49 protein-coding genes and 1 pseudogene are annotated in these 47,834 nt (G+C 59.6%); 25 read left to right on the top strand and 25 right to left on the bottom strand.

The window, feature by feature from the left end; genetic code table 11:
• The coding region (locus tag CIB54_RS06255) for an FtsX-like permease family protein (protein WP_157829693.1) at positions 1-299 on the top strand (299 nt) is incomplete at its 5' end.
• Between the two features lie 117 nt (positions 300-416).
• On the opposite strand, the gene CIB54_RS06250 is transcribed toward CIB54_RS06255, so the two are convergent.
• On the bottom strand, positions 417-1,772 hold the full coding sequence (locus tag CIB54_RS06250; protein ID WP_101219095.1) for a heavy metal sensor histidine kinase: 1,356 nt from the start codon (positions 1,770-1,772) through the stop codon (positions 417-419).
• A complete protein-coding gene (locus CIB54_RS06245; RefSeq protein WP_065950478.1) occupies positions 1,769-2,449 on the bottom strand; it encodes a heavy metal response regulator transcription factor in 681 nt (226 codons plus the stop codon). Before CIB54_RS06245 ends, CIB54_RS06250 begins: the two co-directional genes overlap by 4 nt.
• 257 nt (positions 2,450-2,706) lie before the next feature.
• Here CIB54_RS06245 and CIB54_RS06240 point away from each other — a divergent pair, with 257 nt between their 5' ends.
• Together CIB54_RS06240 and queF are read left to right on the top strand one after the other, a co-directional pair.
• Entirely contained in the window at positions 2,707-3,219 is a 513-nt protein-coding gene (locus tag CIB54_RS06240; protein WP_101219093.1) for a copper-resistant cuproprotein CopI, read from the top strand.
• 66 nt (positions 3,220-3,285) lie between these two features.
• Entirely contained in the window at positions 3,286-4,116 is an 831-nt protein-coding gene (gene queF / locus CIB54_RS06235) for an NADPH-dependent 7-cyano-7-deazaguanine reductase QueF (RefSeq protein WP_101219091.1), read from the top strand.
• Positions 4,117-4,192: 76 nt separating this feature from the next.
• Here queF and CIB54_RS06230 read toward each other — a convergent pair whose 3' ends face one another.
• Positions 4,193-4,459 (bottom strand): DUF4404 family protein, encoded by a 267-nt coding sequence (locus CIB54_RS06230; RefSeq protein ID WP_065886358.1) that lies wholly within the window; start codon positions 4,457-4,459, stop codon positions 4,193-4,195.
• Positions 4,460-4,570: 111 nt separating this feature from the next.
• Positions 4,571-5,179 carry an HAD superfamily inactivated hydrolase PcrP gene (locus CIB54_RS06225; protein ID WP_065950475.1) on the bottom strand — a complete coding sequence of 203 codons (609 nt, stop codon included), beginning with the start codon at positions 5,177-5,179 and terminating at the stop codon, positions 4,571-4,573.
• A 196-nt stretch (positions 5,180-5,375) separates the two neighbouring features.
• On the opposite strand from CIB54_RS06225, the gene CIB54_RS06220 reads away from it, so the two are divergent.
• Complete coding sequence (locus CIB54_RS06220) at positions 5,376-6,065, top strand: MlaA family lipoprotein (RefSeq protein WP_101219089.1); 690 nt, start codon at positions 5,376-5,378, stop codon at positions 6,063-6,065.
• A gap of 64 nt (positions 6,066-6,129) precedes the next feature.
• On the opposite strand, the gene CIB54_RS06215 is transcribed toward CIB54_RS06220, so the two are convergent.
• Positions 6,130-6,426, bottom strand: a complete 297-nt coding sequence (locus CIB54_RS06215; RefSeq protein ID WP_101219087.1) for a PilZ domain-containing protein — start codon at positions 6,424-6,426, stop codon at positions 6,130-6,132.
• A 276-nt stretch (positions 6,427-6,702) separates the two neighbouring features.
• Between CIB54_RS06215 and rssB the strand changes: the two genes are divergently transcribed.
• Both rssB and rssC read left to right on the top strand, forming a co-directional pair.
• On the top strand, positions 6,703-7,884 hold the full coding sequence (gene rssB, locus CIB54_RS06205; protein ID WP_065932314.1) for a two-component system response regulator RssB: 1,182 nt from the start codon (positions 6,703-6,705) through the stop codon (positions 7,882-7,884).
• Positions 7,884-8,366, top strand: a complete 483-nt coding sequence (gene rssC / locus CIB54_RS06200; RefSeq protein ID WP_017848891.1) for an anti-sigma factor antagonist RssC — start codon at positions 7,884-7,886, stop codon at positions 8,364-8,366. The genes rssB and rssC overlap by 1 nt, the downstream gene beginning before the upstream one ends.
• A gap of 200 nt (positions 8,367-8,566) precedes the next feature.
• Here rssC and tal read toward each other — a convergent pair whose 3' ends face one another.
• The 4 genes from tal to CIB54_RS06180 all read right to left on the bottom strand — a co-directional run bounded on the left by tal (position 8,567) and on the right by CIB54_RS06180 (position 11,353).
• Complete coding sequence (gene tal / locus CIB54_RS06195; RefSeq protein ID WP_065893548.1) at positions 8,567-9,493, bottom strand: transaldolase; 927 nt, start codon at positions 9,491-9,493, stop codon at positions 8,567-8,569.
• A 282-nt stretch (positions 9,494-9,775) separates the two neighbouring features.
• The gene (gene dusA / locus CIB54_RS06190; RefSeq protein WP_101219085.1) at positions 9,776-10,762 is read right to left on the bottom strand and encodes a tRNA dihydrouridine(20/20a) synthase DusA; all 987 of its coding nucleotides are present in this window, start codon (positions 10,760-10,762) and stop codon (positions 9,776-9,778) included.
• Between the two features lie 74 nt (positions 10,763-10,836).
• Positions 10,837-11,121, bottom strand: coding sequence for a type II toxin-antitoxin system RelE/ParE family toxin (locus CIB54_RS06185; RefSeq protein WP_101219083.1), 285 nt, complete (start codon positions 11,119-11,121; stop codon positions 10,837-10,839).
• Positions 11,111-11,353 (bottom strand): CopG family ribbon-helix-helix protein, encoded by a 243-nt coding sequence (locus tag CIB54_RS06180; protein ID WP_101219081.1) that lies wholly within the window; start codon positions 11,351-11,353, stop codon positions 11,111-11,113. The genes CIB54_RS06185 and CIB54_RS06180 overlap by 11 nt, the downstream gene beginning before the upstream one ends.
• Before the next feature lie 146 nt (positions 11,354-11,499).
• Between CIB54_RS06180 and CIB54_RS06175 the strand changes: the two are divergent.
• The 5 genes and pseudogenes from CIB54_RS06175 to CIB54_RS06155 all read left to right on the top strand — a co-directional run.
• Positions 11,500-11,730: pseudogene (locus CIB54_RS06175) on the top strand (DNA adenine methylase); the annotation flags it as partial.
• A gap of 497 nt (positions 11,731-12,227) precedes the next feature.
• Positions 12,228-13,238 (top strand): polymorphic toxin type 44 domain-containing protein, encoded by a 1,011-nt coding sequence (locus tag CIB54_RS27880; RefSeq protein ID WP_332871778.1) that lies wholly within the window; start codon positions 12,228-12,230, stop codon positions 13,236-13,238.
• Positions 13,216-13,644, top strand: coding sequence for a hypothetical protein (locus tag CIB54_RS27250; protein WP_157829691.1), 429 nt, complete (start codon positions 13,216-13,218; stop codon positions 13,642-13,644). The genes CIB54_RS27880 and CIB54_RS27250 overlap by 23 nt, the downstream gene beginning before the upstream one ends.
• Positions 13,645-15,050: 1,406 nt before the next feature.
• The gene (locus CIB54_RS06160; RefSeq protein ID WP_101219075.1) at positions 15,051-15,416 is read left to right on the top strand and encodes a DUF6124 family protein; all 366 of its coding nucleotides are present in this window, start codon (positions 15,051-15,053) and stop codon (positions 15,414-15,416) included.
• A gap of 145 nt (positions 15,417-15,561) precedes the next feature.
• Positions 15,562-15,780, top strand: coding sequence for a hypothetical protein (locus CIB54_RS06155; RefSeq protein ID WP_101219073.1), 219 nt, complete (start codon positions 15,562-15,564; stop codon positions 15,778-15,780).
• A gap of 94 nt (positions 15,781-15,874) precedes the next feature.
• Here the strand turns inward: CIB54_RS06155 and CIB54_RS06150 are convergent, their stop codons facing one another.
• A complete protein-coding gene (locus CIB54_RS06150; protein ID WP_101219071.1) occupies positions 15,875-17,062 on the bottom strand; it encodes an MFS transporter in 1,188 nt (395 codons plus the stop codon).
• Between the two features lie 482 nt (positions 17,063-17,544).
• On the opposite strand from CIB54_RS06150, the gene mqo reads away from it, so the two are divergent.
• The gene (gene mqo, locus CIB54_RS06145; protein ID WP_065950295.1) at positions 17,545-19,191 is read left to right on the top strand and encodes a malate dehydrogenase (quinone); all 1,647 of its coding nucleotides are present in this window, start codon (positions 17,545-17,547) and stop codon (positions 19,189-19,191) included.
• A gap of 63 nt (positions 19,192-19,254) precedes the next feature.
• Here mqo and CIB54_RS06140 read toward each other — a convergent pair whose 3' ends face one another.
• Complete coding sequence (locus tag CIB54_RS06140) at positions 19,255-20,091, bottom strand: LysR family transcriptional regulator (protein WP_101219069.1); 837 nt, start codon at positions 20,089-20,091, stop codon at positions 19,255-19,257.
• Between the two features lie 99 nt (positions 20,092-20,190).
• Here CIB54_RS06140 and CIB54_RS06135 point away from each other — a divergent pair, with 99 nt between their 5' ends.
• Both CIB54_RS06135 and CIB54_RS06130 read left to right on the top strand, forming a co-directional pair.
• Entirely contained in the window at positions 20,191-21,090 is a 900-nt protein-coding gene (locus tag CIB54_RS06135; protein WP_065950297.1) for a DMT family transporter, read from the top strand.
• A gap of 132 nt (positions 21,091-21,222) precedes the next feature.
• Positions 21,223-21,552 (top strand): YXWGXW repeat-containing protein, encoded by a 330-nt coding sequence (locus CIB54_RS06130; RefSeq protein WP_101219068.1) that lies wholly within the window; start codon positions 21,223-21,225, stop codon positions 21,550-21,552.
• A gap of 18 nt (positions 21,553-21,570) precedes the next feature.
• Here CIB54_RS06130 and CIB54_RS06125 read toward each other — a convergent pair whose 3' ends face one another.
• The 4 genes from CIB54_RS06125 to CIB54_RS06110 form a co-directional block, all read right to left on the bottom strand.
• Complete coding sequence (locus CIB54_RS06125; RefSeq protein ID WP_065950299.1) at positions 21,571-21,966, bottom strand: PIN domain-containing protein; 396 nt, start codon at positions 21,964-21,966, stop codon at positions 21,571-21,573.
• Positions 21,963-22,220, bottom strand: coding sequence for an AbrB/MazE/SpoVT family DNA-binding domain-containing protein (locus CIB54_RS06120; protein WP_101219065.1), 258 nt, complete (start codon positions 22,218-22,220; stop codon positions 21,963-21,965). The genes CIB54_RS06125 and CIB54_RS06120 overlap by 4 nt, the downstream gene beginning before the upstream one ends.
• Positions 22,221-22,389: 169 nt before the next feature.
• Entirely contained in the window at positions 22,390-23,763 is a 1,374-nt protein-coding gene (gene ppnN, locus CIB54_RS06115; protein ID WP_065950301.1) for a nucleotide 5'-monophosphate nucleosidase PpnN, read from the bottom strand.
• Positions 23,764-23,912: 149 nt separating this feature from the next.
• Entirely contained in the window at positions 23,913-24,737 is an 825-nt protein-coding gene (locus CIB54_RS06110; protein WP_101219063.1) for an aspartyl/asparaginyl beta-hydroxylase domain-containing protein, read from the bottom strand.
• A 272-nt stretch (positions 24,738-25,009) separates the two neighbouring features.
• Between CIB54_RS06110 and fabV the strand changes: the two genes are divergently transcribed.
• Entirely contained in the window at positions 25,010-26,203 is a 1,194-nt protein-coding gene (gene fabV, locus CIB54_RS06105; protein ID WP_065950303.1) for an enoyl-ACP reductase FabV, read from the top strand.
• Between the two features lie 66 nt (positions 26,204-26,269).
• Here the strand turns inward: fabV and CIB54_RS06100 are convergent, their stop codons facing one another.
• Together CIB54_RS06100 and CIB54_RS06095 are read right to left on the bottom strand one after the other, a co-directional pair.
• Complete coding sequence (locus CIB54_RS06100) at positions 26,270-27,463, bottom strand: anthrax toxin-like adenylyl cyclase domain-containing protein (protein ID WP_101219061.1); 1,194 nt, start codon at positions 27,461-27,463, stop codon at positions 26,270-26,272.
• Between the two features lie 159 nt (positions 27,464-27,622).
• Entirely contained in the window at positions 27,623-28,528 is a 906-nt protein-coding gene (locus tag CIB54_RS06095) for a LysR family transcriptional regulator (protein WP_101219059.1), read from the bottom strand.
• Positions 28,529-28,629: 101 nt separating this feature from the next.
• On the opposite strand from CIB54_RS06095, the gene CIB54_RS06090 reads away from it, so the two are divergent.
• Entirely contained in the window at positions 28,630-29,799 is a 1,170-nt protein-coding gene (locus CIB54_RS06090; RefSeq protein WP_065950306.1) for an aspartate aminotransferase family protein, read from the top strand.
• A gap of 57 nt (positions 29,800-29,856) precedes the next feature.
• Here the strand turns inward: CIB54_RS06090 and punR are convergent, their stop codons facing one another.
• Positions 29,857-30,765 carry a DNA-binding transcriptional activator PunR gene (gene punR, locus CIB54_RS06085; protein WP_065950307.1) on the bottom strand — a complete coding sequence of 303 codons (909 nt, stop codon included), beginning with the start codon at positions 30,763-30,765 and terminating at the stop codon, positions 29,857-29,859.
• 122 nt (positions 30,766-30,887) lie between these two features.
• Between punR and punC the strand changes: the two genes are divergently transcribed.
• On the top strand, positions 30,888-32,072 hold the full coding sequence (punC, locus tag CIB54_RS06080) for a purine nucleoside transporter PunC (RefSeq protein ID WP_065950308.1): 1,185 nt from the start codon (positions 30,888-30,890) through the stop codon (positions 32,070-32,072).
• 124 nt (positions 32,073-32,196) lie between these two features.
• On the opposite strand, the gene CIB54_RS06075 is transcribed toward punC, so the two are convergent.
• Complete coding sequence (locus tag CIB54_RS06075) at positions 32,197-33,030, bottom strand: nucleoside-binding protein (RefSeq protein ID WP_101219057.1); 834 nt, start codon at positions 33,028-33,030, stop codon at positions 32,197-32,199.
• A gap of 158 nt (positions 33,031-33,188) precedes the next feature.
• Here CIB54_RS06075 and CIB54_RS06070 point away from each other — a divergent pair, with 158 nt between their 5' ends.
• The gene (locus CIB54_RS06070; protein WP_065950310.1) at positions 33,189-34,691 is read left to right on the top strand and encodes a nucleobase:cation symporter-2 family protein; all 1,503 of its coding nucleotides are present in this window, start codon (positions 33,189-33,191) and stop codon (positions 34,689-34,691) included.
• A gap of 36 nt (positions 34,692-34,727) precedes the next feature.
• Here the strand turns inward: CIB54_RS06070 and CIB54_RS06065 are convergent, their stop codons facing one another.
• Positions 34,728-35,660, bottom strand: coding sequence for a proline iminopeptidase-family hydrolase (locus CIB54_RS06065; RefSeq protein ID WP_065950311.1), 933 nt, complete (start codon positions 35,658-35,660; stop codon positions 34,728-34,730).
• Positions 35,661-35,752: 92 nt separating this feature from the next.
• On the bottom strand, positions 35,753-36,517 hold the full coding sequence (locus CIB54_RS06060) for a LuxR family transcriptional regulator (protein ID WP_065950312.1): 765 nt from the start codon (positions 36,515-36,517) through the stop codon (positions 35,753-35,755).
• A 183-nt stretch (positions 36,518-36,700) separates the two neighbouring features.
• Here CIB54_RS06060 and CIB54_RS06055 point away from each other — a divergent pair, with 183 nt between their 5' ends.
• The 6 genes from CIB54_RS06055 to CIB54_RS06030 are packed head-to-tail and all read left to right on the top strand — an operon-like array spanning position 36,701 to position 42,858.
• Positions 36,701-37,588, top strand: a complete 888-nt coding sequence (locus CIB54_RS06055) for a proline iminopeptidase-family hydrolase (RefSeq protein WP_101219055.1) — start codon at positions 36,701-36,703, stop codon at positions 37,586-37,588.
• A gap of 3 nt (positions 37,589-37,591) precedes the next feature.
• The gene (locus CIB54_RS06050) at positions 37,592-38,539 is read left to right on the top strand and encodes an ABC transporter permease (RefSeq protein WP_065950314.1); all 948 of its coding nucleotides are present in this window, start codon (positions 37,592-37,594) and stop codon (positions 38,537-38,539) included.
• Entirely contained in the window at positions 38,536-39,393 is an 858-nt protein-coding gene (locus CIB54_RS06045; RefSeq protein WP_065950315.1) for an ABC transporter permease, read from the top strand. Before CIB54_RS06050 ends, CIB54_RS06045 begins: the two co-directional genes overlap by 4 nt.
• A complete protein-coding gene (locus tag CIB54_RS06040; RefSeq protein WP_101219053.1) occupies positions 39,390-40,346 on the top strand; it encodes an ABC transporter ATP-binding protein in 957 nt (318 codons plus the stop codon). Before CIB54_RS06045 ends, CIB54_RS06040 begins: the two co-directional genes overlap by 4 nt.
• A complete protein-coding gene (locus tag CIB54_RS06035) occupies positions 40,343-41,362 on the top strand; it encodes an ABC transporter ATP-binding protein (RefSeq protein ID WP_101219051.1) in 1,020 nt (339 codons plus the stop codon). Before CIB54_RS06040 ends, CIB54_RS06035 begins: the two co-directional genes overlap by 4 nt.
• Positions 41,344-42,858 carry an ABC transporter substrate-binding protein gene (locus CIB54_RS06030; RefSeq protein WP_101219049.1) on the top strand — a complete coding sequence of 505 codons (1,515 nt, stop codon included), beginning with the start codon at positions 41,344-41,346 and terminating at the stop codon, positions 42,856-42,858. The genes CIB54_RS06035 and CIB54_RS06030 overlap by 19 nt, the downstream gene beginning before the upstream one ends.
• A 77-nt stretch (positions 42,859-42,935) precedes the next feature.
• On the opposite strand, the gene CIB54_RS06025 is transcribed toward CIB54_RS06030, so the two are convergent.
• From CIB54_RS06025 to CIB54_RS06010, 4 genes are all read right to left on the bottom strand, one after another.
• Positions 42,936-43,676, bottom strand: coding sequence for a YciK family oxidoreductase (locus CIB54_RS06025; RefSeq protein ID WP_101219047.1), 741 nt, complete (start codon positions 43,674-43,676; stop codon positions 42,936-42,938).
• 149 nt (positions 43,677-43,825) lie between these two features.
• Complete coding sequence (gene mupP, locus CIB54_RS06020; RefSeq protein WP_065950320.1) at positions 43,826-44,497, bottom strand: N-acetylmuramic acid 6-phosphate phosphatase MupP; 672 nt, start codon at positions 44,495-44,497, stop codon at positions 43,826-43,828.
• A 4-nt stretch (positions 44,498-44,501) separates the two neighbouring features.
• Positions 44,502-45,200, bottom strand: a complete 699-nt coding sequence (gene ubiG, locus CIB54_RS06015; protein ID WP_003189760.1) for a bifunctional 2-polyprenyl-6-hydroxyphenol methylase/3-demethylubiquinol 3-O-methyltransferase UbiG — start codon at positions 45,198-45,200, stop codon at positions 44,502-44,504.
• A gap of 29 nt (positions 45,201-45,229) precedes the next feature.
• Positions 45,230-46,561 carry a TRZ/ATZ family hydrolase gene (locus CIB54_RS06010; RefSeq protein WP_065933007.1) on the bottom strand — a complete coding sequence of 444 codons (1,332 nt, stop codon included), beginning with the start codon at positions 46,559-46,561 and terminating at the stop codon, positions 45,230-45,232.
• A gap of 109 nt (positions 46,562-46,670) precedes the next feature.
• On the opposite strand from CIB54_RS06010, the gene mtnA reads away from it, so the two are divergent.
• The gene (gene mtnA, locus CIB54_RS06005; RefSeq protein ID WP_101219045.1) at positions 46,671-47,741 is read left to right on the top strand and encodes an S-methyl-5-thioribose-1-phosphate isomerase; all 1,071 of its coding nucleotides are present in this window, start codon (positions 46,671-46,673) and stop codon (positions 47,739-47,741) included.
• The last annotated feature ends 93 nt before the right edge of the window (positions 47,742-47,834 follow it).

Genomic DNA, 47,834 nt, shown 5'->3' with positions numbered 1-47,834 from the left:
TGGCGATCTTCATGGTGCAGGGCACGGTGATCGGCGTGGTCGGCACCCTGATCGGCGGCGTGCTGGGCGTGATTGCGGCGCTGAACGTGAGCGAACTGGTGGGCTGGCTGGAGCGGGTGAGCGGGCAGCATATCTTCAGTTCGGACGTGTACTTCGTCAGTAACCTGCCTTCCGAGCTGCAAGGTGGCGATGTGTTGCTGATTTGCTCGGCGGGGTTTGTGCTGAGCTTCCTGGCGACGATTTACCCGGCATATCGCGCGGCGAAGATCGAGCCGGCGCATGCGCTCAGGTATTCGTAGTCGTTGAGACCGCTATCGGGGGCAAGCCCCCTCGCACATTTTGACCTCATTTCTCCTGAATAAATGCGGTCCACTGTGGGAGGGGGCTTGCCCCCGATAGCGCCGGCCCGGCTTGCATCAATCTCCCCTGGGCAACTCAATCACAAACCGTGTCCACCCCGCCTCAGATTCACAATAAATCCTCCCCCCGTGCGCTCGCACAATCGATTGGGTAATCGCCAGCCCCAGCCCCGCATGCTCGCTGCTGCCCTCGCGCCGCGCCGGATCGGCCCGGTAGAAGCGATCGAACAGTTTAGGTAATACATCTTTCGGAATACCTTCCCCGGTGTTCTCAACCGTCAGCCTCACGCCGCGTTCATCCTCTGCCAAGCGCACCCGCACCTCGCCGCCCGCCGGGGTAAACCTGAGTGCATTCTCCAACAGATTGGACAGGGCCCTGCGCAACATGCCGCGATCACCGGCCGCGTGGGCGTGGCCTTCACACCCCAACGAAACCTGTGCGTCTTCGGCCAGCAGCGCAAAAAACTCCAGCAGCGCCTCGACTTCATCGGCCAGTGCCAGAGGTTCGCACTTGGGCATCAGCAAACCGTGATCGGCTTTGGCCAGGTACAGCATGTCGTTGACCAATTGCGCCATCCACTGCAATTCCTCCAGGTTGCTGTGCAGCGCTTCACGGTAATCCTCCAGTGGGCGCGGCTGGGTGAGGATGACCTGGGTCTGGGTCAGCAGGTTCGACAGCGGTGTGCGCAGTTCATGGGCGATATCGGCGGAGAAGGCCGAGAGGCGCTGGAATGCGTCGTCCAGGCGGCCCAGCATGGCATTGAAGGTCTGCGCCAACTCCGCCAGTTCGACCGGCATCTGTTGCTGCGGCAAGCGTTGCGTCAGGGAGTGGGCGGACACGCCGGCGGCGACTTCGCCCATACGCCGCAAGGGCCGTAACCCGCTGCGCGCCGCCCAGGCGCCGAGCAGCGCGGTGGCCAGGGCCGAGAGGCCGACGGTCAGCCAGATCAAGCGCTGCATGCGTTGCAGGAAATGCTGGTGGTGGGTGATGTCGAGTATCAGGGTCAACTGCGCTGAGCCAGGTTGGCCGGGGCTCAAGGGCGCGTTGTACACGCGATAGGCGATGCCTGCCTGTTGCAGACTGTGCAGGCCGGGTGCGTCGGGCAACGCAACGCCCGGCGCCTGGTCAAGCCAGCGCTGGCCGGCTGCGGTGATGCGCAAGGTGAGGTCGGGTTGATGGCTGAGGTCGGCGCGCAGTTGGGGTTCGCGTTGGGCGAAGGCCTGCGGCGAGTCGACACCCTGCAACGTGTTGCGCAGCACCACCAGCCGGCTGTCCAATTGCTGTTGGTCCAGCTCGATAAAGTGCGCCTCGCTGGCGTGGTTGAACAACACGCCGGCGAGCAGCGACACCACGGCGGTGCACGCGGCAAACAGCAGTGCCAGGCGGCTGGCGAGGGACAGGCGCTGGATCACGTGAAACGCTCCTCCAGTACATAGCCCATGCCGCGCACGGTGTGGATCAGCTTGTTGGGAAAGGCATCGTCGACTTTCAGGCGCAGGCGGCGGATCGCCACTTCGATGATGTTGGTGTCACTGTCGAAATTCATGTCCCACACCTGCGAGGCGATCAGCGACTTGGGCAGCACTTCGCCCTGGCGGCGCAGCAGCAGCTCCAGCAGGGAAAACTCCTTGGCGGTGAGGTCGATGCGCTGGCCGCTGCGTTCGACGCGGCGGCGGATCAGGTCCAGGCGCAGGTCGGCCAGTTGCAGGTGGGTGTCCTGCGGCGCGCTGCTGCCACGCCGTAACAGGCTGCGCACGCGGGCGAGCAGCTCGGAGAAGGCGAAGGGCTTGACCAGGTAATCGTCGGCGCCCAGCTCCAGGCCGTGGACGCGATCCTCCACCGCGTCGCGTGCGGTAAGAAACAACACCGGCATGTCGAGGCCGGCGCTGCGCACCGCTTGCAGGATTTGCCAGCCATCACGGCCGGGCAGCATCACGTCGAGGATCAACAAGTCATAGTCGCCGGTCAGCGCCAGGTGCTGACCGCTGGTGCCGTCGGCCACCAACTCGGTGGTAAACCCGGCTTCTGCCAGGCCCTGGCGCAAATAGTGGCCGGTTTTCGGTTGGTCTTCGACGATCAGCAGTTTCATGTAAGGCTCTTGGCAAAGGATGGACGCTTCCCTGTAGGCGCGAGCTCGCTCGCGAAAAACGTCAACGATAACGCGTACTCTCTGGCTTGACGCGGCGTGCTGATGTTCTTCGCGAGCAAGCTCGCTCCTACCACAATAAGCGGCTGAGCGCGCCAACGGGGTAACCTGACAAAGTTGTAATCTAGCAGTCAGCTCGCTGGCAGCGGGCTTATCTTAGAGTGCTGCCCAAGCGGGTTATGTATTTTTGGAGAAGAGAGATGGCGTTGCGTACACCCCTGTTGCTGGCGGGCTGCCTGCTGGCGTTGAGCTTCAATGCACTGGCTGATGCGTCTCGCACCTACGCGTTTGGCCAACCGGCACCGGCTGACAAAGCCACACGTACGGTGGAGGTGACGCTGCAGGATATTTCCTTCTCGCCCAAGTCCCTGGACGTAAAGGCCGGTGAGACCGTTCGTTTTGTACTGGTCAACAAAGGCCAGTTGCTCCACGAATTCAACCTGGGCGACGCGGCCATGCACGCCGAACATCAGCAGGAAATGTTGCAGATGCAAGCCAGCGGCATGCTCACGGCCACCGGTATGGGCGCTATGGACCACAGTAAAATGGGGCATGGTGCGATGAAGCACGATGATCCCAACAGTGTGCTGGTCGAGCCCGGCAACACCGCCGAGCTGACCTGGACCTTTACCAAGGCCACGGGCCTTGAGTTCGCCTGCAATCTTCCCGGCCATTACCAGGCGGGCATGGTCGGCACGCTGACCGTTGAGTAAGGCGTTCCTTAAGGGCGGGAGCAAAGGCTGGTAGACTGGCGCGGTTTATTTAGCCAGGTTTCCGCTATGCATCCCGCAGCCGAACATTCGCCGCTGGGCAAGTCCAGTGAATACATCTCCACGTACACCCCTTCGTTGCTGTTCCCGATCCCTCGCGCCGCCAAATGGGCCGAACTGGGCCTGAGCGCCGAGACCCTGCCTTACAAGGGTGTGGATTTCTGGAACTGCTTCGAACTGTCCTGGTTGCTGCCGTCCGGTAAGCCGGTGGTGGCCATCGGTGAGTTCAGCATCCCGGCCGACTCGCCGAACATCATCGAGTCCAAGTCCTTCAAGCTGTACCTCAACTCGTTGAACCAGACCGCGTTCGCCGACACCCACGGTCTGGAAGAGACCCTGCGCAACGACCTCAGCGCCGCCGCCGGCAAGCCGGTCAGCGTACGCCTTCGGAGCCTGGCCGAAATCGAGGCGCAAGGCGTGATGGCGTTGCCGGGCGTGTGCATCGATGATCTGGATATCAACGTCAGCAGCTACGAACATCCGCGTCCGGAACTGTTGCGCTGTGATGACTCGCGTGTGGTGGAGGAGAGCGTGCACAGCCACCTGCTCAAATCCAACTGCCCGGTCACCAGCCAGCCCGATTGGGGCAGTGTGGTGGTGGAGTACCGCGGTGCGGCGCTGGATCACGCGAGCCTGTTGGCGTACCTGGTGAGCTTCCGTCAGCACTCGGACTTCCATGAACAGTGCGTGGAACGCATCTTCCTGGACTTGCAGCGCTTGCTCAAACCGGAGAAGTTGACCGTGTATGCGCGGTATGTGCGGCGGGGTGGGCTGGATATCAACCCGTATCGCAGTACCGAGGATGTGGCGTTCCAGAACGTACGCTTGGCGCGCCAGTAAGCCTGCACACAAACCAAATGTGGGAGGGGGCAAGCCCCCTCCCACATTTTGCATCGGTGCTTGGTTGGCAGGCAGATTAGATGCCGATGTTGCCCAGGGTGATCATGATATTGCGCAATGTCCCGGAAATGACCGGGTGTTCAGCGTCGAACTCTATGGCCGCTTGATTCACGTCGTCGGAAATACTGGGCGACTGGGTGGCCGGCTCCAGTTCAAGTTGCACTTCAAACTTGGCAATCAAGGCTTCCAGCGCTTCACGTTTTTCTTCCGGCAGCGGCGGTTCCTGTTCCAGCTGCCCGCGCAGGATCTCGACCTGTTCTTCCAGTTTTTTGCGATCAGGCATGACATTCTTTCCTTTTATCGATAGGCACTGGCATAGACCGCGGCACGCCGGGAAAGGTCTACGAACTGACCTGTAGATTAATCCACCGGCGCCAACTGTGCATGATCCTTGTCAGGGCTTCTCGCCTTTGAGGCGGCGCAGGCGGATGTCGGCCAGGCAGGTGCCGAGTTCGCCGAGGTGATCGATCACCGAGTGCACACCTAATCCATAGAGCGCCACGGTGGCTTTGCCGCGCTTGTACTCGCGTTCCTTTTCGCTCAGCGCCTGCCATTGCTCCGGCGCCACGCCGCACAGCGAGCCACAGGAGGCCAGGCCGATGGTCCACAGCCCGGCGTTCAAGCCCGATTGCAGCAGGCGCGGTTCGCCGCTGACCAGCACACAGCCCTCCAGGCGTTCGATGTTCAGCTCCATCAAGGCTTGCCAGCAGGCGTGGGGCGCCGGCCAGCGGATGGTGGAAGGCGAGGTGGCCCTGAGCCAGGCGGGCAGGGTAGCGGCCAGTGGGGCGGTGACAGAGGCGGGTAGTTCATCCAGCCAGGCGCAGGGCACGCCTTGTTCCTTCAGGCTGCGCAGGATTTTCAGCGCCCCGGGCGTGGCCTGCGAGTCTGGGGTGGGTGTGTCGCTACGGGCCTGGGAACCGAAGTCCACCAGGCAGCCACTCAGGCCAAACAACACGGCGGTCAACGCGGGGGCAGTGGCGACGGCTATCTCGGCATGTGGCATCTGAACGTCCCTGAAATAGCTGCAACGCTATCGGGGCGGCATGACAAGTGGATGACATGAGGGCGTATTTGTAGGAATTTTGTCCAAATCATGAAAGTCGTTTCCATGCGGCTGCCTAAATCGACACTTCCGTCATATACTGACGGCCTTATTCAGGGCATAGCGCCCATGACAGACCATTCAAGGAGCAAAAGCTATGCGCTGGAGCCAGTACTTCGCTCAGTTGTCGCTGTGTGCCACCGTCCTGTTGGCACCGTTCGCCGCCCAGGCCGCGACGGAAGATGATCCATGGGAAAGCGTCAACCGCCCTATCTTCACCTTCAACGACACCGTTGACACCTACGCCCTCAAGCCAATCGCCCAGGGCTATCAGTTCGTCACCCCGCAATTGGTGCAGGACGGCATTCACAACTTCTTCCGCAACATCGGCGATGTCGGCAACCTGGCCAACAACGTGCTGCAACTCAAGCCGCATAACGCTGGCGTCGACACGGCCCGTCTGCTGGTCAACACCACGTTCGGCGTGCTGGGCTTTATCGATGTCGGCACCAAAATGGGGCTGCAGCGCAGCGATGAAGACTTCGGCCAGACCCTCGGCTACTGGGGCGTCGGCAGCGGTCCTTACGTGATGATCCCGTTGCTGGGCCCAAGCACGTTGCGTGACGCGCCTTCCAAATACGTGGACAGCTACACCCAACCGTACCGCTACATGAACGATATCGGCTGGCGCAACAGCACCTTGGGCCTGAACGTGGTCGACGTCCGTGCCAGCCTGCTCGACAGTGAGAAGCTGATCAGCGGCGACAAGTACACCTTTATCCGTAACGCTTACCTGCAGAACCGTGAGTTCAAGGTCAAGGACGGCAAGGTTGTCGACGACTTTTAAGCTGTGACGTTTTGAAATGAAAAAAAGGCGACCTTTGAACGGTCGCCTTTTTTGTGCGCGCTGATCAGCGCATTTTCAAAATCTTCAGGCCCAGATGCTGTTCGTCGCCCGCTGCCCTGGCCCACACCACCTCTGTATCGGCTTCAAGGCCTTTGAGTGCGGCGTGGTCGGAATCAATGCGCACGGTAAGCAAGTCACCGACGCTGAACTGGCGAGGTGCCTGCACCTGCATGCCGGAGCTGGAAAGGTCCAGGCAGACCCCTGCAATTTCCTGCCCGGCGTGGATCAAGGACACATCGGCATCCACCCGCATGCGGATGAAGTCGCGTTTTTCGGCGTAGTCGCGCTCATGTTCGCTCACAGCATCCATCCTTACTTTGGGTTGTGGTCATGAGCGTTCTTATAACTCCCGGTGATTTGCGGTGTAAAGACGTTCGGCGACCATCGGCATGAGCTTGAAACCCCTCACGGATGGGAGTACCGTCTGCGCCTTAGAAGGGCACCTCTGCTTTACGGTTGTGCATGGGGTAAATCCCAATGCTTTGTAGGACAGAGAGGCTAGAAAGCGAATCCAGTACGTGAGCCCGGCCATTGTCGAGCCACCTACGCCAACCTAATTCTGGCGCCGTTTGCCCACATGCAAAAAACCAGTGCCACGCTGCTGATAATCGATGACGACGAAGTAGTGCGCGCGAGCCTCGCGGCCTATTTGGAAGACAGTGGCTTCAGCGTCCTGCAGGCCGGCAACGGCCAACAGGGTCTCCAGGTATTCGAGCGCGACCAGCCCGACCTCGTGATCTGCGACCTGCGCATGCCCCAGATGGGCGGCCTCGAGCTGATTCGCCAGGTGACCGAGCTTGCTCCGCAGACGCCGGTGATTGTCGTGTCCGGTGCCGGGGTCATGAACGACGCCGTTGAAGCCCTGCGCCTGGGCGCCGCCGATTACCTGATCAAACCCCTGGAAGACCTGGCGGTGCTGGAACACTCGGTGCGTCGCGCCCTGGACCGTGCACGCCTGCTTCAGGAAAACCAGCGCTACCGCGAAAAGCTCGAGACCGCCAACCGCGAGCTTGAAGCCAGCCTGAACCTGCTCCAGGAAGACCAGAACGCCGGTCGCCAGGTGCAGATGAACATGCTGCCGGTGAGCCCTTGGACCATCGACGATTTCCAGTTCGCGCACCAGATCATCCCGTCGTTGTACCTGTCGGGGGATTTTGTCGACTATTTCCGTGTGGATGAACGGCGTGTGGCGTTCTACCTGGCCGACGTGTCCGGCCACGGTGCATCCTCCGCGTTTGTCACCGTGTTGTTGAAGTTCATGACGACGCGGTTGTTGTTCGAATCCAAGCGCAATGGCACCTTGCCGGAGTTCACCCCCTCCGAGGTGCTGGGCCACATCAACCGGGGCCTGATCAGCTGCAAGCTGGGCAAGCACGTGACGATGGTGGGCGGCGTGATCGATGAAGAAACCGGTCTTTTGACCTACAGCATTGGCGGTCACCTGCCGATGCCGGTTTTATACACTCCTGACAGTGTGCGTTACCTGGAAGGGCGTGGCCTGCCGGTGGGCTTGTTCAATGAAGCCACCTACGAAGACCACATCCTGGAACTGCCGCCGACCTTCAGCCTGACGCTGATGTCCGACGGCATCCTGGACCTCCTTCCAGAGCCTACACTCAAAGAGAAAGAAGCCGCCTTGCCCCAAAAGGTCAAGTCGGCGGGCGGCAGCCTGGATGGTCTGCGGCAGGTTTTTGGATTGGCCACGCTAGGGGAGATGCCGGATGATATCGCCCTATTGGTGTTGAGCAGGAATCTTTGATGAGTACCGGAAGAATCCAATTCGCCGAGCAAGACGGGACCTTCGTCCTGAAGTTTGTCGGTGAAGTGCGCCTGACCCTGTGTTCGGCGCTGGATGCGACGATCGAGCGGATCTTCACAGCGCTGAACTTCTCGGCGATCGTGATCGATCTGACCGAAACCCGCAGCATCGATAGCACCACCCTGGGCCTGTTGGCCAAGTTGTCCATTCTGTCGCGGCAGAAGGTCGGCCTGTTGCCGACGGTTGTCACCACCCACGAAGACATCACCCGGCTGCTGCAGTCCATGGGTTTTGACCAGGTGTTCAACATCGTTGACCGCCCGATCCCCTGCCCGGAATGCCTGACCGACCTGCCGTCGCAGGACCAGTCCGAGGAAATCGTACGGATCAAGGTGCTCGAAGCGCACAAGATCCTCATGGGCCTGAATGAGTCCAACCGCGAAGCCTTCCACGACCTGGTCAACGCCCTCGAGCGCCACTGACGACCTCCCTGCCGGAACACATTTCAATGTGGGAGGGGGCTTGCCCCCGATTGCAGAGGTTCACACACAGACTCTGTGCCTGACACCCCGCTATCGGGAGCAAGCCCCCTACCACATTTGATTTGTGACTGGCTAGAGACTGGCGCACACAAAAAAGGGCGGCACCCGCGAGGGTGCCGCCCTTTTTGTCGCCGTCCGCCTTACAACTTGGCAGTCAACAACGCTTCAAGCTTCTCCTGGTCCCGAGCAAACTGACGAATCCCTTCCGCCAGCTTCTCGGTGGCCATCGCATCCTCGTTGGACTCCCAACGGAACTGCGCCTCCGTCATATGCACGCGCGCTTCACCGGCATGGCCTGGCGACAACTTGCGCTCCAGCTTGCCTTCATCCGCCGCCAACTTCTCCAGCAGGTCCGGGCTGATGGTCAGGCGATCACACCCGGCCAGTTCCTCGATCTGGCTGAGGTTACGGAAGCTCGCACCCATCACCACGGTTTTGTAGCCATTAGCCTTGTAGTAGTTGTAGATACGCGTCACCGACTGCACGCCCGGGTCATCGGAACCGGTGTAGTCGTTGCCGTTGGCCTTCTTGTACCAGTCATAGATACGGCCCACGAACGGCGAAATCAGGAACACACCCGCTTCAGCGCAAGCCACCGCCTGGGCGAAGGAGAACAGCAACGTCAGGTTGGTCTGGATGCCTTCTTTTTCCAGCTTCTCGGCGGCGCGGATGCCTTCCCAGGTGGAGGCGATCTTGATCAGCACACGGTCACGGCCAACGCCGGCTTTGTCGTACAGATCGATCAGACGGTGCGCACGCTTGAGAATCGCGTCTTCGTCGAACGACAGACGGGCATCCACCTCAGTGGAAATACGGCCCGGCACTACTTTGAGAATCTCTTGACCCACCGCCACCGCAAACCGGTCACTGGCCAGGCCCACGTCGCCGTTGCAGTCCTGCACACACTCATCCAGCAGCTTGGCATAGCCTGCGATCGACGCGGCCTTGAGCAGCAGGGAAGGGTTGGTAGTCGCGTCTTGCGGCTTGAGCTTGGCGAGGGTAGAAAAATCGCCGGTATCGGCTACGACGGTGGTGAATTGCTTGAGTTGTTCCAGCTTGGAAGTCATGGGCGTGCTCTGTCCTTTGGGTCTGATGACATTACCCGAGCGCTGGCAGGCGCTCAAGGGCGCAAATGCGTCAGGTCGTTTGCGCAGGGCAACAACCTGAAAACAGCCGTTTGAATACCGGCCGTACTGCTCAATAGGAGGCCAGAATCGATGGCAGGTTCAACCCAACTGCCCGATAGCGCCTTCATAGCCAAACACCACCCCAAATGTGGGAGGGGGCTTGCCCCCGATAGCAATGTGTCAGCCAATCCAAAACTATCTGACCCTCTGCAAGCTCACCAGTCACCGCCCTTCCAACAACTCCCCAGCCTGATCCAACAACGCCAACGGGTCTGCCGCCTTATGAATATCCACCGACAACAACTGCCTGAACTTGCGCGCCCCCGGGAACCCAGTGCCCAACCCCAACACATGCCGGGTGATGTGATGCATCGTCCCACCACTGGCCAAATGCTCCGCAATATAAGGCCGCAACTGCGCTAAGGCTTCTGCCCGACTGATCACCGGCGCCTCGCTGCCAAACAACCGCTGATCCACCTCCGCCAACAGATACGGATTGTGATAAGCCTCCCGCCCCAGCATCACCCCATCAAACGTCTGCAAATGCTCCTCGCACTGCTCCAGCGTCTTGATCCCACCGTTGAGATTGATCTCCAATTCCGGAAAGTCCCGCTTCAACTGCGCCGCCACGTCATAACGCAACGGCGGAATGTCACGGTTCTCCTTGGGCGACAACCCCTCCAGAATGGCAATCCGCGCATGCACGGTAAAACTGGTGCAATCGGCGTCCTTCACCGTCCCGACGAAATCACACAACTCGGCATAACTGTCCCGCCCATTGATGCCGATACGGTGCTTCACCGTCACCGGAATCGACACGGCATCGCGCATCGCCTTCACACAGTCCGCCACCAGGGCAGGGTGCGCCATAAGGATCGCGCCGATCATGTTGTTCTGCACCCGGTCACTGGGGCAGCCGACGTTCAGGTTCACTTCGTCGTAGCCGGCGGCTTCGGCCATACGGGCGCAGGCGGCCAGATCAGCCGGCACACTGCCGCCTAATTGCAGCGCGAGCGGGTGCTCGGCTTCGCTGTGGCGCAGGAAGCGCTCGTGATCGCCGTGGAGGATCGCGCCTGTGGTGACCATTTCGGTGTAGAGCAGGGCGTGTTTGGAGAGCAGGCGCAGGAAGTACCGGCAGTGGCGGTCGGTCCAATCCATCATGGGGGCGACGGAGAAGCGGCGGGAGAGTGGGGCGATTTGTAAGGGCATGGGGGATCTGAGTCAACGAGGCGAATGGTGCGCAGTTTATCAGGGATGGGGTGTCGGGAAGCAGTTCGTACCCTTCACCATTTCGAACGAGGGCGTTGCCGTGTGTGAAATATGCCCAGGATCTGTAGGCGATCACCGCGCACCCGATAGGGGATTAGATAAGACCAGTTGGGCACAGCCCATTCCCGAGTCTGTTTAACCCGACCTTCACGGCCCATTAAGGGAAATTGAGCGAGTTTGTCGACGCTGGCGAAAATGGCGTCGGAGAAGTCGTCGGCCGCCTTGGGATTTTCGAGGGCAATGTAGTTTGCTTCGTCTTCCAGATTCTTGAGTGCTTTTTCAAGCCACTCAACCCTCATTCCGGCTCCAGCGCCTGGCGCGCATGGCCACCACTTGATCATCGGTGGCGAATTTGCCTTCGTCTGCGTCTTTTACTGCCAGCTCGATCTGAGCGGTTAGCGTTTTTTCGTGCTCGATGTAGTCGCGAAGAACGTCCATCGCCAGGTAGCTCGCTGTCTGACCATTGGATTTGGCCAGGTCAGCGAGAGAGTTGGATAGGTCTTCCGGCAGGTTTAAGAATATCCCAGTCATGGCGGCCTCGATGGTGGACGGATGTTGGGCATCTTACACCGTGAAGCGTCGGGTTGAATCAGCAGGCCGTCGCGACATGTGTCCGGGGGTGAATCGTTTGCTTTTCCTCTGCCAGCTCAAAGCTGGGTATCGTGGTCTGCCCCCGATATCGATTTGAGAATTACGAGCGCATGGCCGACTTTATGCGGCGCTGCAAAGGCAAGGTGATGGTCAGCATCAACGATCACCCTGATATCCGGCGGGTGTTTGAGGGGTTTCACTTTGAGATGTTGGACATTCGGTACAACACCACAAACCAACGGCAGGGAAGGGCCGAGATCAGCGGAGAGTTGGTGATCATGAACTGGGGGCCAGCGGAGTTAGGGGCGCTGTTTTGATGGTCTCAAGCGTCGATCAGATGGGCCTGCTATGTGTCGCAACTCGCGTTTGAAAACACACGGCGTTGCATTCAGCGACGTTTATGGCTCACGTTAACGGCAACCAGTCACGGGCTTCGGATCACATTATTGCAACTGGGCATGACCCTAGCGCTAACCTAATAATCCAGAAAATACGCACCGGCGTTGAGAACGAGCTTCCATGTCGTGCTCAATGGCAGGCATAATATGCATAAATGGGAATGCCAATCACTAGCACTTGCTGATTTATTTATGCACAAATGCATTATTTGTTGCGTGTCATGCCTGGATGGATATACAGTCGCAGTGTGACAAGCTCAAAGGCGCGGAAAACGGGATTCTGTCCGTTGAGCCTTCACAGAAGCCGGAAACCTGAAACCGTTCGTCAGAGAGCAGTAAGGTGTCGGAAGAATAAGCCGCCCATTTTACTGTGATCTGCAGCGCACTTACACTGGACTAGCGAAAAGGAAATCACTATGCCCAATGGCGACATAATTTATCTTCCAGATATTGAAATCAACGTTATTAATAAATATGAACCTCAAACATTCGGAGGTGGGGGTCTTGATAGTGATTTTTCACACAGTCACACAGGGCAGCTAAGTAACGTTGCCACGCGTACTTACATACTTAATACGTATCCACCAATCATTGCCCAAAATGTTAGGGATCAAGAGGCAGCTTTTGCAGCGAATCTTCAGTCTATGCCAGCGGCTATCGCGCAAAGCATTAATTCAATAGAGCAGAGTGCAGGAGGCTCTGAGAGTGGAGTCGAAAAAATTGAAAGGCATATTCAGTCGATTGACACTCTTATTGTTCAAAAAACACAGGCGTACACGACTCAGAAAGGAGTTGCTGATAAGTATTACTATGGTCATGATTTTTTTGGCTATCCAACTAGCCGGTTCATCTCTGATGCGATCAGCGGCAGTAAGACAAATTATCCTCCAGATAAGAACTATAAAGAATGGTACGCATCACTGGCGGCTGCGTATGCTGCGAAATATACCAGTCGTGAAATCGATTATTTGAATGCTTTAAAGCGGAAGCTTCAAGAACCCGTTAGGCTACTTAACGAAGCTAGGGAAAAGGTTCGACTTAACCAGTATCCAATCGCTCCACCAGGGGTGTGGTTGGATGGAAATTTACAAGAGACAAAAGCACAAGATAGCTATTATCCTAGTAGCGGCTCTGCTTTTATGTACACATGGTTCTATATGAAAGTCCGAAATAAAGGGCCTTGGGACTACAAACAACAAGGACGCCAGTATGCAGATTTCGGGAATTTCAATTATGGAGCCGTAGGGACCGCTGCGGGGATTCCAGAGCAAGTTCTTCTAAGAGGGGCGGGCGCTGCGCAAACTGTAGCTGGGACATCCTCTACGGAATTTGGTGAGTGGTGGGCAGGAGCGCCTTACGGCGATGACCCTGTTGATCAAGTTTGGATTAAATTTGGGATAGGTTATGCAAAAGCAAAGGGTTATTAAATGGCTAGTCTGGGGGTTGTTGCTTGTTTGTCTGGCGCAGGCATTGTATATTTTTGTGTCCTCGCCATTCAGACCAGATCCTAGCAAAGTTATTTCAGTCACCAAAGTTGCTGAAGGTGGTGCTATTTATGAAGTATTGTATGAGTCCGGCGGGGCCACCAATGGAGATGTATATCGGTATTTTCTCATGGAGATTCAGCCGAGCGAAGAGATAGCTTTGGAAAGGACAAGAAATAGCACTCCTTTTCTTGTTACTAAGAGTGAAAATGCTGTCAAGAAGATCGTGGGAGACAGAGTTAAGTTAAAAACTAATGATACGGTTTATGAATTTCATAGCATATCATTATTCAAAATCAAAGGCGAAATCCAGACGGTAGGTTTCGATCTTGATGCTGCACTTCCATAGATAGATATAAAAAAACACCGGCCAATGCTGGTGTTTTTTTTTTGTTTTAAATCTCAATGGAATTCTCAAGAAAGGATTTTCAGAGCTTCTTATTATTGTGTCTATATTAAATGGCGAGCTGTTGAGCTATCACTCAATTCGCTGACCTCAGAAGGCATGCTGTTAGGCTGAGTCGGTGCTCCAGGCAGTGAACGAATACCAGCGGTGTACCATAGGCGGTCTCCTTCAACGAGACGTTAAGTAAAAGCCTGTCCGGTATCATGGGGCCAAAATGGGGCAACCCGTACGCCCATCTATGCCATCCAATGCCCATTATGCATTTATGCAACCTGCCTTGAACGAGCGTTACAGCCCGTAATTACGGGCCTATCCCTCTAAATTCCCCACATACTCCTACACAATTGGGGTGTGCCTCAATTGCGTCATAGCGCGCCTCCTTTCTTGAGCACCGTGCATGACCCTTCAAAGGAATGAATGGCCCCCAGCTCATGTGTGTACCCGTAATAGCTCTGCTTGGCCCAATCGATATGGAAAAAACCTGATCCTGAGTCAGCACGCAGTATCAGGATGCCGCTGCTGTTCGCCCATCCAGGATCAGAGTACAAAAAAACGTCGTGCTGAATGTTAACGAAGTCCTTTGAGTAAGCATTCTTCTCTTTGACGTGGTAGAAATCCTGGCCCTTTCCGTATGAATAATGAGTTTGGTAGCCTTCCTGGGTGATTGTGACTTTGCCGCCGTACTCGACCAAATGAGCGGCAGGCCCCGGCAGGTCGAGTTTCTCAATGCCGGCGCAGTGATATTCATCGGGTGTACAGAGTATCTGAGCTGGAAGCGGTGATGTTGCTGCGCTTGCGCTGGTGGTGAAAACCAGACAGGCGAAAGGTCCAAGCTTTCCCTGTGTCTCACCATAGATTTCCCCGCTGACAGTTACCTCAAAAATGCTTTGAAGCGCTGCGGGGCAAGTAAGTCGATGGCTGCTTAAAGTTTGCTACAGCAGCAGCGCCCAAGTGTTTTTTGAGTGGTAATTCTAGGAGGTAAGCGGAGACATACGTCCAATCCATCATCGGGACGACTTACCTAGTGTGGAGTAATTTCGGGAACAGGTTAAATCGTCTAGGAAATTTCCCACGCTTTTCTCGGCTTGCCCCTAAGACTGCCCCTAGCTAACCTCCTCAAGCCGCTGCCAATCCAGCGGTCGGATGTGGAAGTCCGTACCAAGCTAAGACGCAATCGTCACAAACACCTACCGGCGTTTTTTTACGCCTGTATCATGTGTTACGGCGGCTGTGCGCGGGGCACTTCGGTGCGCCGGGTCCTTAGCCCTGGTCTTCCACACCTGCGTACAGCTGCCACCTCTCATGTGGAAGTGAGACTGGTAGTTCCTGAATAGTTAAGGAGCTTCGCCATGTACAAGGTCACACCTAATCCGCCTTATGCTTCAAACGCTGCATCTTCTGATCCCAAGCTTCAAGCCGCAGCCCAGCGAGCAATCAATCATCACTTTCCCCCATCCGACGACGCTGCGCCCGCCGAGCGCCCGATCGAAAACCTTTTCCTCGTCAACCCAACCCTCGACCCCGAAACCCTCCTGGCCAACGCCGCCGAGAACCTCGCATCCGCCAACGAAATGGCCGCCTCCTTGGCGTTCGATCTCGACGACTCCCAACGCGCCATCGCTCTGGGCATTCAGCAGTTAATCGAGTTGAGCTCGCTGCTTGTCGACCGAGCCCAGGAGCAAGTTGCGCCTGTAACCCAACCAGTCAAAGCCTGACAACCAACCCCGCCGCCTTACCCAAGGCGGCAACCTGAACCCATCCTGTCCCCCAGCAAAGTTTCATAATTCCCTGCGCCGTTGAGGTCTACGATTCCCTGCAAGAGAAGACCCCAGCGCCTCCAGCCCACAGGGAACTGCAACCATGATCTCGAACCTCATCAAAGTCGCAATGATCACCGGCACGTTGCTGTTGAGCGCCTGTTCATCTTCACCCGCCGTGAGCAGTGACCCGTGCTTCTCGGGTGGATGCCAGGCGTTTGGCGACCACAGCCCCAACAAAGCCGCCAAGATGAATTTTGGTGGCAGCGGGCTGGGGAGTAGTTATGGGGAGTATGGGTCGGGGTTGTTGCATGATGATTGATGGGTGGTGGGTCAGTCAGTGGTGTGTTGACTGACCCATTGCTATCGGGGGCAAGCCCCCTCCCACAGTTTGAACCCCAGTGAAGCGGGTGGCGTCAGTGGCCGCCTTTCATGCGCCGGGCGATTAGGTAGAGGCCCAGGCCGACCAAGGCTGTTGCGGCGCCGATGTAGCCGGTACTGGTCCACCCCAACCCCGCCGTAATAGCCATACCGCCAAACCAAGGCCCCAGCGCATTCGCCAGGTTAAACGCCGCATGGTTGGACGCCGCCGCCAGGCTCGGGGCTTCGTGGGCGATGTCCATCAGGCGAATCTGCAACGGTGCCGCCAAGGCGACCATGGTGCCCACCAATCCCATGCTCAGCAGCACGCCCCACAGCGACGCCGCGGCGAAGGGGAAGAACAGCAGCACGGCTATCGACCACACCAATATCAAGCCCACCGCCCGAAACTGCAGGCGATCAAACAGTTTGCCGCCGGCGATGTTGCCGATGATGCCGCCCGCGCCAAACGCTGCCAGGCCGAACGGAATCCACTGCGGTGACACTTTGGTCACTTCCAGCATGGTCGGCGCGAGGTAGCTGAATACGCAGAACATGCCGGCAAAGCCAATCGCGCCGATGGACAGGGCCATCCAGACCTGGGGTTTGGTGAAGGCGCGCAGTTCCTTGCGCGGGTCGCTGCGTTGTTCGTCGTGGCGGTGGGGCACGAATTGCCAGACCAGGGCGATGGTGAGCAGGGCGATCACGCTGACCAGGGCGAACGCCGAGCGCCAGCCCAGGTGTTGGCCGAGGAAGGTGGCGATGGGGTTGCCCAGCAGCATGGCCAGGGTCAGGCCCATCATGACGCGGGCCACGGCGCCGGCGCGTTTGTCGGTGGGCACCATGCTGGAGGCGACCACGGCGGCGATGCCGAAGTAGGCGCCGTGGGGCAGGCCGCTGATAAAGCGGAAGGCCACCAGCGAGCCGAAGGTGGGGGTGAAGGCGGTGGCGAAGTTGCCCAGGGCATAGAGGCCCATCAGCAACAGCAGCATGTGTTTGCGCAACAGCTTGGCGCCGAGGATGGCCAACAGCGGGGCGCCGACCATCACACCGAGCGCGTAGGCGCTGATGGCGTGGCCGACTTGCGGTTCGCTCAGGCCCAGGTTCTGGGCGATATCGGGCATCAGGCCCATGATGGCGAATTCGCCGGTGCCGATGGCGAACGCGCCCACGGCCATGGCCGCTTCCATTTTGGCGGCACTGCGCGCGGGCAGCAGGTGCCCGGGTGTTTGCTGGATAGACATGGATCGCTCTGTTTGGATGAGGTGCACGAAAGACAGTCGCCGATGCTACGCAGGCGACTGTGAAGGTGTCTAGAACAGCCTCGAGCACGAGAGTTCCGGGCCTGTGACCCCACGTCGCGGCTGGCAGTCTTGACACTGGCGCGATAAAAGCCGCGATTTAGCGGTGTCAATTGGCCAAACGGCGCATAAACGCCGTTTAGCGTGATATTCTGCGCGCCGTCCTGGTCTAGGCTTTCCTTGGTGCGTACACCCGTATACGTCCCAGCGGTTGGCTGTCGCCCAGGTAGCTGAAGCCAATAATGATAAGAAGTCAGCGCAGAAGGGACATAACAGTGAGGTCGATCCATCGGCCTTGTGTGCCCACCCTGCAGCCTTTATGTGAATGTGCAGACCCCGCGGTACGTTGCCTGACGTAGCGTGGTCGAGGGTTACTCATGATCGGGGGCGGTAGGGCGGATGGCGTTTTATCATAGGTGCTACTGATGTTTAAAAAAGTAAACACTGCCCTGCTGGGGCTGGCTTTGTCGATGGGGATCACGTCCGTTCACGCGGAAGAGGCAAAGAAAGTCGATGTGCTGCTGATCGGCGGCGGCATCATGAGCGCGACCCTGGGTGTCTGGCTTAACGAGCTGGAACCGGACTGGTCGATGGAGATGGTCGAGCGCCTCGATGGCGTGGCCGAAGAAAGCTCCAACGGCTGGAACAACGCCGGTACCGGTCACTCGGCCCTGGCCGAGTTGAACTACACCCCGGAAGACAAGAACGGCAACGTTGAGATCCCTAAAGCGGTCGAGATCAACGAAGCGTTCCAGATCTCCCGTCAGTTCTGGTCCTGGCAGGTCCAGCAGGGCGTGTTGAAGAACCCGCGTTCGTTCATCAACTCCACACCGCACATGAGCTTTGTGTGGGGCGATGACAACATCAAGTTCCTGAAAAAGCGCTATGAAGCGCTGAAGGCGAGCCCGCTGTTCGCCGGCATGCAGTACTCCGAAGACCCGGCGCAGATCGCCAAGTGGGTCCCGCTGATGATGGAAGGGCGTGACCCCAACCAGAAAATCGCGGCCACCTGGAGCCCGATCGGCACCGATGTCAACTTTGGCGAGATCACCCGCCAGTTCGTTGCCCACCTGCAAACCACCCCTAAGTTCGACCTGAAACTGTCGAGCGAAGTGCAGGACATCACCCGCAACGAAGACGGTTCGTGGCGTGTGAGCTACAAAAACCTCAAAGACGGCACCAAGACTGAAACCGACGCCAAGTTCGTGTTCATCGGCGCTGGCGGCGGTGCCCTGCATCTGCTGCAAAAGTCGGGCATTCCTGAAGCCAAGGAATACGCCGGCTTCCCGGTTGGCGGCTCGTTCCTGGTGACCGACAACCCGACCGTCGCCGAGCAGCACCTGGCCAAGGCCTACGGCAAGGCTTCGGTGGGCTCGCCACCGATGTCGGTTCCGCACCTGGACACCCGCGTGCTGGATGGCAAGCGCGTGATTCTGTTTGGCCCATTCGCCACCTTCTCGACCAAGTTCCTCAAAGAAGGCTCGTACCTGGACCTGCTGACCAGCACCACCACCCACAACATCTGGCCGATGACCAAAGTCGGTATTCGTGAATACCCACTGGTCGAGTACCTCGCCGGCCAACTGATGCTGTCCGATGACGACCGCTTCAAGGCGCTGCAGGAATACTTCCCGAACGCCAAGCAAGCCGACTGGCGCCTGTGGCAAGCCGGCCAGCGCGTGCAGATCATCAAGCGTGACGAAGAGCAGGGCGGCGTGCTGAAGCTCGGTACCGAAGTGGTCAGCTCCGCTGACAACTCCATTGCCGGCCTGTTGGGTGCATCGCCAGGCGCGTCGACCGCGGCTCCGATCATGCTGACCGTGCTGCAGAAAGTCTTCAAGGACAAGGTAGCAAGCCCGGCCTGGCAGGAAAAACTGCACCAGATCGTGCCAAGCTACGGCACCAAGCTGAACGACAGCCCTGAAGCGGTTGCCAAGGAATGGGCCTACACGGCCGGTGTGCTGCAACTGACGCCACCGCCAGCGATCCCGCAACTGGCTGCTCCACAGGCCACCGAGGCTGCCAAGCCTGCGGCTGAGCCTGGCAAGCCGGCGTCTGACCTGGCGCTGTAAGTAACGCCTGATAAAAAGCCCGCTGAACCGGTGACGGTCAGCGGGCTTTTTTGTGCGCGGCGTTCAGACCCTGAAGTGCCTGACTTGCTCATACACGTGCAGGGCCAGTGCGTTAGCGGTGTCGCACAGCAGATACAGATGCTGCGCGGGGAGGGCCGCCAGCTCTGTCATTTGCCTCAGCCCTTCGCCCATGCGGCTCTCCTCCATCAGGCCCACGGCCACGCCGCTGAGTACGAAAGCCTCTACCGCCGATGAGTTAGGGCTTTCCAGCAGTACTCGATGGTAAATCCCGTTATCTTTCAGCGCCTGTAACGCTGCCGCTCGATAGGGGCAACCAGCGATGGGCACGGTGATGGGCAGCGGCGCGTTTGGCGGATAACTGAATTGCTCTGCTGCCACCCATAGCGGTTGCACCGGCCCCAAGCGCTCACCCTGTGCCAGCGGCTGTGCGCTGACGGTGATTGCCAGATCCAGTTGGTTTGCCGTGAACAGATTCAACAGTTCGCCACTGGTGCGCGCTTCGATTTCCAGCTCCAGCAGCGGGTTGTCGGCAATCAGTCGCGGCACGAATGCCTGGATGAAGGCGGGCGCGTAAGTATCGGGCACACCCAGGCGGATCTTGCCCTGCATGCGCTGGGGCATCAGCGAGATCAGCAGACGGTCGTGGCTTTTGAGAAATTCGGTGGTTTCGCCCAACAGTTTTCTGCCGTACAGCGTCAGGTCCACGCCCTGGTTGCTGCGGCTGAACAGGCGCTGGCCGACCTGATCTTCCAGTTTCTGAATCTGCGTGGTCACGGTGGAAGCGCTGCGGTGCACATGCTCGGCCGCTTCATTGAAGCGACCAAAACGCGCGACGGCGTGAAAGGTACGCAGTAGATCGATATTCAGCTGTTTGGCCATGGTTCGACTTTTACGGATTGATAGTGCAGGTTATTCAAATATACAGAAGAGTCTCCTGTCCCTAGCCTTGAAGTCAATCGACTAAGGCTGGAGGGCTGCATGAAGCGATCAACCCTGGGTTTGCTGCTGTTGCAAGGGGCGTTTGTCCTGTCGTGGAGTTCGGGCTATATCGGCGCCAAGCTTGGCACCCAGGACGGGGGGGCGTTCAACCTGCTGTTCTGGCGATTCCTATTGGTATCGCTGTGCCTGGGGCTGTTCCTGAACGTCAGATTGTTGAAGGTTTCATGGGCGCAGATCCGCCATTACGCCGTCATTGGTTGCCTGTCGCAGTTTTTGTACCTGAGTTGCCTGTATGTGGCGATCCAGAACGGTCTGCCGCCAGGCATTGCGGCGATCATCGCGGCGTTGCAGCCGTTGATGACAGCGGTATTGTCGACGGGCAGCGCCACCGAGCGCAGCGGCGGCTGGCAATGGGTGGGGCTCGTGATCAGCTTTGCCGGCGTTGCGATGGTGATAGCCGGGCAGTATAGCCATGGCCCAACCCAGGTAAGCCTGGCCATGTATGGGCTGCCACTGGTGTCGGCACTGGGGCTGACGCTGGCGACGCTGTACGAACGCCGCTCGGTGCAGAGCGAGAATGTCGGTTTGCTCATACCGCTGTTTATCCAATCGCTGCTGAGCCTGATCGGCTTCACAGGCGCTGTGTTGTACACCGATACCTTGAGCATTCCCCATGACACCGACGTACTGGTTTCGATTGTGTGGTTGACGGTGTTTTCCACCTTTGCTGCTTACTTGAGCCTGTGGCAGTTGCTGCGCGTGATGACGGCCACCCAGGTTGCCGCGTTGGTCTACCTGGAGCCCCCGGTCACCCTGGTATGGGCGGCTTTGATGTTCGGCGAGCGGATTCATGCCTCGACCTATGCCGGCATCGCCGTCGTCATTGCCGGGCTGGTTTTATTGCGCCTGAAGCGACCGACCGTCGCGTGCACGTCTTGAGGCCTGGGGGTTCAGCAATCTGACAGACATCTCCTGTTAAAAATAAACCATGCCCGAGCAGGAGGCCTGGCTGCAACAAAGGGGGAATTCTTACTGATGCAGGTACGGGGCGATTACGCCCGAGGATTTTGTATGTTGCTACGTTATGCGGCAATGGCGGCGTTAGTCGTCGCGTCATCCGGGTGTGTGCAAGAGCGTGTCGTACATGAACGTCGGCCGGTACAGCATGAGTATGTGGAAGTCGTGGCGCCCCAACCGCCGCCGGTGCAAGTGATCGAAGTCGAGCCGGCGGCGCGCGAAGGTTATATCTGGTCACGCGGCTACTGGCGCTGGCAAGGCGGGCGATATGTCGCGGTGCACGGCCATTGGGAGCCGGTGCGCGAGGGTTATCGCTATGTGCATCCGCATTGGGTACAGCGTAATGACGGGTATCACTGGCAGGTCGGTGGCTGGATTCGCTGAACCCCGAAACAAACCGACTCAACCAATGCGCTTCATACCCGTCGCCTTGACCGCGTTGAGGTCGAAGGTGGCGGTGTACTCGCAGCCGGCCGCATGGGCGCAACGCTCGATCAGGCAGTCGGCAAAGTCTGCCTTGTTCGCCACGAACTTGCGCAGCGCCTGCCAGATGATATCGGCGTGCTCAACAGTGAGCTCGCGCGTGTGCAGCAGGGTTTCCAGCACCATCACCACATCGCTCTTGGCTGATTGATAGCAGGACTGCAGTACCCACACCAACTCCACAATGGTCACCAGGCTGACAAAGCCCGGTGACGCGGCAGTCAGTGATTCGATCAGTCTGGACGCCTTGGCTGATTGCACCGGCTCGTCCTGGGTGACGTAGCGCACCAGCACGTTGGTATCCAGGCCGATCATCCGGCTTTTGCTCCTTGGGCCGCGATGGCTTGGTTCATGTCCTCGATGGACACCGCATTGGCAGGCTTGCGAATCAGACCCTTGAGGTCGGTGACGGTTTTGCTCGCGGCGATCATGGAAAACTTGCCGTCTTCCATTTCGACGAATTCCACCCGGTCGCCTGTTTCCAGGCCGAGGGCTGTCCTGACCTGGACAGGGATGGTGATTTGCCCTTTTGATGTAAGCGTGGCGGTTGCCATAGTGAAGATCTCCATCGTGATATTCCTTACCTTAGGGTAAGGAGTGATAGAGGACAATATCCGTTGGTCCATGGGTTGCTCGCAGGTGTGGGTGAGTCGGTACTAAAACCCTAGTCCGAACCCTCGATCCCCACACCTTTGGCCATGCGCCAAACCGATACAAACTATGACCGGCCGCGCCGGCTCATTGCACCACGCGATAGCACGGCACATACGCCGCGCCGCCCGGTAGCTTCATGCGGTGCTGGGCGACAAACGCTTTGAGCAGCTCATCCAACGGTTTCATGATCGCCGGGTCGCCATGAATCTCGTACGGACCGTTTTCTTCGATCAGGCGAATACCTTTGTCCTTCACGTTACCTGCAACGATCCCCGAGAACGCGCGACGCAGGTTGGCCGCCAGTTCATGGGGCGGCAACGCATGGCTCAGCTGCAGGCTGGCCATGTTTTCGTGGGTCGGGTCGAAGGGGCGCTGGAAACCTTCGTCGATCTTCAACAGCCAGTTGAAGTGGAACGCGTCGTTGCGCTCGCGCCGGAACTGTTTGACCGCCTTGAGCCCTGCGGTCATCTGGCGCGCGACTTCGGCCGGGTCGTCGATGATGATCTGGTAATGCTTCTGCGCCGCTTCGCCGAGGGTAGCGCCGACGAACGCGTGCAGTTGTTCCAGGTAGGGAGCCGCATGTTTGGGCCCGGTGAGCACCACCGGGAACGGCAGGTCGCGGTTGTCCGGGTGCATCAGGATGCCCAGCAGGTACAGGAATTCCTCAGCGGTGCCCGCGCCGCCGGGGAAGATGATGATGCCGTGGCCGACACGCACGAAGGCTTCCAGGCGTTTCTCGATGTCCGGCAGGATAACCAGCTCATTGACGATCGGGTTCGGCGCTTCGGCGGCAATGATGCCAGGCTCGGTCAGGCCCAGGTAGCGGCCACTGGTGATGCGTTGTTTGGCGTGGGAAATGGTCGCGCCTTTCATCGGCCCTTTCATGACGCCGGGGCCGCAGCCGGTGCATACGTCGAGGCTGCGCAGGCCCAACTCGTGCCCGACTTTCTTGGTGTATTTGTATTCTTCGGTGTTGATCGAGTGGCCACCCCAGCACACCACGATCTTCGGCTCGACCCCCGCGCGCAGCGTACGGGCGTTGCGCAGCAGGTGGAACACGTAGTCAGTGATGCCCTGGGAGTTGCTCAGGTCGATGCGCTGGCTGTCCAGCTCGTTCTCGGTGTAGACGATGTCACGCAAGGCGCTGAACAGCATTTCGCGCGTGCTGGCGATCATCTCGCCATCGACGAAGGCGTCGGCGGGAGCGTTGAGCAGTTCCAGGCGTACGCCGCGGTCTTGCTGGTGGATGCGCACTTCAAAGTCTTTATAGGCATCGAGGATGGTCTTGGCGTTGTCGATATGCGCGCCGGTGTTGAGGATCGCCAGGGCGCACTGGCGAAACAGGGCATAGACGCTGCCGCTGCCGGCTTCACTCAGTTGCTGGACTTCACGTTGTGACAGGGTTTCGAGGCTGCCCTTGGGGCTGACGGCGGCGTTGATGACTTGACGTTGGGGCATTCTGATTCCTTGAAAGCACAGCCACCGCATCCACGAAAGACGCGATGGCTTGAGAATGATGGGCGCCGTATACGGTCGCACGAGACGGTTATTTACCTCAGGCGCAAGGCCGAGCGCAAATGCCGTCCAGCACCATCATGCCGCAGAACTTACTGGATCAGCTTCCAGTTTTTGTAGAAAACCCGACGCAGGGTAAACACCAGGCCGGCAAAACCCGCGATCACGGCGTTAAGCACGGAGGGCACCCGGGTTGGCCGCACGATATCAATGAACAGGCAGTAACGTTTCGCATCGTTCTTGTTGAAAGACGCATGCATCAGCGTGTCATCGAAGATAAACAGCGGGTCGTCGTGCCAGTAGTGCTTGTGCTTGCCCACCTGGATATACACGCCTTCATGGTGCGGTGCCGGCGCCATGTTGTAGAGCACTCGGAACATCATGCGCAGGGGCCCGAAGTGGAACGACGTCGAGCGGTTCTCATTGAACACCGACACGCCGATGGTCTTCACGAAGGGCAGTTTCTTGCGCAGTTGCGGGATGTTCAGGGCGGTTTCGATGGGCCGACCGTACCACTGGAAAAACAGCATGCCGCGTTTCTTCTCGGCCATGCGGGCGTCCAGGTAACCGATGATTTCTTCCTTGCGTGCCATGGCGTCGTTGATGACCTGTTGCAGGTCTTCGCGCCATTCGGGCGGCAGGTCTTGCATCGTGTAGACATGCCGGTTGCGGGCGCTCAAGAGGTCGAGCAGGGTGTTGAACGGCGCCAGCACCCAAGTGTTGCGGCCGTTGCCGATGAAATATTTCTTGATGGTGCTGCGGTCGTAGAGGCCGTTGCGCAAAAAATCATAAACACCGCAGAGCACCACCAGCAGTAGAAACACCAGGCAGGTGCGCGGAAAACAGTAGATCAATAGCAGAACGCCGACGACCCAGGCGAGGGACACCAGCTTTTTGCCGACAGCGTTTTTGCTCATGAAACCTGGCTCCAAACCTGAAACATAATGAAACAATATCGTCATCATAGGGGTTTCTGTCGTCCTTGAGCGTTTTAAATAGTTCGAAAATTGTTAAGTCGGTGCACAGTTTGTAACGGACATCAGGGCTGTCAGGGTCTGCGGATTGAATTTTGAGATCGGAAGATTTGCGTCTATCGTGACGCTTCGGTTTTTCAGGCGTCATAGACCGGTACGATTGAAGTTGAATGGCCACCATTGGCCTTCGGCACCTTGGAAGAGGCAGAATTTTTATGATCATCAAACCGCGGGTTCGTGGCTTTATCTGTGTGACCGCTCACCCTGTTGGCTGTGAAGCGAACGTCAAGGAGCAGATCGACTACGTGACTGAAAACGGCACCATCGAAGGCGGCCCCAAGAAGGTGCTGGTCCTCGGTGCTTCCACCGGCTACGGCCTGGCCGCGCGCATCAGTGCTGCGTTTGGCTGCGGCGCCGATACCCTGGGCGTGTTTTTTGAGAAAGAAGGCGAAGAAGGCAAGTTGAGCTCCGCTGGCTGGTACAACAGCGCGGCGTTCGAGAAGTTTGCCGTGCAAAAGGGCCTGTACGCCAAGAGCATCAACGGCGACGCGTTCTCCGACGAGATCAAGCGCCTGACCATCGAAACCATCAAGAAAGACCTGGGCAAAATCGACCTGGTGGTCTACAGCTTGGCCGCGCCACGCCGTACCGACCCACAAGGCGTGGTGCACAACTCCACCCTCAAGCCGATCGGCAAGGCTGTGACCCTGCGTGGGATCAATACTGACAAGGGCGTGGTGGTCGACACTACGCTGGAGCCGGCGACCCAGGAAGAAATCGACGGCACCGTCAAAGTCATGGGCGGTGAAGACTGGCAGCTGTGGATCGACGCCCTGCGTGACGCCGATGTACTGGCCGAAGGCGCCAAGACCACCGCGTTCACCTACCTGGGTGAGAAGCTGACCCAGGACATCTACTGGAACGGCTCCATCGGCGAAGCCAAGAAAGACCTGGACAAAAAAGTCCTGACTCTGCGCGACAACCTCGCTGCGCTCAAGGGCGACGCCCGTGTGTCGGTGCTCAAGGCCGTGGTCACCCAGGCAAGTTCAGCAATCCCGATCATGCCGCTCTACCTGTCGCTGCTGTTCAAGGTGATGAAAGAGCAGGGCACTCACGAGGGCTGCATCGAGCAGGTGTACGGCCTGTTCAAGGACAGCCTGTACGGCAGCGAGCCGAAACTGGACGCTGACGGCCGTCTGCGTGCCGATCTGGCCGAGTTGGAGCCAAAGGTTCAGGACGCCGTGGCGGCGCTGTGGAACCAGGTTACCGACGACAACGTCAACGAGATCAGCGATTTTGCCGGCTACAAGGCTGAGTTCCTGCGCTTGTTCGGTTTTGAGGTCGATGGCGTGGACTACGAAGCGGACGTGAACCCGACCGTCAAGATCAACGGTCTGGTTCAGGCGTAATTAAATGATGTAACGGTGGCGGCCTCGATAACTCGATTATCAGGCCGCTGCTTGCTGCTGCCGATATCAGGCATATCTGGATTCAGCCAGGCGATGTTTTGCCTGGGTGAAGTCTGATCGCCGGATATTCACCAGCTCATTCTCCCAGAGAGGATTGAGCGGCACGTGAAAACCGCTGTCTTTGGCGGTTTTTATCAGCTCAGCCATTTCCCTGCTGTCATGGATGATGCTTATTTCATCGAATCTGCCTAGTTTTGACGGCAGGAAAAACGTCGCCGGGTAGTTCGCGGCCACTTCCGTCGCCGGGCTGCCCGAGTCCGCATTGTGGTGGACCACCCGCTCTGCGTCCCCGACCAGCGTTTGATTGATGATGCCGATCATCTCCCGTATTCGCGGCGTGGCATTGCCTAGATCGGCGTCCTCTTTCTTGTAGAAATTCGCTGCGCTGGCAAAGTCTGCGCGCAGCTCCTCCGGCACCTGTTTATACGCATTGATTCGTTCCTTGAACACGCTGTGAGCGACATCCGGTACCGGGAGCTTATCCTGGGCCCCGTAGTCACTCAGGTGCGGTGCGACCATGTGCAGATCGTAATCGGCAGTCAACGGCTTGCCCTCTGCCTGTTTGGCCAGTACTTCAAGCGGCTTGCCCTGGTGGGTGATCAGATAAGTGTCGGCGTCAGGCGAAACAGAACGGGCTTGAAATGTATAGCGTTGCCCGCTCGGCCCTTGGGCGCTCAATTTCAGCGTGCCTTCCTCGCCTGTTGCGGCCAGTTCAGTGATATGGCCTAGGTTCACCAGTTCATTGAGGCGATGGCTCGAGAGTTTCAGCGGGATCGGGACTGCGTGGCGTCGCTCGACGCACTCCAGAATCTGCGCGTTGGCCTTGGCGACTTTTTCCGGTGCACTCTCCAGCTTGCTGAATGCCTGGTCGGTACAGATCAGACCTGCCTGCGGCCCCCAGTTGGCACTTTTGCCCTTGATGTGGAAGTCCTTGGTGGGGTGTCCGGCTTCTATCAGTCCGGTAGCCACGGACTCGACTGGACGTATGCCGATGATGGAGTTGGTGGTTGCCGCGATCTGTTGCAAGGGTTCAAGGTGGCTCGAAACTATCCCTGTTTGCTTTTTTACCCGCTCGATCAGGGTCTGGCGCGGGCTGTCGGACTCCCCGGCAACGCTGTGTTCCTGAAGGGACTGATTGCGTTGCAAGGCTTCCAGGCTGAGTGCGGAAGGTGATGTAACACTGAGACTCGTGGCTATCATCGGAATACCCCTATGTCACGTCTTGCGGCAGTGTTGGGTGATTCCGTTCAGTCAACGTTTTCCTTGATAGGGCTGACATTAAAAGAGATTGGCCCCGGATGGGGAGGCGTGGTGAACATTCAGAACGATCCTACTCGTGCCTGCCTTCTGCTGCGCCTCCTAGTGCGCCCACTTCTCCATGACAAAATCGACCAAGGCCCGCAGCTTGGGCAGGCGATAACGGTCTTGGCGATACAGCAGGTGCATGGGGCGGCTGGGGAGGTTATAACCGGTCAGCAAGGCAACCAGCTTGCCGCTCTCCAGGTCCGGTTGCACCAGGGCATCAGCCAGCATGATGATGCCCATGCCGTTTACCGCCGCCTGGCGCAAGCCTTGGGAGCTGTTGATGGTCAATGAGCCGGCCACCGGAACCTCTACCTCGCCTTCGTCCCCCGTCATGCGCCACAGTTTGTCGGTGTCGCGCCAGTTGTCGGTCGCAGGGTAGGCGAAAGCCAGGCAGTCGTGATGCTGCAGGTCAGCCGGAGTCTGCGGCGTGCCTCGCCGCGCCAGGTACGCAGGGGATGCGCAGAGGGTGAGGGTGTAGGCCTGCAGGGGTCTGGCGATCAGGCTGGAGGTTTCCAGTTCGCCGAGGCGGATCGCCACATCGAAGCCGCTGTCGACCAGGTCCATCCGCTCATTGCTCAACACCACATACAGGTTGATCAGCGGGTAGCGCTGGGAAAACTCGCTCAAGGCCGGCACGAGACGTTCGGTGCCGAACACGGGCGGCGCGGTGATACGCAGGCTGCCTTTGGGCGCTTCGCTGTGAATCTGCTCCGCCAGTAGCTCGGAGTCGGCCACCAGCCCCAGCACTTCCAGGCAGCGCTGATAATACTGCCCGCCAAATTCCGTAAGGCTCTGTTTGCGGGTGGTGCGTTTGAGCAAACTGACGCCCAGTCGGTGCTCCAGCGCACGCAGATGGTTGCCGACCATGGTCGTCGACATCCCGCACTCGTGCGCGGCGGCGGTCATGCTGCCGGTCTCGACAACCTTCACATACACCGACATGGCCTGGAACAGATCCATTATCAAGTCCTGGTTTAAAGTAATTGTAGGAATTCGCAGTTTATCCAGCTGTGGTGGCTAACGATACTCAAACACCACAACGATGCACTGGAGCCTGCCCCATGACTGCCGCCTGCCTGATGAGCACCTATCAACCCTTGGCCCTGAGTTTCACACGCGGTTTGGGCACGCGTCTGTGGGACCAACAAGGTCGCGAGTACCTGGACGCGGTCGCGGGCGTGGCCGTGACCAATGTCGGCCATTCCCACCCCCGGCTGGTAACGGCCATCAGCGAGCAGGCCGGCCTGCTGTTGCACACCTCCAACCTCTACAGCATTGACTGGCAACAGCGTCTGGCCCTGCGCCTGACCCAACTGTCCGGGCTTGACCGCGCGTTCTTCAACAATTCAGGCGCTGAAGCCAATGAAGCAGCGCTGAAACTGGCACGCCTGCATGGCTGGAAAAAAGGCATTGAGCAGCCCTTGGTGGTGGTGATGGAGAACGCTTTCCACGGGCGCACGCTGGGCACCATGGCGGCCAGTGACGGGCCATCAGTGCGCCTTGGATTTCAACGTCTGCCGGGGGATTTTCTGAAGGTGGGTTTTGGTGATCTGGACGCATTGAAGCGCATCACCCAACAGTTGGGTACGCGCATCGCCGCCGTGCTGCTGGAGCCGATCCAGGGCGAAAGTGGTGTGTTACCGGCACCGCCCGGCTACCTGAAAGCCCTGCGCGATCATTGCACGCGTCACGGCTGGCTGATGATGCTTGATGAAATACAAACCGGCATTGGCCGTACCGGTGCCTGGTTCGCCTTTCAGCACGAGGGCATTGTCCCCGACGTGATGACCCTGGCCAAAGGGCTCGGCAACGGTATACCGATCGGCGCCTGCCTGGCCCGCGCCGGCGTCGCCGAACTGTTCACGCCAGGCAGCCATGGCAGCACGTTCGGTGGCAACCCGCTGGCGTGCCGCGTCGGCTGCACGGTGCTGGACATCATCGAAGAGCAGGGGCTGTTGCACAACGCTGCGCGGCAGGGCGAGCGCTTGCTCGATCGCTTGCGCATGGAACTCGATGGGCACCCGCAAGTGCGGGCGATTCGCGGCAAAGGCTTGATGATCGGGATTGAACTGGCCAGCCCTTATCGCGACCTTGCCCAACGTGCCGCCCAGGAGCACGGGCTGTTGATCAACGTCACGCGGGGCAAGATCATTCGCCTGTTGCCGCCGCTGACGTTGCACAGCAAGGAAGTGGAGATGATCGTACGAGCCATCACCCGACTGCTGGCTTGAAATGCAGCCAAATGTGGGAGGGGGCAAGCCCCCTCCCACAGAGTTCTGCGCTGCTTTTCAGATTCCATTCAACCACTCCTGATTCAGGGTCTCGGTATCCCCCAGGTACTCCAGCAACCACGCCATGGCCGGGGACAGTTTGTTCTGTGCCCAGGCCACGCAGGATGGGCTGGCCGGGAAGGGGCGGTGCAGTTGCAGCGCCACCAGTTCGCCGCGCTCGATCCACGGCAGCACCTGATGCGCCGGGGCCATGCCGACGCACAAACCATCGCGCAGGCAATCGAGCGCCGAGGACCAGTTGGGCACCACCAGGCGGCGCTGGTTGTCCAGGGTCCAGGTGTCCCGTTTGGGCAGGTTGCGCGAGGTGTCGGTCATGCACAGGGAGGCAAAGGGGCGCAGTTGATCGTCACTGAGCAGGCCGCTGACCGTTGCCAGGGGATGTTTGGCGCTGACCACACACAACCAGTTCAACAAGCCCATGTCACGAAAGCTGAAGTGGCTGGCCACCGGCACCGCGCTGGTGGCGCCGATCACAATGTCGGTGCGCTCGTCCGCCAGCGCATCCCACACACCGTTGTACACCTCGTACTCCAGCAGTAATTCCACTTCGGGGAACTGTCGATAGAAGTCCAGCACCAGTTGCCGACAGCGTTGCGGCTTGACGATGGAATCCACCGCCACCTTCAGCTGACCGCTCCAGCCATTGGCCACTTGCTGGCACAGGCGCCGGGTGCCGAGCATTTTTTTCATTACCCCGCGGGCTTCGTCGATAAACAGGCGGCCGGCGGGCGTCAGCTCCACGTCACGGTGGCGTCGTACAAACAGCGGCACCGCCAGCCACTCTTCCAACTGACGCACCGTATAGCTGATGGCCGACGGCACGCGATGCAGTTCCTGGGCGGCGGCGCTGAAACTGCCGTGGCGTGCGACGGCATCGACCACATCCAGGGAATATTCGGACCACATGGCAGCTGCCTTCAAAATTATTGATCAGACTGTCCAATTATTATCGCTTCACAGGAAAACTACCAGCTTCATAATGGGCGCCAGTCAGCAAATAGTTTGATGGCAGGTTCTACAAGGCTTCAATGAAAAATTCATTTGGTTTCACTTGGTATCTGGCGGGGCTGAGCATGCTCGGTTATCTCGCCATGGACATGTATTTGCCGGCGTTTGGCGCCATGGGCGAGCAGTTGCAGATTGGCGCCGGGGCCGTGGGCGCCAGCTTGAGCATTTTCCTTGCCGGTTTTGCGCTCGGGCAGCTGCTGTGGGGGCCATTGTCCGACCGGCTCGGGCGCAAGCCGGTCCTGCTCATGGGGTTGAGCCTGTTTGTGCTGGGGTGCCTGGGCATGTTCTGGGTGCAGACCGCGCCGCAGCTCTGGGCATTGCGCTTTATGCAGGCGATCGGCGTGTGCTCTGCGGCGGTGAGTTGGCAGGCCCTGGTGATTGATCGCTACCCGGCGGACAAGGCTCACCGCGTGTTCGCCAGCATCATGCCGCTGATGTCGCTGTCGCCGGCGTTGGCGCCGTTGTTGGGCGCGATGGTGTTGAATCATTTTGGCTGGCAGGCGATTTTTGGCGTGTTGCTGGGGGTGTCGCTGCTCCTGCTGTTGCCGACGGTGTTCCTGCGCAGCGCGCCGAAGCGTCAGACGCACCAACCCGTGCGCCTGGGCTATGCACAGCTGTTCACTTCACGGGTATTTACTGGCAACGTCATGATATTTGCCGCCTGCTCCGCCAGTTTCTTTGCCTGGCTGACCGCTTCGCCGTTCATCCTCGGTGGCATGGGCTACAGCCCGAGTGACATCGGCCTCAGTTACGTGGTGCCGACCCTGGCCTTTCTCGTCGGCGGCTACAGTTGCCGCAGCGCCTTGCAGCGCTTGCCGGGCAAGACCTTGCTTCCGTGGTTGCTTGCTTTCTATTGCCTGAGCATGGTGGCGTTGTACCTGGTTGCAACCCTGACAGTGCCGACCCTCACCACCTTGCTGATTCCGTTCTGCCTGATGGCGCTGTGCAACGGGGCCAGCTACCCGATCGTGGTGGCGAATGCGCTGATGCCGTTTTCGGAAAACTCCGGTAAAGCGGCGGCACTGCAAAACACTCTGCAACTGGGCCTCTGCTTCCTGGCCAGCTTGTTGGTGTCGTCAATGATCGAGCAACCGTTGTTGATCACGGTGATGGTGATGCTGGCGACCGCGCCGTTGGCGGTGTTGGGTTACTGGTTGGCGCGGCCGAAGGCGCAGTGCTCTGAGCTGGCAACTGATCTGAAGTGACAATGCGGTCGAAAATGTGGGAGGGGGCTTGCCCCCGATAGCAGTGGATCAGCCAGCACATTTGGCGCTGATATAGCGCAATCGGGGGCAAGCCCCCTCCCACATTTGGATTGAGTTTCTTCAGCTAGAACGTCACTTCCATGTTCAGCGTCGGCGTTGATGTACGGCTGCCCCGACCGCCGTCCACGCCGAACTTGTTATGCCAGTATTCATAGCCCACGCCGAAGTACAGGTTCGGCTTGACGCTCTTGCCCGGCCGCACCGCCACCATCAATGCGGTGCGCATCAGGGCTTCCGGCGCGGTATCGCGGCCATGATAGTCCTCGCCTTTCTCCCCCACGTAATTGATGAATCCCTGGAATTTAGCCGCATGGCTGGCGATCTCGAACGGGCGCATCCAGGTCAGGTTGAGCATGTAGGTGTCGTCGAAGGTGTGGTTCGATTCCCTGGCGCCGGGAATCCCGGTGTGGTTCTTTTCCTTGTAGTACATCAGGCTCAGGTCCAGCACACCGACGGTGTCCCACTTCAACGTAGGGCCGATGACCAGAGCGCGTTTTTTCGCGCTGGCGAAGTTGTTGTTGCGGTTCGCATCGAAGCCCAGTGTCAGTGCGTAATCCTTGATCAGCCCGGTACCCTGCGGCATAGCCAATACCCGTGAAGCGTAGAGCTGATGGCGGTACACCGCGTACACCTCGCTGCCACCGCGGTCGGTGCCCTTGCGTGGGTCCTTGCTGTCGGACAGGAACACATCGAGATTCAGAAAATTGCTGCCGTATCGGTAGCCGCTGGCGTGGGTGAAGCTGTAGATGCGCTTGCTGAAGTCGTCGGGGTTGTTCGGGTTGGTGAAGTGTTGGCCGTAGCGAAAACCTACGCTGTTGTTCATCCATTCCACTGCGACAGCCTCCCCGCCGCCGAAGAGGGTCAATGCGACGGTTGCGCCTTGCAATGCCTTTTTCATTCTGTTGGGTCCTTTGGCGTTCTGGCTCGTGACGGCCGGATTGTTTTTGTAACGCCGCGGCAGGGTATCTTGTCTGAATGATTGTATACAACTCTATGGACATACAGTCTTAACATTGCATACAGTGAGCGCACAACAAAAACAGAGATCCCCTCACCATGACTATCCCGAAGGCGTCACCGCAGCGGCCCGAAGATGAAAATCTGGGCGTCGCCGCCAACATGGCTTACGGCCTGCAGCATGTGCTCACCATGTATGGCGGCATCGTTGCCGTACCGTTGATCGTCGGCCAGGCGGCCGGGTTGTCGCCAGCGGATATCGGCCTGTTGATCGCCGCGTCGTTGTTTGCCGGTGGCTTGGCCACGTTGCTGCAAACCCTTGGCCTGCCATTCTTCGGGTGCCAGTTGCCGCTGGTGCAGGGCGTGTCGTTCGCCGGTGTGGCGACCATGGTGGCGATCGTCGGCAGCGACGGGGCAGGGGGCGTGCCGGCGATTCTCGGGGCGGTGATGGCCGCGTCGTTCATCGGTTTGTTGATCACCCCGGTGTTCTCGCGCATTACCCAGTTTTTCCCGCCGCTGGTGACCGGTATCGTAATCACCACCATCGGCCTGACCCTGATGCCCGTGGCGGCGCGCTGGGCCATGGGCGGTAATAGCCGCGCGGCGGACTTCGGCAGCATGTCGAATATCGGCCTGGCTGCACTGACGCTGGTGCTGGTGTTGCTGCTGAGCAAAATCGGCAGCGCAGCCATCTCGCGCCTGTCGATTCTGCTGGCGATGGTAATCGGCACGGTGATCGCGGTGTTCCTGGGCATGGCCGACTTCTCCGGCGTGACCCAGGGGCCCATGTTCGGCTTTCCCACGCCGTTCCATTTCGGCATGCCGACCTTTCATGTGGCAGCGATCATTTCCATGTGCATCGTGGTGATGGTCACCCTGGTGGAAACCTCGGCGGACATTCTGGCAGTGGGTGAGATCATCGACACCAAGGTCGACTCCAAACGCCTCGGCAACGGCCTGCGCGCCGACATGCTGTCGAGCATGTTCGCGCCGATCTTCGGTTCATTCACGCAGAGTGCGTTCGCCCAGAACGTCGGCCTGGTGGCGGTTACCGGGGTGAAGAGCCGTTTTGTGGTGGCAACCGGCGGGGTGTTTCTGGTGGTGCTTGGCCTGCTGCCGTTCATGGGCCGGGTGATTGCCGCCGTGCCTACCTCGGTGCTCGGCGGCGCCGGCATTGTGTTGTTCGGCACGGTGGCGGCCAGCGGTATTCGCACCTTGTCCAAGGTGGATTACCGCAACAACATGAACCTGATCATCGTCGCCACGAGTATCGGTTTCGGCATGATTCCCATCGCCGCGCCCAGCTTCTACGACCAATTTCCCAACTGGTTCGCGACCATTTTCCATTCGGGCATCAGCTCGTCGGCGATCATGGCGATCTTGCTCAACCTGACGTTCAACCACTTCACCGCCGGTAACTCTGACCAGCAGTCGGTATTCGTGGCGGGGACGGAGCGCAGTTTGTGCTTTCGCGACGTGGCGGCGTTGCGCGATGGCGATTACTACCGGGGTGGCAAACTGTTCGATGCCGAGGGCAAGGAGATTCCTTTGGTGGCGGATATGCCGAAGAGAACAGTGAAGGCTGAAACCAGCAAGGTCTAAATGTGGGAGGGGGCTTGCCCCCTCCCACATTGGAAATCAACTGGCTTTGAGTGCTGCGTGCCGTACTGAACATACTTCATCCAAGAACTTCACCACGGTCCCCATGCACGCCTGGCGTTCTTCTACGTGGGGCATGTGGCTGGAGTCTTCGAACAGTGCCCAGCGCACGTCCGGGATTTCGTCCAGGAAAGGCTTGACCACCAACGGCGTGGCCTCGTCGTGCCGGCCGGAGATCACCAGGGTCGGCACGTTGATCGCAGGCAAGCGACCGATCACGTTCCAGTCCTTCAAGCTGCCGATCACATGGAACTCCGTCGGACCGCTCATGGCGTGGTACACCGTCGGGTCGGCATCGACCTGGGCGAAGGTGCGTGCGACTTCTTCCGGCCACGGGTTGACCCGGCACACATGCTGGTCGTAGAAGATCCGCGAGGCGGCCTGGTATTCCGGGTCCTGGTAGGTTCCGGCGGCTTCATGCTTGAGCAAGGTTTCATGCACACCTTCGGGCAACAGCTTGCGCAGTCGATTGGCCTCGCTGACCCAGGTGCGCATGCACGTCGGTGAGTTGGCCGGGATAAAGGCACGCAGGCCCTTGGGCTGCAGAATCGCATGTTCGCTGCCGAGCATGCCGCCCCAGGATTGCCCGAGGATCGCGTAGTTGTCGCTGATGTGCAGGTGGTCGAGCAGGTTGTTCAACTCATTGAGGAACAGGTCGACGGTCCAGAACGATGCCGGTTTTTCCGGCAGATGCGTTGAGCGACCGTTGCCCAGCTGGTCGTAGTGAATCACCGCGTGGCCGCTGGCGGCAACGTCCTTGAACGCGTCGACGTAATCGTGGGTGCAGCCGGGGCCGCCATGGATGATCACCAGCGGTGTGCGGCCTGTGGCCAGCTCACCGGTGATGCGATACCACGTCTGATAGGCGCCGAAGGGGGCGTAGCCTTCGCGGACTTTATCGATGAATTCCATTTCGTACCCTGCTCTGAAAAAAGGATCAGGGCTACGATAGTCTGCACGCGACGTTTAGGTAACTAGCAAAACAGCTAGGTTTTGCGTAAGGGTCAATCGTCCAGCAACCGATAGTGCGTGGCGCGCACCACCGCCTGCACGCGGTTCTTGGCGCCCAATTTGTGCATGGCCGACGCCAGGTGCAGGGTCACTACCGCCAGCGAGCGGGTCAATTGCGTGGCGATCTCGGCCGCGGTCAAGCCCTCGGCGGCCCATTTGAGGCACTCGCGCTCGCGTTTGGTCAGATGGATATGCGGGTAGGTGCGCAACGCTTTGTTGAACAAAGGATAAGCCGCCTCCTGTAACGCGTGGCCGATCACGCTGAAGTCCGACAAGGTGTGCTGCGCATCTTTCAATACCGTGCTCGCCTTGCCGGTGCGCAGCCCGGTCAATGAGGCGAAGCCACCGCGGGGCAGGTGGATGGGCACGCTGACGCCGCAGGTCAACTGTTGTTCGTGCAGGTAGGAACAAACGGGTGCATGGCAGGGGTCGATGATCGTTTGCAGTGCAGTCTCGGCTTTTGCCTCATACGACCAGACAAACGGCGATACGCTGCGCAAGGCCAGGTGTTGCACCGGATCAATCTGGTAGAACCCTTCGCTGCACCACAAGGCGTGCCAGTCGGTCGGTGTGTTGCGCAGTTGCAGCACCGAGGGCGTGATCAGCGCACCATTGAGGTCGATGGGCACCGGCGTGTAGTCGTACACCAGCGCATCGAAGCCCAGTTGTTGGGCGAGGATAAACGTGTTGTCTATCTGCTCGTCCAGGCTCCTGCCCGGCATCAGACGACTATTGAAGGCAGTTAGCCTGGCCAGCATCCGTTCTGCTCCCGAATTCATTTGAATCTCGACTTGCTGCAAGTAGAATGCCACGCCCCGGCGAAGGACTGCCAGGCCAAACCTATAAGAAACGCTAGGTTATGGACGCGCGGCATCCTCGGTAGTGTTGACGTGACAAACGGCCACTACCTGCCAGGCCGATACAACACAAGGAATGTATGCATGTGGCGTGAAATTGCCCCCGACCAGCAGTACAACGTGCAAGTCGACGGCCATAATCTCGTGGTCTACAGCTTTGGCGAAGGCGATGAGGTGCTGCTGTGCCTCAACGGCGGGCCGGGCCTGCCGTGTGACTATTTACGCGACGCCCATGGCTGGCTCAAAGAGCATAACCTGCGAGTGGTTGCATTCGACCAGCTTGGCACGGGCGCATCAGCCAGACCGAACGACGTTTCCCTGTGGGAAATCCGCCGTTATGTCGAAGAAGTCGAGACCGTGCGCCAGGCACTGGGCCTGGGCCCTGTGCATCTGCTCGGGCATTCCTGGGGCGGTTGGCTGGGCATCGAGTACGCCATCCATTACCCCGATGCGCTGAAAAGTCTGATTCTGGAAAACACGGTTGGCGATATTCCCCACCTGTCACGGGAACTTGAACGCCTGCGCGGCGCCCTTGGCAGCGAAACCGTGGCCATGATGCAGCGCCATGAAGCCACGGGCACGCTCGATCACCCGCAATATCAAGCCGCCATCACCTTGCTCAACTATCGCCACGTGTGCCGGCTGGACGAATGGCCGGAGCCGGTCAAACGCTCCCTCGGCGATTGGAACATGGGGCCTTACGAAACCATGCAAGGTCCAAACGAATTCCTCTATATCGGCAACCTCAAGGACTGGAACCGCATTCCTGAAATGGCCACGTTCAAGATGCCGATATTGATCACCACCGGCCAGCACGACGAACTCACGCCGGCCTGTGCCATGCGCATGAAGATGGCGGCCCCGCACGCCGAACTGCATGTATTTCCCAACAGCAGCCATATGCCGTTCTACGAAGAACCCCAGGCGTACTTTCCGGTGCTGCTGGACTTTCTCGCCCGTCACCGAGGCTGACGAATGAACCTGGCGCGTTATCGCTTCGTACTGTCCCGGCCCCTGCAATTGTTGCCGGTGCTGGTGGGCATCAGCCTGATCACCTTTGTGCTGGTGCGCTCGATCCCGGGCGATCCGGCGCGCGCGCTGCTGGGTTCGCGCAGCACGCCGGACGCGTTGCTGAAAATCCGCGCCCAGTACGGCCTCGATGAGCCGTTGTGGCTGCAATATTTCTACTTCCTGAAGAACCTGCTCAAGGGCGACCTCGGCCAATCGCTGCTGTACAAGGTCGACGCCCTCAAGCTGATCGTCACGCGCATTGAACCGACGCTGGTGCTCGTGCTCGGCAGTGTGTTGCTGGCGCTGTTGATCGCGGTACCGCTGGCGACACTGGCGGCGCGCAATAAAGGCGGCTGGCCTGACAACCTGATCCGTATATTCACCACGGTCGGCCTGGGCATGCCGGCGTTCTGGCTGGGCCTGATGCTGATCCTGTTGCTGAGCGTGCAGTGGGGCCTGTTTCCGGTGTCCGGTTACGGTCGCACCTGGCTGGACAAGGCCCACCATATGGTCCTGCCGTGTCTGACCATTGCCCTGGCGCTGTCGGCAGTGCTGGTGCGTAATTTGCGCGCGAGCATGTTGGTGGAACTGCAGGCTGATCATGTCACCGCTGCACGGGCGCGGGGGCTGTCGGAAGCCGCCGTGTTCCGCCGCCATGTCGTGCCCAACTCGCTGGTGCCGGCCGTCAACCTGCTGGCTGTGAATATCGGCTGGCTGATCAGCGGCACGGTGGTCATCGAAAGCCTGTTCGCCATTCCCGGCATCGGCCAGTTGCTGGTGCGCGGTATTTTTACCCGCGACTACATGGTGGTACAGGGCGTGGCGATGGTGCTGGCGTGCGCGACGGTGGTGGTCAACTTCATCGCCGACGTGGTCACGGTGGCGCTCGACCCACGGGTGAAAATGCAATGAATAGCCGCCCATTGATAGCGCCCTGGCGTCTGCGTCTGCGCCTGGGTTTTCGCAACGGCCGGCTGACCGCTGCGTGGGGCCTGCTGATACTGCTCACGTGGTTGATCCTGGCGCTGTTCGCGCCGTGGATCGCGCCCTACGACCCGATTGCGCAGAACACCGATATGAGCCTGCTGGCGCCCGGCGCTGCGCACCTGTTCGGTACCGATAACTACGGCCGCGATGTGCTGTCGCGGGTGATCTGGGGCGCGCGCATCGACCTGCAACTGGCGATTGTCGGGGTGATCTTTCCGTTCATGATCGGCACCTTCATCGGCGCGGTCTCCGGTTATATCGGCGGGCGCCTGGACAGTGTGTGCATGCGCGTGATCGACGTGGTCCTGGCGTTCCCGTTTCTGGTGTTGATGCTGGCGATCATGGCCATTCTCGGGCCTGGACTGCAGAGCTTTTACATCGCCATGGCGCTGGTGGGCTGGGTGTCGTATGCGCGGTTGATCCGTTCACAGATCCTGGTGCTCAAGGAGAGCGACTTTGCCCTGGCCGCCAAGAGCCTGGGGTTTGGTCATGGGCGCATTCTGTTCCGGCATTTGCTGCCCAATGCGCTGTTTGGCTCGATCGTGTTTTCCATGTCCGACGCGGTGCTGGTGCTGCTCAACGGCGCTGCGGTGAGCTACCTGGGCCTGGGCGTACAGCCACCGACCGCCGAATGGGGCACGATGGTCGCCGAGGGCCAGGCCTTTATCACCACCGCCTGGTGGATTTGCACCTTTCCGGGCGTGGCCATCGTGACCCTGGCCATGGGCTTCAGCCTGCTGGCCGATGGTGTGGCGCACGTCCTGGGGGATCGCTCATGAGCCTGCTGCAAGTGCGCGATCTCAGCGTGATTGCCGATAACGCCGGGCACGCGCTGACCCTGGTCGACCGCGTGTCCTTTGACCTGGCCGAGGGCGAAATCCTGGGGTTGGTCGGTGAAAGCGGTTCGGGCAAGACCCTGGCGTGTCGCGGCCTGATGTGCCTGTTGCCATCGCCCAGCCTGCGCGTGCACGGCGGCACGGTACACCTGGCCGGCCAGGACCTGTTGCGCCTGGATGAAGCCGGCATGCGCGCCGTGCGTGGCGGGCAGTTGGGCATGATCTTCCAGAACCCCAGCAGTCACCTGGACCCGTTGATGCGTATCGGCGAGCAGATCGCCGAGGGCATCCGCCTGCATCAAGGCGCCTCGAAAAAAGACGCGCGCCTGCAAGCCATCGACGTGCTGCGCCAAGTGGGTATTCCCGACCCGCAAGCCCGTGTCGACAACTATCCCCATGAGTTTTCCGGCGGCATGCGCCAGCGCGCGATGATTGCAGTAGCCCTGGGATGCAACCCGAAGGTGCTGATCGCCGACGAACCCACCACGGCCCTGGATGTGACGGTGCAGGCGCAAATCCTGCGCTTGTTGCTCGACCTTCGCGACAGGCGTGGCCTGTCGATCATCATGATCACCCACGACCTCGGCGTGGTGGCGCAAAGCTGCGACTCCATCGCGGTGATGTACGCCGGGCGCCTGTGCGAACACGCCAACAAATACGAACTGCTGGCCCAGCCACGGCATCCGTACACTGCCGGCCTGATCGATTGTCAGCCGGCCCACAGCAGCGGCCATGCGTTGTTGCGCACCATCCCTGGCCAGCCGCCGCTGCTCGACGCATTGCCTGACGGTTGCCGCTTCAACCCCCGTTGCCCGCAGGTCGGCGCCCTGTGTACCGAACTGTTGCCGGAAGGCGCACGGGTTGCCTGTCACTATCCCTTGGGAGGGCGCCCATGAGCCTGTTGCAGATCAAGGACCTGGAGGTCCGCTTTACCGCATCCGGCAGTGGCCTGTTCGGGTTGAGCAAGCAGTGGGTGAGGGCGGTGAACGGGGTGTCGCTGAATCTGGCCGCCGGTGAAACCCTCGGGCTGGTGGGCGAGTCCGGCAGCGGTAAAAGCACGCTGGGCCGGGCGATTTTGCACCTCAACCCGATCAGCGCCGGGCAGGTGCTGTTTGAGGGGGTCGACATGGCTCAGGGCAGTGCTATCGATATTGCACGGTTGCGCCGGGAAACCGCGATGATCTTCCAGGACCCCTATGCCGCCCTGAATCCGCGTCACACCGTCGGCGAGACCCTTGCAGAAGTGTTGCGGGTGCAGCGCAAGGTCGCGCCGCACAACATCCGCGCCCGTGTCGATGAACTGCTTGAGCTGGTTGGCCTGCGCCCTGAACTGGCCTCGCGCAAACCCGGCTCCCTCAGTGGCGGCCAGTGCCAGCGCGTGGGGATCGCCCGGGCGCTGGCGGTAGAGCCGCGCCTGATCATCGCCGACGAATGCGTGGCGGCGCTGGACGTGTCGATCCAGGGCCAGATCATCAATCTGCTGCTGGAACTGCAACAGCGCATGAACCTGGCGATCCTGTTTATCGCCCATGACCTGGCTATCGTGCGTCGCCTGTGCGACCGCGTGGCGGTGATGTACCTGGGCAAGATCGTCGAGGAGGGGCCGGTGGAAGCGGTGTTCACTGCCCCGCGCCATCCTTATACGGCGGCGTTGATCGAGGCAATTCCGCAGATTGACCCCCATCATCCGTTGCCTGCGCAGCCGTTGCCCGGCGAACCACCAAGCCCGCTGAATTTGCCCACAGGTTGCGCGTTTCACCCGCGTTGCCGCTATGCCCAGGCCAGGTGTTCCGTGGTGTTGCCGCCCACCCATTCACTGCATGAGCATCGGTACAGTTGCGTGCTTGAACACCCTTTGACCCTTCCTGCCCATCATGAACAAGGAGTTATGACATGCAATCGCGCCATCTGAAATTGCTCGCCGCCGCCACGCTGACCGCCTGGTCCCTCACTGCCGGCCTGGCCCAGGCTGCCGGTGTACTGACCATCGGTTGCCGTGAAGACAGCACCACCTTTGACCCGATCAAAAGCGCGCAGAACCGCGATACCTGGGTTTTTGCCAACGTCTACGACACCCTGGTGCGGGTGGATAACCTGGGCACCAAAATGCAACCGGGCCTGGCGCAAAGCTGGGAGATTTCCAAGGACGGCCTGACCTACACCTTCAAGTTGCGCGACGCGAAGTTCTCCGACGGCTCGCCGATCACCGCTGGCGACGCGGCGTTCAGCCTGTTGCGCATCCGTGATAACAAGGCATCGCTGTGGAGCGACCCGTTCAGCCTGATCGACACCGCCAAGGCCAGCGATGCGAAAACGCTGGTGGTTACCCTGAAAACGCCGGCGGTAGCGTTTCTCTCGCAATTGGCGTCGCCAACGGTGTCGATCCTGTCGGAAAAAGCCATGACGACAATGGGCGAAGACGCCTACTCGGAAAACCCGGTGACGTCCGGCGCCTTCACCGTGGACGAGTGGCGCAAGGGCGACCGCGTGATCCTGAAGAAGAACCCGAACTTCTGGCAGGCCAGCAACGTCAGTCTGGACGGTGTGGAGTGGGTGTCGGTCACCGACGACAACACACGCATGCGCATGGTGCAGAACAACGAGCTGGACACGGCGATCTTCGTACCCTTCTCCCGCGTTGAGGAGCTGAAAAAAGACCCGAACGTGGTGATCCATGCCGACCCGTCCACCCGCGAAGACCACCTGCTGATCAACCACGCTCACGGCCTGCTGGCCAAGCCAGAGGTGCGTGAAGCGCTGGACATGGCCATCGACAAACAATCGCTGGTGAAGACCGCCACTTACGGTCAAGGCACCGTGGCCTATTCCTACATCCCGAAAGGCTCGCTTTATCACTACGCCAATAACCTGCAGCGCCCGTACGACCCGACTGCCGCCAAGAAGCTGCTGGAGCAGGCCGGCGCCAAGGACTTGAAGCTCAACTACGTGGTCAACGCCGGCAATGAAGCGGACGAGCAGATTGCGGTGATCATCAAGGATCAACTGGCCAAGGTCGGCGTCACCGCCAACCTGCAAAAGGTCGACCCGACCCAGAGCTGGCAGATGCTGGTGGACGGTGAGTACGATATTTCGGTGATGTACTGGACCAACGACATCCTCGACCCGGACCAGAAGACCACCTTCGTGCTGGGCCACGACACCAACCAGAACTACATGACCCGTTACCAGAACGACAAGGTCAAGGCACTGGTGGCGCAAGCGCGCATCGAGGCCGACCCGGCCAAGCGTGAGCAGATGTACGTGGAATTGCAGAAACTGGCGAAACAGGATGTGAACTGGATCGATCTGTATTACAGCCCGTACATCAATATCTCACGCAAGAATGTGAGCAACTTCCTGCAGAACCCGCTGGGCCGCTTCACGCTCGAGGAAGTGGTGAAAAACTAAGGTCTACAGAACACCGCAATACAAAATGTGGGAGGGGGCAAGCCCCCTCCCACATTTGATCCAGGTCTTGTCAGGGGTTACTGCGCGTCAAATGCCTGCCCATTGATGCCCGCACTGTCCGGCCCCATCAGGTACAGGTACACCGGCATGATTTCTTCCGGCGCCGGTCTTTCCATCGGGTTTTCCCCTGGGTAGGCCTGGGCCCGCATGCTGGTGCGCGTACCGCCCGGGTTGATGCTGTTGGCGCGCACGGCGGCTACGTCTTCCAGTTCGTCGGCCAGGGTTTGCATCAAGCCTTCAGTGGCAAACTTCGACACACCATAAGCGCCCCAATACGCCCGGCCCTTGCGCCCGACGCTGCTGGAGGTGAACACCACCGACGCATCCCGGGACAGCTTGAGCAACGGCAGCAAGGTGCTGGTCAGCATGAACATCGCGTTGACGTTGACGTGCATCACCCGCATGAAGTTCTCGCCGGACAATTGCTCGATGGGTGTGCGCGGTCCGATGATCGAGGCGTTGTGCAGCAGGCCGTCGAGGTGGCCGAATGCCTTTTCGATCATCGCTGCCAACTCATCGTATTGATGGGGCAGGGCGGTCTCCAGGTTGAACGGGATCACCACCGGTTGCGGCTGGCCGGCGGCTTCGATCTCGTCATACACCTGGGCCAGGTTGGCTTCGGTCTTGCCCAGCAGCAGCACGGTGGCGCCGTGGGCGGCGTAGGTTTTCGCCGCGGCCGCGCCGATTCCGCGACCGGCGCCGGTGACCAGGATGACCCGGCCTTTGAGCAGTTCTGGAGGGGCAGAATAATCAAACATAAATAACCTCAAATTCGAAAATGCCGAAGATCCCCTGTGGGAGGTGGCTTGCCCCCGATAGCGGCGGATCAGTCAACAAATGCAGTGACTGACACACTGCAATCGGGGGCAAGCCCCCTCCCACATTGGATCTTCATCGATCAGTTAAATCAGCAACTGCACACCGCGTTATCCAGCACCTTGCGCAGCTCCAGCGGGTGATCCACCACCACATCCGCCCCCCAGTGACGAGGGTTATCGTCCGGGTGGATGTAGCCGTAGGTGACCGCCGCCGTGCGCGTACCGGCATCGCGACCGGATTCGATATCACGCAAGTCATCACCGACGAACAACACGCTGGCCGGGTCGAGGTCGAGCATCTTGCACGCCAGGATCATCGGCTCAGGGTCCGGCTTGCTGTTCTTCACGTGGTCCGGGCAGATCAGCACGGCCGAGCGTTCGGCCAGGCCCAATTGCTGCATGATCGGCTCGGCAAAGCGCAGCGGCTTGTTGGTGACCACGCCCCAGATCAGCTTGGCTTTCTCGATGTCTTCCAGCAGTTCGGCCATACCGTCGAACAATTTGCTGTGCACCGCGCAATCCTTGAGGTAGCGCTCGAGGAACTCCTGGCGCAACGCTTCGAAACCTGGCGACTCCGGGTCCATCGAGAAGGTCACGGCGACCATCGCTTTCGCGCCACCGGAGATTTCATCGCGGATGTGCTGGTCGTTGACCGGCGGCAGGCCACGGTCGGCGCGCATGGCCTGGCAGATGGCGATAAAGTCCGGCGCGGTGTCCAGCAAGGTACCGTCCATGTCGAAGAGAACCGCTCGCAACTTCACAGGCTTACTCCTCGCGCAGGGTCTGGATCATGTAGTTGACGTCAACGTCGTTGGCCAGCTTGTAGTGCTTGGTCAGCGGGTTGTAGGTCAGGCCGATGATGTCCTTGACGGTCAGCCCGGCCTGGCGGCTCCACGCGCCCAGCTCGGACGGACGGATGAATTTCTTGAAGTCATGGGTGCCGCGTGGCAGCAGCTTCATGATGTATTCGGCGCCGATAATCGCGAACAGATAAGCCTTGGGGTTGCGGTTGATGGTGGAGAAGAACACCTGGCCGCCGGGCTTGACCATACGAAAGCAGGCGCGGATCACCGAAGACGGGTCCGGCACGTGTTCGAGCATTTCAAGGCACGTGACCACATCGAATTGCTCGGGCATTTCCTCGGCCAGGGCTTCGGCGGTGATCTGGCGGTATTCCACGCTTACGCCGGATTCCAGCTGGTGCAGCTGGGCCACGGCCAGCGGTGCTTCACCCATGTCGATGCCCATGACGGTGGCGCCGCGCTGGGCCATGGCTTCACTGAGGATGCCACCGCCGCAACCGACGTCCAGCACTTTTTTGCCGGCCAGGTTGACACGTTCGTCAATCCAGTTGACCCGCAGTGGGTTGATATCGTGCAGCGGCTTGAACTCGCTCTCACGGTCCCACCAGCGGTGGGCCAGGGCTTCGAATTTGGCGATTTCGGCGTGGTCGACGTTGCTCATGGTGAATCCTCTGAATCTGATAAATCGGTTTATTCGCTGTGCCCGCTGATGCGTTGGCCCCAGGCAATGGCCGTGGCGGTCAACTGTGCTTCATCCATGCGGGTCAATCGTCGGTCGTCGAGCAACTGCTTGCCGGCGACCCAAAGGTGTTTCACGCAGTCGCGACCGGTAGCATAGATAAGCTGTGAGACCGGATCGTAGATCGGTTGTTGCGCCAGCCCCGAAAGGTCGAAGGCGACGATATCTGCGGCCTTGCCAACTTCCAGCGAACCGATCTGGCTGTCCAGGCCCATGGCCCGCGCGCCATTGAGGGTTGCCATGCGCAACGCGCGATGGGCATCCAGCGCGGTGGCCGAACCGGCGACGGCCTTGGCCAGCATGGCGGCCGTGCGGGTTTCGCCCAACAGGTCGAGGTCGTTGTTGCTGGCGGCGCCATCAGTGCCTATAGCCACATTGACGCCAGCCTGCCACAGGCGTTCAACCGGGCAGAAGCCGCTGGCCAGTTTCAGGTTCGATTCCGGGCAGTGGATGACACTGGTGTTGCTTTCTACCAGCAAAGCCAGGTCATCCTCGCTGATTTGGGTCATATGAACGGCCTGGAAGCGCGGGCCCAGCAAGCCAAGGCGACCCAGACGGGCCAGTGGCCGCTCGCCAGTCTGTTCCACGGCTTGCTGCACTTCGAAGGCGGTTTCGTGCACGTGCATATGGATCGCGGCGTCCAGCTCTTCAGCGATGATCCGGATCTTTTCCAGGTTGTCATCGTTGACCGTATAAGGCGCGTGGGGGCCGAAGGTGATCTTGATGCGTGGATGATGCTTGAGGTCGCCGAACAGCTCGATGCCCTGGCGAATCGCCTCGTCGGCGTTGCTGGCGCCCGGGATCGGGAAGTCCAGGATCGGAATGGCGATCTGCGCGCGCATGCCGCTGTTGTGCACGCAATCGCTGGCGACCTTGGGGTAGAAATACATATCGGAGAAGCAGGTGATGCCGCCCTTGAGCTGCTCGGCGATGGCCAGGTCAGTGCCATCGCGCACGAAGGCTTCATCGACCCACTTGGCTTCTGCGGGCCAAATGTGTTTTTCCAGCCAGGTCATCAACGGCAGGTCATCGGCCAGGCCGCGAAACAGGCTCATCGCCGCATGTCCGTGGGCGTTGATCAGGCCCGGGCTGAGCAGCATGCCCGGCAGTTCGCGCACTTCGCTCGCCTCAAGCTTCAATGCCGCCGCCCGCGGCCCGATAAACACGATGCAGCCGTCGCGGATACCCAGGCCGTGCTCCTTGAGCACTACGCCAGCGGGTTCGACGGGTACCAGCCAGGTCGGCAGCAGTAATAAGTCGAGCGGGGCGGCAGTGGGCGTCATCGCAGGCTTCTTCCTGGGCAGCTATAAAAGAAGGGCGAAGTATACCCGAGCGTCCCGGCTGGCGGATCGCTATAATCGGCGGCTTTTGTTCATGAGTACGGGGTAAGGGATGCGCGACCGACTGTTGGCTGCGGAGAAGGTGAAGGCCATCGAGTGGCGTGATGGCGTGCTGCACCTGCTCGATCAGCGTGCGTTGCCGGCCCGGGAAAGCTGGGTGGCGTGCTCGACCGTCGACGAGGTGGCCGCCGCCATTCGCGCGAGGGTGGTGCGCGGCGCGTCAGCCATCGGGATCAGTGCGGCCTACGGCCTGGTGCTGGCTGCCCGCCAGCGCATTGCCGAAGGCGACGACTGGCAGGCGGCATGGGAAGAAGACTACGCATTGCTGGCCGATACCCGTCCCACCGCATCCAACCTGTTCTGGGCATTGAAGTGCATGCGCGACCGCCTCGACCGTCTCAGGCAGCACGCCGACCCGTTGGCGGTGCTGGAAGCCGAAGCCCTTGCGATTCATGAAAGCGACCGCGAAGCCAATGTGGTCATGGCCCAATTGGGCCTTGAGCGAATACGCAAGCACCAGGGCAATGCCCAGGCGATCCTGACCCATGGCAACGCCGGCGCTTTGGCCACCGGCGGTGTCGGCACGGCGCTCGGGGTGATTCACGCGGCGTTCCTGGAAGGCCTGGTCGAGCAGGTGTATGCCAATGAAACCCGTCCGTGGCTGCAAGGCTCGCGATTGACCGCGTGGGAACTGGGCGGCGCCGGCATTCCGGTTACGGTAAATGCCGACTCCGCCGGAGCGCATATCCTCAAGACCAAAGGCGTCACCTGGGTGGTGGTCGGCGCGGACTGCATCGCGGCCAATGGCGATGTGATCAGCACGATCGGTACCTATCAACTGGCCGTTTGCGCCATGCACCATGGCGTACGCTTCATGGTGGTGGCGCCGAGTTCGACCCTCGACCTGATGATGGCTACCGGTGATGATGTGGCCCTGGAAGAGCGTGATGTCGGTGAGTTGCTGGAGGTCAATGGTCAGCGGTTGGAGGCGCAGGCCTTTAATCCGGTGTTCGATGTAACGCCGGCTGATCTGATTGATGTGATCGTGACTGAAAAAGGCGTTGTGGAGCGGCCGGATACCGCCAAGCTGGCCAGGTTGATGTGCCGTAAGCGGCTGCATTGAGGGCTGTGGTGTCTGTGAAATAGCTATCGGGGGCAAGCTGAACTGGCCTAATGATTTTGGACACTTCAATCGGGCGCTATGATAGCGCCCAAA

Origin of the sequence: Pseudomonas fluorescens (genome assembly GCF_002837185.1) — a bacterium.
GTDB classification, from domain to species: Bacteria; Pseudomonadota; Gammaproteobacteria; order Pseudomonadales; family Pseudomonadaceae; genus Aquipseudomonas; species Aquipseudomonas fluorescens_AM.
The sequence above is the reverse complement of the archived record's forward strand: the minus strand, read 5'-3'. Positions and strand labels throughout refer to the sequence as shown.

Excerpts from the sequence above, each read along its gene's own strand:
- CIB54_RS06245 (WP_065950478.1), bottom strand. The coding sequence starts at position 2,449 with ATGAAACTGCTGATCGTCGAAGACCAACCGAAAACCGGCCACTATTTG.
- CIB54_RS06240 (WP_101219093.1), top strand. The coding sequence starts at position 2,707 with ATGGCGTTGCGTACACCCCTGTTGCTGGCGGGCTGCCTGCTGGCGTTG.
- queF (WP_101219091.1), top strand. The coding sequence starts at position 3,286 with ATGCATCCCGCAGCCGAACATTCGCCGCTGGGCAAGTCCAGTGAATAC.
- CIB54_RS06230 (WP_065886358.1), bottom strand. The coding sequence starts at position 4,459 with ATGCCTGATCGCAAAAAACTGGAAGAACAGGTCGAGATCCTGCGCGGG.
- CIB54_RS06225 (WP_065950475.1), bottom strand. The coding sequence starts at position 5,179 with ATGCCACATGCCGAGATAGCCGTCGCCACTGCCCCCGCGTTGACCGCC.
- CIB54_RS06220 (WP_101219089.1), top strand. The coding sequence starts at position 5,376 with ATGCGCTGGAGCCAGTACTTCGCTCAGTTGTCGCTGTGTGCCACCGTC.
- rssB (WP_065932314.1), top strand. The coding sequence starts at position 6,703 with ATGCAAAAAACCAGTGCCACGCTGCTGATAATCGATGACGACGAAGTA.
- rssC (WP_017848891.1), top strand. The coding sequence starts at position 7,884 with ATGAGTACCGGAAGAATCCAATTCGCCGAGCAAGACGGGACCTTCGTC.
- tal (WP_065893548.1), bottom strand. The coding sequence starts at position 9,493 with ATGACTTCCAAGCTGGAACAACTCAAGCAATTCACCACCGTCGTAGCC.
- dusA (WP_101219085.1), bottom strand. The coding sequence starts at position 10,762 with ATGCCCTTACAAATCGCCCCACTCTCCCGCCGCTTCTCCGTCGCCCCC.
- CIB54_RS06185 (WP_101219083.1), bottom strand. The coding sequence starts at position 11,121 with ATGAGGGTTGAGTGGCTTGAAAAAGCACTCAAGAATCTGGAAGACGAA.
- CIB54_RS06180 (WP_101219081.1), bottom strand. The coding sequence starts at position 11,353 with ATGACTGGGATATTCTTAAACCTGCCGGAAGACCTATCCAACTCTCTC.
- CIB54_RS27880 (WP_332871778.1), top strand. The coding sequence starts at position 12,228 with ATGCCCAATGGCGACATAATTTATCTTCCAGATATTGAAATCAACGTT.
- CIB54_RS27250 (WP_157829691.1), top strand. The coding sequence starts at position 13,216 with ATGCAAAAGCAAAGGGTTATTAAATGGCTAGTCTGGGGGTTGTTGCTT.
- CIB54_RS06160 (WP_101219075.1), top strand. The coding sequence starts at position 15,051 with ATGTACAAGGTCACACCTAATCCGCCTTATGCTTCAAACGCTGCATCT.
- CIB54_RS06155 (WP_101219073.1), top strand. The coding sequence starts at position 15,562 with ATGATCTCGAACCTCATCAAAGTCGCAATGATCACCGGCACGTTGCTG.
- CIB54_RS06150 (WP_101219071.1), bottom strand. The coding sequence starts at position 17,062 with ATGTCTATCCAGCAAACACCCGGGCACCTGCTGCCCGCGCGCAGTGCC.
- mqo (WP_065950295.1), top strand. The coding sequence starts at position 17,545 with ATGTTTAAAAAAGTAAACACTGCCCTGCTGGGGCTGGCTTTGTCGATG.
- CIB54_RS06140 (WP_101219069.1), bottom strand. The coding sequence starts at position 20,091 with ATGGCCAAACAGCTGAATATCGATCTACTGCGTACCTTTCACGCCGTC.
- CIB54_RS06135 (WP_065950297.1), top strand. The coding sequence starts at position 20,191 with ATGAAGCGATCAACCCTGGGTTTGCTGCTGTTGCAAGGGGCGTTTGTC.
- CIB54_RS06130 (WP_101219068.1), top strand. The coding sequence starts at position 21,223 with ATGTTGCTACGTTATGCGGCAATGGCGGCGTTAGTCGTCGCGTCATCC.
- CIB54_RS06125 (WP_065950299.1), bottom strand. The coding sequence starts at position 21,966 with ATGATCGGCCTGGATACCAACGTGCTGGTGCGCTACGTCACCCAGGAC.
- CIB54_RS06120 (WP_101219065.1), bottom strand. The coding sequence starts at position 22,220 with ATGGAGATCTTCACTATGGCAACCGCCACGCTTACATCAAAAGGGCAA.
- ppnN (WP_065950301.1), bottom strand. The coding sequence starts at position 23,763 with ATGCCCCAACGTCAAGTCATCAACGCCGCCGTCAGCCCCAAGGGCAGC.
- CIB54_RS06110 (WP_101219063.1), bottom strand. The coding sequence starts at position 24,737 with ATGAGCAAAAACGCTGTCGGCAAAAAGCTGGTGTCCCTCGCCTGGGTC.
- fabV (WP_065950303.1), top strand. The coding sequence starts at position 25,010 with ATGATCATCAAACCGCGGGTTCGTGGCTTTATCTGTGTGACCGCTCAC.
- CIB54_RS06100 (WP_101219061.1), bottom strand. The coding sequence starts at position 27,463 with ATGATAGCCACGAGTCTCAGTGTTACATCACCTTCCGCACTCAGCCTG.
- CIB54_RS06095 (WP_101219059.1), bottom strand. The coding sequence starts at position 28,528 with ATGGATCTGTTCCAGGCCATGTCGGTGTATGTGAAGGTTGTCGAGACC.
- CIB54_RS06090 (WP_065950306.1), top strand. The coding sequence starts at position 28,630 with ATGACTGCCGCCTGCCTGATGAGCACCTATCAACCCTTGGCCCTGAGT.
- punR (WP_065950307.1), bottom strand. The coding sequence starts at position 30,765 with ATGTGGTCCGAATATTCCCTGGATGTGGTCGATGCCGTCGCACGCCAC.
- punC (WP_065950308.1), top strand. The coding sequence starts at position 30,888 with ATGAAAAATTCATTTGGTTTCACTTGGTATCTGGCGGGGCTGAGCATG.
- CIB54_RS06075 (WP_101219057.1), bottom strand. The coding sequence starts at position 33,030 with ATGAAAAAGGCATTGCAAGGCGCAACCGTCGCATTGACCCTCTTCGGC.
- CIB54_RS06070 (WP_065950310.1), top strand. The coding sequence starts at position 33,189 with ATGACTATCCCGAAGGCGTCACCGCAGCGGCCCGAAGATGAAAATCTG.
- CIB54_RS06065 (WP_065950311.1), bottom strand. The coding sequence starts at position 35,660 with ATGGAATTCATCGATAAAGTCCGCGAAGGCTACGCCCCCTTCGGCGCC.
- CIB54_RS06060 (WP_065950312.1), bottom strand. The coding sequence starts at position 36,517 with ATGCTGGCCAGGCTAACTGCCTTCAATAGTCGTCTGATGCCGGGCAGG.
- CIB54_RS06055 (WP_101219055.1), top strand. The coding sequence starts at position 36,701 with ATGTGGCGTGAAATTGCCCCCGACCAGCAGTACAACGTGCAAGTCGAC.
- CIB54_RS06050 (WP_065950314.1), top strand. The coding sequence starts at position 37,592 with ATGAACCTGGCGCGTTATCGCTTCGTACTGTCCCGGCCCCTGCAATTG.
- CIB54_RS06045 (WP_065950315.1), top strand. The coding sequence starts at position 38,536 with ATGAATAGCCGCCCATTGATAGCGCCCTGGCGTCTGCGTCTGCGCCTG.
- CIB54_RS06040 (WP_101219053.1), top strand. The coding sequence starts at position 39,390 with ATGAGCCTGCTGCAAGTGCGCGATCTCAGCGTGATTGCCGATAACGCC.
- CIB54_RS06035 (WP_101219051.1), top strand. The coding sequence starts at position 40,343 with ATGAGCCTGTTGCAGATCAAGGACCTGGAGGTCCGCTTTACCGCATCC.
- CIB54_RS06030 (WP_101219049.1), top strand. The coding sequence starts at position 41,344 with ATGCAATCGCGCCATCTGAAATTGCTCGCCGCCGCCACGCTGACCGCC.
- CIB54_RS06025 (WP_101219047.1), bottom strand. The coding sequence starts at position 43,676 with ATGTTTGATTATTCTGCCCCTCCAGAACTGCTCAAAGGCCGGGTCATC.
- ubiG (WP_003189760.1), bottom strand. The coding sequence starts at position 45,200 with ATGAGCAACGTCGACCACGCCGAAATCGCCAAATTCGAAGCCCTGGCC.
- CIB54_RS06010 (WP_065933007.1), bottom strand. The coding sequence starts at position 46,561 with ATGACGCCCACTGCCGCCCCGCTCGACTTATTACTGCTGCCGACCTGG.
- mtnA (WP_101219045.1), top strand. The coding sequence starts at position 46,671 with ATGCGCGACCGACTGTTGGCTGCGGAGAAGGTGAAGGCCATCGAGTGG.